This window comes from Meiothermus sp. CFH 77666, assembly GCF_017497985.1.
Classification (GTDB): domain Bacteria; phylum Deinococcota; class Deinococci; order Deinococcales; family Thermaceae; genus Meiothermus.
In genome coordinates this window covers 1-54,629 of record NZ_JAGDFV010000008.1, presented here as the reverse complement: position 1 = coordinate 54,629, position 54,629 = coordinate 1, and the positions used below count along the sequence as shown (strand labels likewise).

The following is a 54,629-nucleotide window of genomic DNA, read 5'->3' as shown; positions in this document are numbered from 1 at the left end:
CGGCCTTTGCCCTGCAGGAAGAACGCGATGCCCAGGGCAATCTGCTTCACTACACCTTCTGGGGTGGGGGCTTTGGGCACGGCGTGGGGATGAGCCAGTACGGGGCTCATGGGCTGGGTAAGCTGGGGCGCAGCTATACCCAAATTCTGCAGCACTTCTACCCCGGCGCCGAGCTCAGCCTCATGAGACCCTGATCAGGATAAATCTAACGGAATAACACTCTCGTGCACCAAAGACGTTATATAATCCCCCTATGGCACAGCCCAGACCCAAGCACGCCTGGATGCGCGAAACCTACCAGAAATCGCTGGCCAAGATGCCCGAGCGCAAGGTCGCCCACAAGACCCTCTCGGACATTGCCCCCGAGCCACTCTACACCCCCGAAGACCTGAAGGACTTCAACTACGAGGAAAAACTGGGCCACCCCGGCGAGTACCCCTACACCCGCGGGGTGTACGGCTCCATGTACCGCAGCCGGCTCTGGACCATGCGGATGTTTGCAGGCTTCGGCACCGCCGAGCAGACCAACGAGCGCTTCAAAAAGCTCCTGGCTGCCGGGCAGAGTGGGCTCTCCACCGCCTTCGACCTACCTACCCTGATGGGCTACGACTCCGACCATCCGCTCTCCAAGGGCGAGGTGGGCAAGTGCGGGGTGGCGGTGAGCAGCCTGGCCGACATGGAGATCCTCTTCGAAGGCATCAACCTGGAAGAGGTCACCACCTCCATGACCATCAACTCGCCCGCCAACGCCATCTGGGCCATGTACCTGGCCGCCGCCAGGAAAAAGGGCTACGACTGGAACAAGCTGGGCGGCACCATCCAGAACGACATCCTGAAGGAGTTTATCGCCCAGAAGGAGTTCATCTTTCCTCCCGAGCCTTCGGTCAAGCTGGTTATAGATACCTTCGAATGGGGGCCCAGGCACGTACCCAAGTGGAACTTCATCTCGGTCTCGGGCTACCACATCCGCGAGGCGGGCTCCACTGCCGTACAGGAGCTGGCCTTTACCCTGGCCGACGGCTTCGAGTACGTGGAGTGGGCCCTTAAGCGCGGCCTGGACATTGACGAGTTTGCCCCCCGCATCTCCTTCTTCTTCAACGCCCACAACGACTTCTTTGAGGAAATCGCCAAGTTTCGCGCGGCCCGGCGCATCTGGGCCAAGGAGATGCGGCACCGCTACGGGGCCAAGAAGGAGCTGAGCTGGATGCTGCGCACCCACGCCCAGACGGCTGGGGTTTCGCTCACCGCGCAGCAGCCGCTCATCAACATTGCGCGGGTGGCCATCCAGGCCCTGGCTGCGGTGCTGGGCGGCACCAACAGCCTGCACACCGACGCCTACGACGAGGCCCTGGCCCTGCCTACCGAAGAGAGCGCCAAGATTGCCCTGCGTACGCAGCAGATTATCGCCTACGAGTCGGGCGTAACCCATACCGCCGACCCCCTGGCGGGCAGCTACTACGTGGAGTGGCTGACCGATCAGATGGAAACCCAGGCCATGCAGATTATCTCGGACATCCGCCGGATGGGCGGGGTGGTGCGGGCCATTGACGAGGGGTACTTCCTGCGCGAGATTGCCGACGCCTCCTACCGCTTCCAGCAGGAGGTGGAGCGCGGTGAACGCATTATTGTGGGGGTCAACGCCTTCCAGGACGAAGGGCTTCAGGTGCCCATCCAGCTCATTGACCCCGAGGTGGAGCGCGTCCAGGCCGAGCGTCTGGCTCGAGTACGGCGCGAGCGCGACCCCATCGCGGTGCAGATGGCCCTGGAAGGTTTGCGGCAAGCCGCCAAAGAGGGCCGCAACACCATGCCCTACTTTGTGGAGTGCGCGCTGGCCTACTGCACCCTGGGCGAGATGATGGATGAGCTCAGGGCGGTGTACGGGGTCTACGAGGAGCCGGTGCTGGTATAACAGGGCATGTCGCTCTTCAGCTACCACAAAGCCCGCGCCCTCCTGCCGTATGCCCTCTATCTCCCCCCCGGCAAACCCCCCAGAGGCGGTTGGCCGCTGATATTGTTTTTGCATGGCTCCGGCGAACGCGGTCAGGATGGCAAAAAGCAGGCCACAGTAGGCCTGGGCCCGGCTATACAGGAAAACCCCGAAGGCTGGCCAGCGGTGGTGCTGATGCCGCAATGCCCCAAAGAGGAGCAGTGGCGGGGTGAGCCGCTGAACCGGGCCTACCAGCTACTGGGCCAGATTGAAGCCCAGCACAAAACCAACCCCTGCCGGGTTTACCTGACCGGCCTCTCGATGGGCGGTTACGGCTGCTGGAACCTGGCCTGCCAGCACCCCGACCGCTTTGCTGCCGTGGCGCCCATCTGCGGAGCCGCCGACCCCTTTTGGGTCTGGCAGAGGCTCTCCAAAGTGCCTGTCTGGAACTTTCACGGGGCCGCCGACGAGGTGGTACCGGTAAGCTTTTCCCGCGCCCTGACCGATGCACTGGCCAAAGCAGGCAACACCCAGGCCCGCTTCAGCGAGTACCCCAGCGAAAAACACGACGTCTGGAACCGGGTTTACAGGGAACCCGACTTCATTCGCTGGCTATTTGCCCAGCGGCGGAGATGACCCCTGGCTTTTTCAAGCCGTCTGCAAGATGGGGATTTCCGAAAGGAAGGTGATGGGTAGTTTGCTGCTGCCCTGGTGGAAGGCCGCCAGGCGAGCCACCACGTTGGCCCCCGCTTTCTTGGCGACTTTTTCCAGGGCCATCATGGTGCCCCCGGACGAGACCACGTCAAACACCAGGGCCACATTCTGGCCCAGAAGTTTCTCGGCCATGCGACTATCGAGCCAGAGGGTCTCGCTCACGCCCAGCGTCAGCGACTCCACTTCCTGGATGATGGGGTCTTGCATGTAGGGGCGGCGTTTGCGGCGCACCACCACGTAGGGTTTGCCGGAAATGGCGCTCATGGCGTGGGCCAGCACAATAGGGGAGGTCTCGAGGGTCAGCAGGGTATCGGTCTCGGGCGGCAGGTGCTTGACCAGGGCCTCCGCCGCCGCCTGCACCAGCTCCACATCGCCCATAATTTCTACCAGAGGGATATGCACCCCAGGGAGGGTCTCGACCACCGGCACATGACGGGTAATTTTTCCAATCGTGATGGGATAGGTTTCCATAACTTTGCGCTCCTTGCTACACCAAGGCCATAGCTTATTTGAACACCATGAGTATACGTGTGAATGGTTGTATGCAAAGGTTATCTGGGTTCATCACGTTTCCAGGAACGTTCATCCCTCCGAACAAGTGTTTTGCTCAAGGGTAAGTACTTTTCGCCGTATCTGCCTTTGGATCAAAGATTTAATCAGGCTTGAATAACGGTAAGTGCCCCAGCGCAATCACATCCTCGCGGGGGGAACCCTCGGTAAACACGGCCATCACCGCGCCCACTACCCCCCCCACGTCGGTGATGAGGTCGGAAAGGCCCTTCAGGGTACTGCCTGTAGATACCACGTCGTCCACAATGGCAACCTTCTTACCCTTGAGCAGCGGCACATCGGTACCGTCCAGCACCAGTAGCTGAGGCTTGCCGGTAGTGATGGAGATGACCGTGCGGGAGACGGGATTGATCATGTAGGGCTTCTCGGTCTTGCGGGCCACCACATAGGGCTTGCCGGTCAGGCGCGAGAGCGCATGGGCCAGCGGCACCGCCTTGACTTCCGGCGTAACCAGGGTGTCTATATCGGCAGGCATCCGCTGGGCCAGAGCCGCCGCCGCCGCCTCGACCACCTCGGTATCGCCCAGCATGTTGAAGAGGGCCACCGAGACCTCCGGGCCCACCTGAACCACCGGTAGTTCCCGATGAACGCCGGCAATGTTGACAGGATGTGTTTTCACGCCCCCTAGTTTATCGGGTTCCTCGCGCTGCGGACAGGGCAGGCTCTTATCATTTGCGTCGTTTCAACCCCTCACCCGGCGACAGCAGTTACCGCCAGAATTGCTTTATTTGGCCAGAGGGGCACCAAACTAGCCGGCGCTGTGCCACTCTCTCCCGCAAGGGGAGAGGGAAAGAGGAAAACAATAACAGCCTGGCGGACACGGGAACTTTCAGACCGACCTCAGCCTGGGCTCGTATACTTTGGATATGGTGCCTGCTCGCATCGAAGGCATGGGGGTAGACCCCGGCAACGGCAACTTGATCGTGATGCTCAAGGCCGAAAATAATCTGTTTTTACCGGTAGTCATCGGCGCCCTGGAAACGCAAAACATCATGATTCACCTCTCCGGCGAAAAACCACCCAGACCCCTGGGGCCTGACCTTTTCTACAACACCCTCGAGCTGCTCGGTGTCAAGGTGCTGCGGCTGGAGATTGTTGAGCTAAAGGACGGCACTTTTTACGGGCGGCTGGTGCTGGAGCAGCGCGGCCTGGAATACGAAATTGACTGCCGACCCTCCGACGGCATGGCCCTGGCCATTCGAGCCAATGCCCCCATTCTGATTGCCGAGGACGTGCTCAGGGTAGCCGGGGTTAGCGAGTCGCAAATCAACCGGCAGGGCGAGACCCCCAAGGCCTAGCGTCCAGGGGCAGTATGCAGAAGCTTTCCTGGTGGCTGATTGTTTGCATTTTCCTGAGCGCCCACGCCCAGCGGCTGGCTGTGATTGGCGACTGGGGCGCCGAAAGCCCGCACCGCCCGCTGGTGGCCGCGGCCATGAACGAGCAGCATCGGCAAAAACCCTTGGCTGCCCTGCTGACCGTGGGGGATAACTTTTACCCCCGTGGCGAGCCGGTTTTGCGTTTCGTGCAGGACTTGCCCCCGGTGCGTTTTTATCCGGCCTTTGGCAACCACGATGTACCGGCCCTGGACAGGCAGCTCGAGCTGTTCAAAGTCGAGCGGCCCTACTACACCGTCCGGCTGGAGCATGTCGAAGTCTTTGTGCTTTACTCGGAAGACTTCAGCCACACCCAACGCCGCTGGCTGGAGGCGGCTCTAAAAGCCTCCAGGGCCCCCTGGAAAATCGTCGTGCTTCACCGCCCGCTCTATTCCTCAGGGCTGCACGGGGGTTCTCGCAGCCTGCGGCAGGCCCTCGAGCCTCTGCTCACCCGTTACCAGGTAAACCTGGTACTGGCCGGCCACGAGCACAACTACGAGCGCCTCGAGGCCCGGGGCATCGTCCATATCGTCACGGGCGGCGGCGGCGCGTGGCTGCGCGGCTTCATGAGTGTGCGCCCGCAGAGCAAGGTGCGGCTCAGCAGCCCCAACTACCTCATCCTGGAAGCCACCGCGGAACATTTACTGATCGTGGCCTACAACGAAAAAAACACCGCCATTGACCAGGTGGAGATCAAGAGATAAAAATCTCCGTCACAGGTCTCAGGTCGCAGGTCTAAACCCAGGGATGGCCGTCTGCTAAAGCCTGCGGAGGATGCTGACACATCGAGCATCAAACACGCCGCAACGAAGCATTGGAGAAAGGGTGCATCACAAAAGGCCTTCAGCTTTTGGCTTTGGGCCTTTGGCCGAATCCACCTCAGGCATCCGAGCGCAGATGCACATGCACGTGAAAAACCTCCTGCCCGCCTTTTTCCCCTACGTGAATGCGGATGAAGTAGCCCTCTAAACCCATCTCGCGGGCAATTTTGTTGGCCGTCAGCATCAGCTTGCCCAGTTTCAGCGCCCCCTCCTCGGTCTGGGGGTAGTCGGCCAGGGTAGGGATGTACTCCTTGGGGCAGACCAGGATGTGCACTTTGGAGCGCGGACGGATGTCCTTGAAGGCGATGAACTCTTCGTCTTCGTACACGATATCGGCGGGCAGCTCCCGGCGAATAATTTTGCCAAAAACGGTGGGGTTTTCCATGCCGTTTACTATATCGTCCGAAACAGGGCTATCGTAGCCCAGCAAATAAACCCCCTGGCCCCGATCAACGAGAATACAAACATGACCAAGATGCAGATTTCTCTCGAGGTGCAGGATGGGTAGCCTGAGCGCCAGAGCCCTCTGGACGGGGGTCTTCCTGATTCTGGTATCCACCCTGGCGGTGATGGGCTCCAAGCTTACCCCCACTGCCCTGATTCCAGGGGTGCTGGGCCTGGCTATCGCCCTGCTGGGCATCTGGGCCGACAAACGCCCTGCCCAGGCCCGGCTGGCGCTGAACCTGGCCCTGGGGCTGGCGGTGCTCGGCATGGTGGGCTCGTTGCGCAGCGTGCCCGACTTCATTACCCTGCTCACCGGGGGCACGGTGGAGCGCCCGGTAGCCACCCTGGCCCAGTTCGCTACGCTCTTCATCTGCCTGGGCTTTGCAGTGCGCTATTTTGTGGAGACCCGGCGCAAGGCCTAGAGCATCGGCAGCAGCAGGCGGGCCGGTTCTTCCTGGATAGCCTCGAGCCTTCCTCGCAAGGTGTAACCCTCGATTTCCTCCACCCGAACCCAGACGGTCTGACCCACTCGAGCCGCTCCGCCAAACTCGACCTCGTAGTAGTCCGGGGTGTGACCATAGGCCTTGCCCCCCCGGAAGCTCTCTACCAGTACCTCGACCCGCTGACCCAACAGGGGAAACATGCGTTCCTCGGCCAGCCTGCGGGCCAGAGCGCTCAGCTCGTGGTTGCGGCGCTTGCGTACCTCGATGGGCACCTGCGGCAACGAGGCCGCGCGGGTCTTGGGGCGGGGGGTATAGGTGAACACATGCACCCGGCTGGGACGAACCTCCTCCAGGAAGGCTAAGGTCTCCTGGTGCTCTTCCTCGGTCTCGGTGGGCAGGCCCGCAATCACGTCGGTGGTGAGGGCAAAGCCGGGAATCAGGTGGTAGGCCCGCTCCACCAGGTTGCGGTAGTAGGCTTTGTTGTAGCGGCGGCCCATCAGGGCCAACAGCCGGTCGGCACCGGTTTGCAGACTCAGGTGCAGGTGGGGGCGTACCTGTGGGGCAAAGCGCTGCATCACTCGAAGCAGCGCTTCCCCGGTATCCTCGGGCTCGATGGACGAGAGGCGCACCTTGGCGCCCAGCAGGGCCAGCTCCTCTACCAGCCCGGCAATCCCCTTAGGGTGGCCCTGGTAGGAGCCGAGTCGTACCCCGGTAAGCACGATCTCCTGCACCCCGGCTTCCAGCAAGGCCTCGGCTTCTTGCAGGGCGCTCTGGTGCTCGCGGTGGCGCTCACGCCCGCGCAAACGCGGGATGATGCAGTAGGCACACCCTGCATTGCAGCCGTCCTGCACCTTCACAAAGGCGCGCACGTAGTTGTTCAAAAGGCCCCGCTCCCCCGCCCCCCAGAACTCGTTGGGGGGGGTGGTGAGGGGGTCGGCGGGCAGGCCAAAGTGCTGCAAAATCAGGCCGGGCAGCTCAGCTTTACGGCGGTTGGGGATGACCGCATCGGCCCCCAGCAGGGCGAGCTGTTCGGGGGCCAGCTCGGCGTAGCAGCCCGTCACCACGATGAAGGCCTGGGGGTTGGCCCGGCGGGCTTTGCGCACCTCCTTGCGGGCATCGGCCTCGGCGCTGGTGGTAACGGCGCAGGTGTTGATGACCACCAGGTCGGCCCCGGCCTCGAGCGGCACCACCACCGGTTCCAAAGGCTTCAAGAGCCCCACCAGGGCATCCGATTCGACCTGGTTAACCTTGCAACCCAGGGTTTTGACCGCCAGCCGCACGCCTTCCACCAGGGGCATTGTGGAGCAAGCTCAGGCATCGGTCAAGACAAGATGTTTCAGGTCTTCTTCATCATCGTCATTGTCGTCGTTTTCAACCTCAATCTCAATCGGGCCATCCCGGTTTACTTTTACGATGGTGGCCTCGAGATCGTCGGGGGCAAACTCGCCGGTCTCGGTGCTGTGAGCCACCCGCAGCATCTGCTCTTCAATGAGCTCGAGCAGATCGGGCGTGACCGCCCGCAAGGTTACAGGAAGATTGTGGAAGATTCGTGGCTCCACAGGGTAGACCTCCTCCAGCACGTGCAAGGCTTCCAGCACATCGGCAGCCGAAACCAGGTTGCGCCCCACAGCGTTGCGTAGCAGCCCACCGGGCTCTTCTCCCGGCTCCAGAATGCTGGTGACAAACAGGTCAAACCCTTCCTCATGCCGGTGCACCCACAGCTTGAGCAGTTCCCTCAGCGTGGGGGTCTGCCCGACCAGAATCTGATCGGGTTGCAAATCGTAGAGAGCCTCAGCGAGCCTCCGCATAGCACCTACTGTAGGCGAAACCCCTTCCACGCCGCGGGCTTGTGGCCGTTAACTGCGCTTTGGGCGTAACACACCTGCCGGATGGTTTTACCGGCCTCCTTCTCCGTCAAGGCCCTAAATAGCACTTCCTTTGGCTCATCAATTCTTGGGCGGAGCCCTGCTAGGTTGCCTCCGGGAATTTGTAAGGTTAGTGCCCTTCCCGGGGTTTGGCGTTAGCATGGGCTCGTGCTGACCCTCCAAGACATCCGGGCCGCTGCCCGGCGCATTGCCCCCTACATCCACCGCACCCCGGTCTTCACCAGTCAGGGGCTCGACCAGCGACTGGGCAAAAAGCTCTTCTTCAAGGCCGAGCACCTGCAAAAAACCGGCAGTTTCAAGGCCAGGGGTGCGCTCAACGCCGCACTCCAGTTGCAAAACCCCAAGGGCCTCATCGCCGTTTCGTCGGGCAATCACGCCCAGGGGGTGGCCTATGCGGCTCAGGTGATTGGGGTTCCGGCGCTGGTGGTGATGCCCGAGGATGCCTCCCCCACCAAAAAAGCCGCCACCCGCGCCTATGGGGCCGAGGTCTACGACCGGGGCGTGACGGTGGAAAACCGCGAACAGGTGGTGCGCGAGCTGGCCGAGGAGACCGGCTACGAGCTCATCCACCCCTTCGACGATTTTCGGGTTATGGCGGGGCAGGGTACCCAGGCTCTGGAACTCTTAGAGCAGGTGCCTGCTTTGGACGCAGTGCTGGTCGCGGTGGGTGGAGGTGGGCTCATCTCCGGCATTGCCACCGTTGTCAAAACCCTGCGGCCCGAGGTGGCCGTAATTGGGGTGGAGCCCGAAGGCGCCAACGATGCCCAGCAGAGCCTTCAGGTGGGGGTGCGGGTCAAGTTGATGCAGGCCCCCAAAACGGTGGCCGACGGGGTTCGTACCCTGGTTATTGGAGAGAGAACCTTTCCGGTCATGCAAAACCATGTAGATCGCATCCTGACCGTGCCCGATGAGGTGACCCTGCAAGCCCAGCGCCTGATGATGGAACGCCTCAAGCAGGTAGTAGAGCCCACCGCCGGGCTGGCCCTGGGGCCGGTGCTGATGAACTACGACCTGCCCGAGCGCCTGGCGGTGATCGTGTGCGGCGGTAACTGGATGCCGTAAAAGGCAGTTTCACCTCGAGGGTCGAGGGTCAAGGGCCAAGATGGTAACGAATCGGGCCAGCCACCCGAAACGTTGAAGCCATAGGCACAAGGGTCAACCTGCACGAAAAGCAGCTCATTCCAGGAAGGCATCACTTGCCTAATGAGGAACCGCTACGCACAGAATGACAGCTTTTACATCTCTCCTTGCTTTCAGCTTTTAGCTATCGGCTATTCGCAATGCGCTATCGGCTTTCTTAGGGACTTTTATCGCCGCCATCTCGGCGTAGCCTAGAGGCATGGACACCGCCCAAACACACGTACCGAGCGACCTCGAGATTGCCCGCCAGGCCAGACCCAAACCCATCGAGGAAATAGCCGCCAGCCTGGGCATTCCTGCTCAGGCGCTTTTTCACTACGGGCCCCACATGGCCAAAGTGCTTGCCACACCGCCCGCGCCCAAAGGAAAGCTGATTCTGGTCACGGCCATGACCCCCACCCCGGCGGGCGAGGGCAAAACCACCATTGCTATCGGCCTGACAGAAGCCCTGGGTAAGCTGGGGAAAAAGGTGGCGGTGGCCCTGCGGGAACCCTCGCTGGGGCCGGTGTTTGGCATCAAGGGCGGGGCCACCGGCGGCGGGTACGCGCAGGTGCTGCCCATGGAGGAGATCAACCTGCATTTCACTGGCGACTTTCACGCTGTTACCAGCGCGGTGAACCTGCTCTCGGCCATGGTGGACAACCACCTGCACCAGGGCAATGCGCTGGGGCTGGACGCGCGCCGCATCGAGGTCAAGCGGGCCCTGGACATGAACGACCGGGCCCTGCGGCAGGTGGTTGTGGGGCTGGGCGGCCCCGGCCAGGGCGTGCCCCGCGAGGCTGGCTTCGAGATTACCGTGGCCAGCGAGGTAATGGCCATCATGAGCCTGGCCGATAGCCTGTCCGATCTGCAACAAAGGCTGGGCCGTATCCGCATCGGCTACAACCAGGCCGGGCAGCCGGTCTATGCCCGCGACCTGGGGGCCGAGGGGGCCATGACGGCGCTGCTCAAGCAGGCCTTCTACCCCAACCTGGTGCAGACCCTGGAACACCAGCCGGCCTTCGTGCACATGGGGCCTTTTGGCAACATCGCCCACGGCACCAACTCGGTGGTGGCCACCCGGATGGCCCTGGGCTACGCCGACTACGTGGTCACCGAGGCCGGGTTTGGCTCCGACCTGGGAGCCGAGAAGTACATCAACCTGGTCTGCCGCCGGGCCGGCTTCGCGCCCCAGGCAGTGGTGCTGGTGGCGACCATGCGGGCCCTGCGCTTTCATGGGGGGCAGGACGAGTACACCCGGCCCGACCTCGAGGCCGTGCGCCAGGGGCTTCCCAACCTGGCCAAGCACATCGAAAATGTGCGGCTGCTGGGCTACCAGCCGGTGCTGGCCTTCAACCGCTTCCCTACCGATGCCCCGCAGGAGCTCCAGCTTGTGCGGGCCTTTGCCGAGGCGCAGGGGGTGCGGGTCTCCTTCAGCGAGGTGCACGCCAGGGGGGGTGCGGGGGGCCTCGAGCTGGCCCAGATGGTGCTGGAAGCCCTGGAAAACCCCGGCCAGCCCCGCTTCACCTACGGCCTGGAACAACCCCTGGAAGAAAAAATCGCCCGCATCGCCCAGCAGGTCTACGGAGCCGCCAAAGTCGAGTACACCCAGGAGGCCCGCAAAGCCCTGAAGCGGCTGGAGAAGGAAGGGTGTAGCCAGATGCCGGTTATCATCGCCAAAGCGGCAGGCTCCCTTTCCGACAACCCCAGGCTGCGGGGCTGCCCCGAGGGCTTCAGCGTCACCGTGACCGACCTCAAGCCCAAGTGCGGGGCCGGTTTCGTGGTGGCCTACATGGGCGAGATCATGACCATGCCGGGGCTGCCCAAAGAACCCGCCGCCATCCGGATTGGGCTGGACGAAGAGGGGCGGATTAGGGGCCTGTTCTAGCGCAACAAACGCTCCAGAATGCCCCGCACCACCTGCCCGGTCTGGGCCAGGAGCACCGGGTCGGCAAGGGTGTCGGTAGGGCGGTGGTAGTTGGGGTCGAGGCCCCGGAAGAAGAAGAGCACCGGCACCCCGGCCTGGGCAAAGGGCACGTGGTCGCTGCCCCCGCCCGGTGCGCTACCGCAGGCCACCTGGAGGGCGTTGCAGTCGGCCAGGGCCCGCAGTTCGTTGCTGCCCCCGATGCCCAGGCTGCCGTTGACGTCCACCCCCACCATATCCAGGTTGAGCATGGCCTTGAGGCCTCGCACCAGCTCGGGGTTCTGCTCCACGAAGCGCCTCGAGCCCCACAGCCCGTCCTCCTCGCCGTCGAAGAACATGAACCAGATGCGCTCGGAAAGGGGGCTGGCGGCAAGCTGGCGGGCCAGCTCGAGCACCGTCACGGTCCCCGAGGCATTGTCGTTGGCCCCAGGACTTCCGGGCACCGAGTCGTAGTGTGCGCCCACAATGGCCAGGGGGTTCTGGCTGCCCCGTTTGGCGATCACGTTGCGCCCCTGGACTTCCTCGGTCACGATGCGCACGTCCAGCATAGCCCGGGCCCCGGCCTGGTTGAATAGCGCCTCGCCGTCGCTACGGGAGAGGGTCACGCCCGGGATGGGGCTGCTGCCACCAAAGGTGAAGCGGGTGCTGCTGGGTTCCTCGGTGACCAGGATAATGGCCAGGGCGCCGCGTTCGGCGGCCAACTGGGCCTTCTCGAGGCCCGGAATCCCCCCTCGGCGCACCACCGCAATGCGGCCTTGCAGGTTCAGGCCCGCAAAGTCGGCGGCCAGACCCGCCCCCGGCACCACCGCCAGCAGCCCCTCCACCCGCCGACCAGGGCTGCCCGATACGCTATTTACAGGGAAAGAAGTGCTGCCCACCACCAGGCTCGAGCCCTGGTCGCGGGTACGGCTGTAGGTGAAGGGGAAAAACTCCACTGTGTAACCCGCCTTGCGAAGCTCGGCGGCCAAATACTCGCCCGCCGCCGCCACCGCCGGGGTTCCCGCCACCCGCGGCCCCTGGGACTGCAGGGCTTGCAGGTCGGCCTGCATCCGCTCGGTGGAAAAGGCCTGCACCAGCGCCAGCAGCCCCAAAGCCACCAGCCCTAAGACTGCCCTGGAAAGCAAGTTTCTGCTCATGTTCCAATCTTGCCATCCGGCACATGAGTTGGATGGGTTCTAACTACCCCACGGGAAGCTCCCTAACGCCACCGACCTGGAACGATGATTTTTTACGTCCGAATCAGCCTCTGCGCTTCCCGCGGGGCCCCGGTTGGCAGTTTCAATGGCAGGCCGAGATTTAGATAATGCCTGTGCTCCAAGGGTTCACCAGGCCCCGGCTAACGTCATAGACCATCGTCTGTAGCCTATGGTCAATAGTCGATGGACTATGGACTATAGACCATGGACTATCGGCTCTTATTAGCCATCACCGCGCATTCCACAGCTTGCGGGTGGTGATGATCTGGCCGGCGTGGTGCTGGGCATGGGCGGCGATGTGGTCGAGCACGTACACCGCCGGCGCCTCGTAGGGGCCAACCCGCACCGTGCGCTGTAGATCCTGGTCGCCCAGCAAGCGCAGAGCGGCCCGCACCTTTTCCAGGTTCTGCGAAAACTCGGCCAGCACCGCCTTGGGATCCTGGCCGGTGGGAACGAGTTCCTCGGGAGCACGTACGCGCAGGGGCTCGGGTATCTCCTGGCCCGTTCCGCGCAGCAGCAGGCGGTATGAGGCTCCTCCGATGTGGCGTATCAGCCCACCGATAGCGTTGGCCTCCGGAGCAGGCACCCACCAGAAACCCTCTACTGGCAGGTCTGCGGCCCACTTCTGAACGGTCTCTTCTACTTCTTCCAGGTTACGCAGCCAGACCGAGACCAGCCAGTGTACGCCGTCTATCTTGCCCCGCAAAAAGGGAGGTGCGCTCGAGCTTTGCATGGGCTTTATTCTAGCCCCTGTATAATCGGCCCGTGCAGCCCCTACCAGCCCAGGCACGTGCGCCCTTTCTGGACGCTCTGCGGAGGCTGGCCCTGGTGGGCATTCTGGCGGTGAACCTCGAGCTTCTGGCCGGAGTGGGCATGTACGCGGCCCTGCACGGGGTTTCTTCCGGCTACACGCTGGGACGGGAGATTCTGGCCTTTTTCTTTAGCGGCAAGTTTTATACCATTTTCTCCATCCTGTTTGGGCTGGGGCTGGCCTTGCAGTACCGGCGCTTTTCCGAAGCCGGTCTGGATGCTTTAGGGCTGCTACGCCGCCGCCTGGGCTGGCTTTTGGGACTGGGGGCTTTGCACGGGGTTTTCCTGTTCGAAGGCGATATTCTGGCCACATACGCGCTGGTAGGGCTATTCGCCCTGCGCTATCTGAAACAACCCCCGCCGCCCGGCCTGGCCGTAGGGTTTCTGGGCGGGGGGTATGGCATTTATCTCGTTATCGTCTGGCTCACCCGGAATACCGAGGTTTGGAGTGGGCTGTACAGCAACGAAATTTTTCGCACCGGTAGCTACTGGGCAGTAACCTCGGAGCGCCTTTTCAACTGGTTGGGGGGCACCCTAGCCGGTACCTTGATCCAGGGGGTCGAGCTTCTGGGCCTGTTTGTGCTCGGGATGTACCTGGCCCCCCGCTGGCAGGCGCTGGGCCCGGCCACGCTCTGGCGGGTGGTGGCGGTGGGGCTTCTGATCGGGGTTCCGGCCAACCTCTATAACGCAGCCCACCCCGACCTTCAACCTTTGCGCGGGCTGGGGGGGCTGGCCTTTGCCCTGGTGTACATGGCCCTGTTTCGCCTGCTGTGGCCCCGGCTGGGCTGGCTGCACAACTTACAGTACGCAGGCCGGATGCCCCTCAGCAACTACCTGCTCCAGTCTCTGGTGATGAGCACGGTCTTCTATGGCTATGGCCTGGGGCTGTATGGGCAGGTGAACCCGCTTTGGTTTCCAGCGCTTGCCGTGGGCTTTGTGGCGTTTCAGACAGCCCTCAGCCGATGGTGGCTGGCGCGTTTTGGGCAGGGGCCGCTCGAGCGCCTCTGGCGGAGCTTCACGTACCGTTCGGGCCCTCTGGCGTAGGCCCCACCCGCCAGCAGTGAAAATCGTCGCAGAACAGGGTGCGATCTACATCGGTTTGGTGCCGCGCACACCAGCCGTTAATATCCATATATTCCTCATCGTCGTAAATCGGTTTGAAGTAGCGGCAATGGTCGCAGATGGGGCGGCAATCGTCTCCACAAAAAACCATGCTCAGTACCGTTTGCTAACCTTCACTGCGGTGCCCGAGGCGGTCACCATGAGCATGTTGCCCTGCCCAACGGTCTCGTAGTCCACGTCAATCCCAATCACCGCATCGGCCCCGCGGGCCAGGGCGGCCTGCTCGAGCTCGTCCAGGGCAATCTCGCGGGCTTTGCGCAGTTCGGCCTCGTAGGCCCCGCTCCGGCCCCCCACAATGTCGCGCACCGAGGCCAGCAGGTCGCGGAAGATGTTGGCCCCCACAATGGCCTCGCCAAAGACCACATCCAGGTATTCGGTAATCTGGTAGCCCTCGAGCTGGCTCGAGGTCGTAAGGATCATCTTGCGTCGCACAGCAACCTCCTTCGACCATCATAGGGTCAAACCACCCGGCGCAAGCAACGCTCAACACCCCACCCATGTAGCACTTCAGCCCGAACTGCCAGGCTTTTTCCCTGCAAGCCATCAGGCTTTTATCGTTTTCCACTTTCCCTCTCCCCTTGCGGGAGAGGGTGGCGACAGCGCTGGCTAGTTGAGTGCTCCTTTTGCCAAATACAACATATTCTGGCGGTAACCGCTGTCGCCGGGTGAGGGGTTGCAGCGACGATACGCAGGCAGATGATAAGAGCCTGTGCAAGCCATCTGCCATTGACCATCGGCCACCCACATTTTGGATATAATCCACCCAACATGAAAGTGGCCCTCTTCATCACCTGCCTGGCCGACCAGTTCTTCGCCGAGGCCGGGGTGGCGGCGGTAAGGCTCCTGCGCCACCTGGGCTGCACGGTGGAGTTCCCCGAGGGCCAGACCTGCTGCGGCCAGCCCGCCTACAACGCCGGCTACTGGGCCGAGGCCCGCCAGGTGGCCGAGCATACCCTGGGGGTACTCGAGAGGGCAGACTACGTGGTGCTGCCCTCCGGCTCCTGCACCACCATGCTGCGAACCTTCTACCCCGAGCTTTTCCGCGAGCAGCCCCGCCGGTTTGCCCAGGCCGAGGCCCTGAGCCAGAAAACCTACGAGCTTGCGGAGTTCATCGTCAAGGTGCTGGGGGTCAGCCATCTGGGCCAGGGTCTGAAGGGCCGGCGCATCGCCTACCACCACGGCTGCCACGCCCTGCGCGAGCTCGGCATCAAACAAGAACCCCTCACGCTCCTGCGCAATGCCGGCGCCGAAATTGTGGACTGGGCTGCCGCCGAGGAATGCTGTGGCTTTGGCGGGTTGTTCTCGGTCAAGTTGCCCGAAGTGGCCCTGAGCATGGCCGACCGCAAGCTCTCTACCCTGCCCCCCACCAGCCAGATAGACTTCCTGACCAGCGCCGATGGCGGCTGCATGCTCCACCTGAGCGGGCGCATCGAGAACCGGGGTCTGGGCCTGCCGGTCAGGCCGCTGGCCTCGGTGCTCTGGGAGGCCGCGCAATGAAGGTCGCCGCCAACCAGTACCCCCAGGAAGCCGCTCGAGTGCTGCGCGAGGAGCCCCAGGTGCGCGAATCGGTCACGGGGGCTACCCTGAACTTCGATAGCAAAAGACGGCAGGCCTATGCCGAGGTGGACGCCGAAACCTGGCGGCACTGGGCCGAAAGCGTCAAGAACCACGTGCTCTCCAACCTGGACAGGTACCTGCTGGAAGCCGAGGCCAGCCTCCAGAAAAACGGCGTACAGGTGCACTGGGCCGAGGACGCCGACGATGCCCGGCGCATTGTGGCCGATATTGCCCGCGCGGGCCAGGTCAGGAAGGTGGTCAAGGCCAAGACCATGGTCTCGGAGGAGCTTGCCATCAACCCCATGCTCGAGGGGATGGGGGTGGAGGTGCTCGAGACCGACCTCGGCGAGTACATCATCCAGCTATTACAACAGCCGCCCTCGCACATCGTGGGCCCGGCCATTCACCTGAACCTGGCGCAAATCCGCCAGCTTTTCCACGAGCGCTTTCAGACCCCGCCCGATGCCTCCCCCGAACACCTCGCGGCAGTGGCCCGCCAGCTCCTGCGTGAAGGCTTTCTGAAGGCCGATATGGGCATCTCGGGGGGCAATTTTGTGGTCGCCGAGACCGGCACCCTGGCCCTGATCGAAAACGAAGGGAACATAAGGCTCTCCACCTCGGCCCCGCGCATCCACGTGGCACTGGTGGGCATCGAAAAACTCCTGCCCCGCTTCACCGACCTGGCGGTTTTCCTCTCGCTCACCGCTCGCGCCGCCACCGGGCAGCGGCTGGGCACTTTTGTCTCGCTGATCCAGGGCCCCAGGCAGCCGGGCGAGCCGGACGGCCCCGAGGAAGTCCATGTGGTCTTTGTGGACAACGGACGCAGCAGCGTGCTGGCCGACCCCGAAGCCTGGGAGACCCTGCGCTGCCTGCGCTGCGCGGCCTGCCTGAACGCCTGTCCGGTCTACCGCCAGACCGGCGGCCACGCCTACGGCTATGTGTATAGCGGCCCCATCGGGGCTATTCTCTCCCCTGGGCTTTTGGGCCTCGAGGAAACCAAGCCCCTCCCCTACGCCTCCTCGCTGTGCGGGGCCTGTTTCCAGGCCTGCCCGGTGCGGATTCCCATCCCCAAACTCCTGCTCACCTGGCGCAACCGGGCGGTGCAGGAGGGGCTCTCCCCCAGGCTCGAGGCCGCCGCCATCAAGGGCTATGCCCTGGCCATGACCCAGCCCTGGGCCTACCGCCTGGCCTCCAAGGCCCTGCGCCTGTTGCCCGAAAAAGCCCTGGACAACACCGTGGTGCCGGTCATCAAAGCCTGGACGGAAGGCCGGGCGGGTTTGAAGCCCAGCCCCAAGAGCTTTCGGCAGATGTGGGAAGATGGAGAAGTGTAGGTGAAAGTCGATAGTCTATGGTCTATAGCCTATGGTCTAGTGCTTGTATTGATACCAAAAGAGCCCTGGGCTTCAGATTTCCCATAAATACCCCCGACCCGAGACCTGCGACCTGCGACCTGAGACCCCTATGACCCGCGCCAAAATCTGTGGCATCACCCGCCTCGAGGACGCCCTCCTGGCCGAGGCGCTGGGGGCCTGGGCTTTGGGCTTTATCCTGGCCCCCGGCACCAAGCGCTACCTCGAGGCCGAACAAATCCGCCCCATTTCGGAAGCGCTGGGGCCTTTTGTGGTGCGGGTGGGGGTGTTTGTGGACACACCCCCCGAGATCGTTCTGGCGCAGATGCAGACCGCCCGGCTCCAGGTGGCCCAGCTTCACGGGAGCGAACCCCCTGAGTGGGCCGCCCAGATCCGCCGGTTCTATCCGGTTATCAAGGCGTTTAGGCTCTCGGGGCCCGCCCGGCCCGACTGGCTTTCGTACCCGGCGGACGCGCTCCTGGTGGACGGAGTAAGCCCCGGCAGCGGGCAAGGCTATCCGCTGGACTGGCTGGCGCCCCTCAGGCCCCACCCCCGGCTGATTGTGGCCGGGGGCCTGACCCCCCACAACCTGCAACCCGTGCTGGAGCTGAAACCCTACGCGGTGGACGTGAGCAGTGGCGTGGAGGCCGCGCCCCGCCTCAAAGACCCCCTCAAGCTGCGGCAGTTCCTGGCTCAGGTGGCCTCGAGCGGCACCAGCCGGAACCAGTAGACATAGCGGCGCTCGGCCTCCTCCAACCGGTACTCCACGCTTTCGACCCGGTACAGGCCCCGATCCTGCCAGCAGTTGGGCTTCTTGCGCTCGTAAACGCGCATGGGGGCCTGGGTGGCGAGGGCCTCGAGCAACACCCGGTTACCCTTCACCGGCTGTTGGTGGCCCCAAAGCCCCTCGCCCGGATACAGAATGGCGCCGTCGGGCAGGAAGCGGTTCCGGTAGCCCGACTCGCCCCGGTCTACCAGCAGGCTATGGGGCCCAATGCCCCGCAGAGTTTTATGTTGGGCAAGCACCTCTTTCCAGGTCATCATGCTTGACACCTTGTAGGCCAGCCGCTATTATCCTATGTGCCCGTTCGGATCACTCCGACGCTGCGCAACAATCTGCTCCGGTGGTGTAGTTGGTTAACATACCCGCCTGTCACGTGGGAGATCGCGGGTTCAAGTCCCGTCCGGAGCGCCACTAAGCCGCCTGCGGGCGGCCTCTTGCCAAGGTAGCTCAGTCGGTAGAGCATGCGACTGAAAATCGCAGTGTCGGCGGTTCGATTCCGCCCCTTGGCACCAAGTCCAGGACGCAAAGACCGGAGTGGGGTTACTCCGGCTTTTCTTTTGAACTCTTAGAGCTTACAGAGCCTGGCTCACGGTTGAGGGTACCCCCAGGTAGTGCCACAAAAGCCCCAGCATCTCGCGGGTGGCCGCATCTACCGAGGCCTCGGGGTAGGCCACCCAGTGCACGCCCAGCGAGAAGCCGCTGTCCTCGACCATCAAGACGCGTAAGAGCCCTGCTCTAACCTCGGGCTCCACAAACGAGCGGCTGGACAGGCCCACCCCCAGCCCGGCCGCGGCGGCGGCTTTCACGCCGTACAGGCTGCCGCACTCCAGCACCCGCTCGGGCACAATCCCGTGGCGCTCGAGGAACTGTTCTAAGCGCAGGCGCAGACGGGAGTTGCGCTGGGGCACCAGCAAGGTCATGCCCTCGAGCTGCCCCAGGGCCACCCCCCCCATACCTGCCCAGGGATGCGTGGGGGCCACAATCAGCACCATCTCGTCGCTGGTCAAGCGACGGGCGCTGAGGGGCTCGGGCAGGGCGTCGGTGCCACCCAGCACCAGGGCCGCATCCAGGTCGCGCTGGTAGACCTGCTCGATGAGCTCCAGGGTGGTTCCGTTGGTCAGGTGCAGCTCGCAACGGGCCTCTTCCAGGGTGGCCCAGCGCAACAGGCTGGCCTCGTAGCGGGGAATCAGACTCCAGGCCAGACCCACCTCGAGCTGCGGAATGCGCTTGTGCCGCCGCTCCTCGATAAACCGCGTAGCGTGGGCCAGGCTGCGGTTCACCGCGCAGGCATAAGGGAGCAGGGCCTTGCCCGCCTCGGTCAGGGTAATGCCCTGCGGGGTGCGCTCGTAGAGGGGCTGGCGCACCGTGTCCTCGAGGGCCTTCAGGGTTTTGCTCACCGCAGGCTGGCTCAGGTTCAATATCTCGGCAGCGCGGCTCAGGCTGCGCAGTTCGGCCACCACGCAAAATACCACCAGGTACCTAGGGTTCAGACGCATAGCTTGTAAAGACAATCATACCCCGATGTGATGAAAAATATAACCAAAAGCTATTTGCTTCAACCAAAAGTTATACCTACCCTGGACTGAACGATGCCAGGTTTCAAGGGAGGTTGGTTTTCATGATTGTAAGGGAGGAAAAGGCCATTACGGCACGGAGCCAGGTTAAGGAGCGGCTCCATCATAAAATCCTGATTGTCGGCGGCGGGACGGCAGGCCTGACCGTGGCCGCCCAGCTCAGGCGCAAAGGGGTGGAGGATGTGGCGGTGCTCGAGCCCTCCGAAAAGCACTACTACCAGGCCGCCTGGACGCTGGTAGGGGCAGGCACCTACAACCCCCAGGCCTCAGTACGTCCCCAGGAAAACCAGATACCCAGGGGTGTGCGCTGGATCCAGGAGTACGCCCAGGAAATAGACCCCGAACGCCAGGTGGTGCGCACCCAGAACGGCCGCCAGATCGGCTACGACTACCTGGTGGTGGCTGCGGGTATTCAGCTCGACTGGCACAAGATTGAGGGGCTGGAAGAGACCCTGGGCCAAAACGGCGTGAGCAGCAACTACCGATTCGACCTGGCGCCCAAAACCTGGTCGTTTCTCCAGCAGCTCAAAGGCGGGGTGGCCCTGTTCAGCGCCCCCAGCACGCCCATCAAGTGCGGCGGCGCTCCGCAAAAAATCATGTATCTGGCCGCCGACCATGCCCGCCGCAAGGGAATCAGCAAAGATACCCAGATCGTCTTCGGCTCGGCTGGAACCACCATCTTCGGGGTGCCCGAGATCAAGGCCGTACTGGATCAGGTAGTGGAGCGCTACGGCATCCAGACCCGGTTCCACCACGAGCTGGTAGCGGTGGATGGACTCAAAAAAGAGGCCACCTACGAGTACACCGTGAATCATCCAGAGGTCAAGGCCAACCCCAGTACACCCAGGCCCCGGGTGACCATTCCTTTCGACTTTCTCCACGTAGTGCCCCCCCAAAGCGCCCCGGACTTCCTCAAACAAAGCCCCCTGGCCGACCCCAGCACGCCCTTAGGCTGGGTGCAGGTGGACAAACACACCCTGCAGCACGTGCGCTTCCCCAACGTGTTCAGCCTGGGCGATGCCAGCAGCCTGCCAACCTCCAAAACCGGCGCGGCCATCCGCAAGCAGGCCCCGGTGCTGGTGGCCAACCTGCTGGAGGTGATGAAAGGCCAGGAGCCCAAGAAGCAGTACAACGGCTACACCTCCTGCCCGCTGGTGACGGCCTACGGCAAGATGTTCCTGGCTGAGTTCCTTTACGACAATGTCTGGCACCCCACCCTCCCCTTTAACACCCAGAAGGAACGCTACGACATGTGGCTTCTCAAGAAGCACGGCCTGCCTTTCATGTACTGGAATCTAATGTTGAAGGGGCTGGCCTAAATATCCTGGGGGGGTATTTGACAAAATATCCCCTGGGGATATATCCTGCCAGGTGGAGGTTTGCTAATGCTCTTCAAGCAAATTTACGAGGAAGGTTTGGCTCAGGGTAGCTACTTCATCGGTTGTCAGTCCGCGGGTACCGCCATCGTGGTAGACCCCCGGCGTGATATTCAGGTGTACCTGGATGAGGCCCAGAAAAACGGCATGAAGATTGTGGCCATCACCGAGACCCACATCCACGCCGACTATCTCTCCGGGGCGCGGGAGCTGGCCAGGGCCACCGGGGCCAAGCTCTACCTCTCCGACGAAGGCGACCAAAACTGGAAGTACAAGGGCTTGGAGGGCTTCGACTACCAGCTGGTCAAAGACGGCGACCAGATCAAGCTGGGCAACATCACCCTGACCGTGGTACACACCCCCGGCCACACCCCCGAGCACATCAGCTTCCTGGTGCAAGACGGCGCGGCCGCCAGCGAGCCCGGCTTCATCCTGACCGGCGACTTTGTGTTTGTGGGCGATGTTGGTCGCCCCGACCTGCTGGAAGAGGCAGCGGGCATTATGGGCACCGCCGAGCCCGGTGCGCGGCGCATGTTCAAGAGCCTCAAAGAGAAGTTCCTCACCCTGCCCGACTACGTGCAGGTCTGGCCCGGCCACGGCGCGGGCAGCGCCTGCGGCAAGGGGCTGGGGGCCGTCGCCAGCACCACCGTGGGCTATGAGCGCCGCTTTGCCTGGTGGGCCGACTACCTGCGTAACAATGACGAGGAAGGCTTCGTCAAGGCCCTACTGTCCGGCCAGCCCGAGGCCCCTTACTACTTCGCCCAGATGAAGCGGCTCAACCGCGACGGTATGCCCATCCTGGGCGACCTCAAGGAGCCACACCTCTTCACCCCCGAGCAGTTCCAGCAAAAGCTGTCGGAAGGCGTTTTGCTGGTAGATACCCGCGACAAGCTGGCCTTCGCCGGCGGGCACCTGGGGGGCGCCATCAACATCCCGGCGGGCAAGAGCTTCTCGACCTGGGCCGGCTGGCTCTTGCCCTACGACCGCGACTTCATCCTGCTGGCCAGCCCTGAGCGGGTGCACGAGCTGGTCAAGCAACTCATCCGCATCGGGCTGGATCGGGTGGTGGGCTATATTCCCAGCCTCGAGGGCTACGTGCAGGGCGAGCTCGAGACCGTGCCGCAGATTACCGCCGCCGAGGCCAAGGCCCGCTGGGAAAAAGGCGAGGTGGCCATCCTGGACGTGCGCGGAGCCGACGAGTACCTGGCCGGCCACATCCCTGGTGCCCTGAATATCCACGCCGGACGGGTGATGAACCATCTGAACCGCATTCCCAAGGACAAGCCGGTGGTGGTGCACTGCCTGGGCGGAGACCGCTCCTCCACCGCCATCAGCGCCCTGCTTTCGGCAGGCTTCAACAACCTGATTAACCTCACCGGGGGCATCCGGGCCTGGCAGCAGGAAGGCTTCCCGGTGGAGAAAGGCCCGGCCCGCGAGCTGGTGGAGGCCTGAGTTTCGCAAAACCTGCCCACGGCCCCTGGCCCTGCCAGGGGCTCCCCCACGAAACCTGAACACCCATGAACCTGAACGTCAAAACCGCCTACCATACCCTGGAACGCTACCAGGTGGTGGACATCCGCGAGCCCGAGGAGTGGGCCGACGGCGTACTGCCGGGGGCCCTGCGCCTGCCCTTGTCCAAGCTGGCCAGCCTGGCGCCTTTGTACCTCGAGCGCGACCAGCCCGTTCTGCTCTACTGCAAGAGCGGTAACCGCTCGCAGGAGGGTCTCAGAGCCCTGCAAAGCCTGGGCCACCCCAAGGTCTGGCAGCTCGAGGGCGGCATCAAGGCCTGGTGCGAGGCCGGTATCCCCTGCGCAAGCCCGGTTTAGACCAGCCCCATCTAAAAGGGAGGAAAACATGCTGACCGTACCGTACAAAGACATCAGCCCCCAGGAAGCCCGCAAACTGCAAGAAGAAAACGTGCTCTTCGTGGATGTGCGCGAGCCCGAAGAGTTTGCCCAGGTGCGCATCGAGGGAGCCCTGCTGATCCCCCTCTCCGAGTTCGCCGGGCGCTTCTCGGAGATTCCCAAGGACAAGCCCGTGGTGCTTTACTGCCGCAGCGGCAACCGCAGCGCCCAGGCGGCGGGCTGGCTCTCGGCCAAGGGGTATTCCAACCTGCTGAACCTGGATGGCGGCATCATGGCCTGGTACCAGATGGGCCTGCCCCTGGACACCCAGCCCCTGGAGGCCACCTACCACGACACCGCCTTTACCGAGCTGACCCCCCACCAGGCCCAGCAGTGGATTCAGGAGGGTGCGTATGTGGTGGACGTGCGCGAACCCTACGAGTATGCCATGGGGCACGTACCGGGAGCAGTGAACATCCCCCTGGGGCGTTTTGTGGCGGAGTCCAAGAACCTGCCCAAAGACCGCAAGCTGGTGCTGGTCTGCGCCTCGGGCAACCGTTCCTCGCAGGCTTCGGAGTTCCTGGTAGGCCAGGGCTTTGATGGCGCCAAGGTGGGGAACCTCGAGGGCGGCACCTACGGCTGGATGGCCTCGGGCTTTGAGGTGGCGCGTTGATCGGTTGGCTCAAAAGCCTGCTGGGGGGTGGGGCTAAGGTGGGGCGGCTCGGCCCCCTCGAGGCTTACGAAAAGGCCAAGGCCGGGGCCATCATCCTGGACGTTCGCACCCCCCTGGAGCGCCAGGAAGGCAAAATTCCCGGCTCCCAGGCCCTGCCCCTGGACAGGCTAGCCCAGGAGTGGGACAAGCTCCCCAAGGACAAGGAAATCATCTGCCAGTGCCAAAGCGGCAACCGCAGCGCCCAGGCGGCCCGTTTTCTGGCCGAGCGCGGCTACACCACCTACAACCTGGCTGGGGGTCTCTTGGCCTGGAAGCAGCACAAACTCCCGGTGAAGTGATGTTCGATGTCTTTCCCAACGAGCTCTCCTTCTGGCAGAAAAAAGGGGCCCTGCTCCTCGACGTGCGCTCGCCGGAGGAGTACGCCGCAGGCCACATTCCAGGAGCCCGCAATCTCCCGCTGGAACAGCTGCTCGATCAACTTGGCAGTCTGAAAAGCCCCATCATAACCATCTGCGCTACCGGCAGCCGGGCCGGGCTGGCAGCGGAGGTGCTCGAGTACGAGGGCTTCGAGGTGGGCAAACTGGTCAGCGGCATCCAGGGGTATGCCGCCCAGGGTTACGAGCTCTCGTGCAAGGGCCGTGGGAAGCAGGTCGAAACCCCCTTCAAACCCGAGGAGGCCCCATGTACCTAGCCTGGATAGGCGCTGTCATGATCGGTCTGGCCCTGGGCATGTTGGGGTCGGGAGGCTCCATCCTGACGGTGCCCATTCTGGTCTATCTGGTGGGCGAGCCCGACAAGCTAGCCATTGCTGAGTCGTTGGCTATTGTGGGCCTGATAGCCCTGGTGGGGGCCGTGCCCTATGCCCTCAAGGGGCAGATTGACTGGCGTAACGTGCTGTTCTTTGGCATCCCCGGCATGACGGGAACCTACCTGGGAGCGTATTTCTCGCAGTGGGTGCCGGGGGTTTGGCAGCTGGGGCTGTTTGCGGTGGTGATGCTTCTGGCGGCTTACATGATGTTCCGCCCCCCTAAGCTCGAGGCCAAGGCCCAAAAGCGCTCCTATCTCAAAATCATCCTCGATGGCCTGATCGTCGGTGCCCTGACCGGGCTGGTGGGGGTGGGCGGGGGTTTCCTCATCGTACCCGCCCTGGTACTTCTGGGAGGGCTTCCCATGCATCTGGCGGTGGGCACCAGTTTGTTGGTGGTGGCCATGAAATCCGCCAGTGGATTTTACAAGTACCTCCATCTGCTGCCCGAGCAGGGCTACACCGTGCACTGGGACATTGTGCTGCTCTTTGCCGCACTCGGCATTGTAGGCAGCCTGTTCGGCGGACGCATTGCTGCCTCTATACCCCAACTAACCCTACGGCGCGGCTTTGCCGGGTTTCTGGTGGTGATGGGGGTTTTTATTCTGTGGCAGAACCTGCCCAAAGTGCTTCATGGATAATAAGGCACTACGCCTTGCTATAGGACTAGCGCTCCTCACAAAAATCGAATCATCCAGGACTAAGAATCCCTTGTCCTGAACAAAACAGTGGCCGCCTGGTGGATGGGCAGTCGCATCTGTGAAGAGCGCGATAACGCTCGTAATGCTGTATTCAGGGGATTTTTGCAAGAGTTTTCAACAATTTGCTTCTAGATTATCTTCAGTATGAACCTTTTAGACTGGCTCCGCAGCTGGGGCCGCAAACAGCCCACAGAAGCACCCAAACTAGAAGAAGCCGAGCAACGCTTCATGGGCCTTGATGTGCAGGCCGTCATCAATACTCACCTGGCCTGGCGCAAGCGCCTCGAGGATCGCATCCTAGGCCTGTCTAACGAGGAAATAGATATTGTTGCGGTCATGCAGGACAACCAGTGCGCCCTGGGGCAGTGGCTCTACGGCAAGGCCGCCCGCAGCACCCTGGCCCTGCACCCCGAGTTTGCTGCCCTGCGCGAAACCCATCGGAACTTTCATCTATACGCAGCCCGGGGCGTGCAAACCCTTCGGATGCGGGGCGTGGAGGCGGCCCGGGTTATGCTCGAGAGCGAGTTTGATCGCCTCTCCAAAGATATCGTCTTCAATCTCGCCACCCTGATGCACAAGGAGCGTACCCTTAATTGAGCTGTGAATATCCGTGGATGCACGAGCGGGTACACCGGGAATACTCAGAACGGTGACGCGAAAGGCACAAAAACCCAGCCAAAAGTGTCATTCCGAGCGCAGCGAGGAATCCGAAGTGCTGCCATCCCCAACAATCACTAGCCCTGTGCAGTACCGGATTCCTCGTCGGCTAACGCCTCCTCGGAATGGCAGGTGTTTTCGTTGTTGGATTCGATGACCCTTGTGCCGCTTTGATTCGTTGCCAAACGGCGAGGTATCAATCCTACCAAAGGGCGTACTCCAGAGTTAAGACAGACTGAAGGGCTACCCGCCTGTCAACTGTTCAATAATCCACCTCAATCTGGCCGAACTACTCATACCCGGCCAGCGCAAGGTCGTCCTTGAGTGCATCTACCTCTACCTTGCCCGCGTACAGGTTGACCACCTTTCCCTCACCATCCAGCACAAACGTCCAGGGCTGCCCCAGCACTCTATAACGGTTAGCCACAGCTACGGGGTTATCTCCGCCTGGCAGGGCCAGCAACGGTAAAAAGTTGGGGTAGGTCTTCATGTAGTCGCGCACCACCTGGTCGGTATCTCTGGGCTCGCGGCTGATGACTACAAAGGGCACCTTGTACTGCTGGGCCAGCTGGTGCAGCTTGGGGAACTCGGCCTTACAGATAGGGCACCAGCTTGCCCAGAAGGTAATCACCACTGGCTTCCCCTTGAAACTGGCCAGGGTGTAGACCTTGCCGGAAGCATCGCGCAGTCGAAAGTCGGGGGCTACCTGGCCTGGTGAGGCTGCCAGAACGATTGCAAAGAACACCAGCATTGCCAACCAGCGATTCATGTTTCCTCCCCATTATTTGAACGAAGGCTAGTTGTGAAGCATACCTGTAGAGGGTATAAACACTATGAATTAAAAAGTAATGACCGCCAAAAAGCAAGGGCTTTTAATTTTATTACTTGCAGATTACACTACACCCCGGTATGGTGTAGATATTGTGGGAGAAGTGAGTACACTCTGGCAGACCTATTTGGAAAACCTGCGCCCACACCTTTCGGGGCGCGACCACCGGGGCAAAAAAGGCAGTTTACGCTGGCTGGAAGCGGCGGTGGCCGAGCGGGGCGGACGGGCCGGCACGGTTCGCAACATTCTGTACAAAGACCTGGGCAGCCCGGAGGAAAAGCTGCGCCTGTTTGAGGTAATCGGCGATTTGTACACCGAGTCGGGCCTCGAGGCCCCCAGCCTGCCCTCGGAGCTGGCCCTCGAGTCGGCCCGGCGGGCCCTGGGGCGCGACAAGCGCAGGCTGTTCCGGCGTTTCGTGCGGGCGCTGGAGCAGGGCGACAAACCCCAGATGGTGGTGGTGGGGGGCGCCGCGACCGGCAAGGGCGTGCTGCTGGCAGCGGTGGAGCGGGCGGTGCCCAACTGCCTGATGGTGAACCTGGGGGGGGAGCTGGCCCAGCACCTGCACCCCCTGGCCGAGAAGCTGGACATCGAGCTCGAGGGCATCTTCTCCCAGCTTTCCCCCACCCAGCCCTACGCCTTGCAGGCCGCCCTGCAAGATGAGCTCCGCAACGAGATTGCCAAGGCCCTCAACGCCTTCGGCAAACCCCTGCTCCTGCGGGCCGAAAAAGAGGGCCAGATTGGGGGGCTGAGCCTGCGCGACGCCCAGGGCAACCCGGTGGGGCTGGCGGCCTGGGTCGAGCCCCTCCTGCGGCGGCTTACCATCCCCTTTCTGGCCGGGCTCTCCGAACCCCCGCCCAACCTGGCCTGGAGCCCCCTTTCAGCCCCCAGCCGGGCCGAGGCTCGCCGCTACGTGAAAGACCGCCTGCCCGACCTGCCCCCCGAACGGGTGGAGGCCCTGGTGAACCAGGCCGGGCGCAACTTCGCCGAGCTTTCCCGGCTGGTGCTGCTGGAGGCCGCCCAGACCCACGGGAGCACCCCGAATCTGGCCCAGGACACCACCCTGCGCCCCATCCTGCACGCGCTGGCGGTGCTCTCCCCCGAGGCCGACCCCGGCATTCCGGTAGCCCTGCTGGAAAAGGCCCTGAACAAGGGCCTCGAGCACCTCTCGCAGGCCGAGCGGGCGCTCTTGGCCCCCATGGGCGAGGGCAAGGTACGCCCGGCCCTGCGCACCCTGCTGCCCATCGTCCCCGAAAAAGAAGCCCGCAAACTACACGCCCTGGCGCTGGATTTTTTCAAGGGCGATCTGTTCCGCCTGCTCCATCACGCCCGGGGGGCCCACCGGCTCGACAAGCTGCTGGAGTTGCTTTCCCAAGACCCCAGCCGGCTTTCGCTCCTGCCCACCCTCTGGGCCGAGTCGCAGCACTGGCCCGGCCCCGAACGGGAGAAACTGGCCATGGCGGTGGTGCGCTACCGCGCGGTCTTGGGCCAGTACGCCCACCCCGAGGCCCTCGAGGCCCTCGAGCTGCTCTTTCGTTCCGCCGACCCCGCCACCCAGTCCTGGGCCCGGGTCAAGGCCGCCGAGGCCCGGGTGGACGCGGGGGATTTCCCGGCTGCCCTGGAGCTGTTGCCCCCACCCGAGACGCTCTCGGGCGACGTGGGGGCCGAGGGGCTTCTGGTCTGGGCGGCGGTCGAGCGCTGGCAGGGCGACTATGCCCAGGCCGAAGCCTATGTGCAGCAGGCCCTTTCAATGCCCATCCAGCCCTTCCTGGCCGACCGGGTACGCCTGTGGCAGGGCCTGGTAGCCAAGGACGCAGGCCGTTTCGAGGAAGCCCTGGAAGCCTTACGCCAGGTTTCCCACGACCCCTTGCTGGTGGGGCGGGCCCGCTACCAGTCGGGCGATTTGCTCCTGCGCACCGGACGGGTCTACGAGGCCGAGGCCCAGATGCGGCAGGGCTTGCAAGCCCTGGAATCCTCGGGGGCGCCCCCGGAAGAGGTGGCCAGGGTACGGGCCCGGTTCGGCACCGCCCTGCGCCGCATCGGCAACTTCGAGGAAGCCGAGAAATACCTTTACCAGTCCATCCGCGAAGCCTCCGACGGGTTTATCCGCGCCCGCGCCATGAGCGAGGCCAGCGTGCTGGAGCTGGTGCGGGGCCGCCCCCTGGAGGCCCTGAACCTGCTGGCCGAGGCCGAAAGCTACCTGCGCGAGGTGCGCGAACGCCCCGAGGAGGCCCACTACCGCCACCGGCGCACCCTCTACCGCATTGCCGTGGCCTACTGGGTGCGGGCCAGCGGGCTGCCGTACCTGCCGCCCTATGTGGGCGGACAAAAAGCCCCCGAGAGCGAGAAAATTTTGCGCGAGCTGCGCGAAGAGCTCCTCAGCAAAAAGCTTCCCGGCGACCGCTATATTGCCCTGGCGATTGACGTGGCCCTCAAGCTTTCCTTGCTGATGCCGCCCGACCAAGCCGAGGCCATGATGCAGGGCTGTTTGCAGCAAAGCGACCCCTACTTCCAGGCCCAGGCCCGCCTGGGCTACGCCGAGACCCTGGCCCGGCAGGAGAAGTGGGCCGAGGCCCTGGCGCAGGTGGTGCAGATCGGCGATTTGCAAGACCCCGGCGTGCAGAGCTGGAAGCTGGGACTCGAAACCCAGGCCCTGCTGGGGCTCGGCCAGGAGGAAGCCGCCTGGAAAAAGCTACAAAGCTGCATGGGTCTGCCCGCTCCTTACCGCGCCCAACTGGGCCGGGTGCTGGGGAAAATCTGGCCCGCCGAGGCCCTCCAGGCCCGTTTGGGCAATCGCTCCCCACTGGCCCTCGAGGATGTGCTGGCCCTCCGGCTCCAGGCTTTTATCACAACCCTCGAATTAACTTGAGTAGAGCCTTAGGATTTGCCGAGAACTTTCTAACCGTGCGCAACACCGGCCACTTTTTGAGATGCAAGAGGCTCAGGATGACATCCCGTAAGTACATCAACCCCACCGCCCCCTTGCAGCTTCCCAACACCGTGTCTCGCTTGTGGTGTAGGTGGTTCTCCACCTCCCAATGTCCCCCCCACAGACGGGTCAGCGCATAGGCGGTCTCCTCCCGTAGCTCCCCGGTATTCTTGCCACAACCCTCTGTTGCATCCCTCCGTACCTGGTGCTGGATGTGTTGATCCGTGGTCTGGTAGCTGGCAATAGCCCACCAGATCAGTCCCTAGAGCTTCGCCTGGTTCTCTTCCCCCTTTCGCTCCACCACCGCTGCAGCCAGCTCCGGGTTGCACAAAGCGGCATCCCCCGTCAGTATCCAGTCCACCCCCAGCCCCTCCATGCGTACCACCCGTCCATGCGCCGCCGCTGCCTCACCGGCAACAACCGCCTGGCTGCCCAGGGAGAGCCCCAGCCCCTAAACCAAAGCTGACAAAAAGACCAGCGCCTCTTCCCCTTGCCGGATGCGCCGGGTACCCCGCAGGTGTTTCCCATCCGCAGCGACAGGACGATCCCCTGTCGGGACAGAGCCCTGGCGGGCCTGTTCAGCCAGGGGCAAACAGGGTCTGCCATACCTCCTGGGCCCAGTCAAGCAAGGCGGACTGGAGGGCGTCGAGCTGCTTTGAGAGGGACTGGAAGCAACGGTAGAGGGTGGCCTGGGCCGGTAGCTTCCGCTGGCCCAGGCGGGTACGGATACCTGGTTGAGCAGGAAAGCGCGATGGTCTTTCAGCCACTGGCTGATGGCCGGGATGTTGTGTCGCCCAGCCCCCACCGCCATCAAGCAGATCAGCAGCAGGTCTTGCCAGCGATGTTGCGTTTTCAGGAACTCGCGGGAATCGGGTATCTGGGCTAGATGCGGCAACGGACTAGGGATGGAGACAGATTTGATATGTGCTTATGATAAAAGCCTAGTCGTACAAATACCCTTGCAGAGCCGCCCATTTTGGCACGTACAATGCTGTATGTTCTGGCAAAAGCCGTAGCAGACGCCCTTTCGTTCCTCCCCTACCGTGTAGCAACTGTATTGAAAGTCAAGCAGCCTGTGCAGGAATGGGCGGGGGATTCCAGGGTTGACCATCCCGCAGCATGGCATTGAGCATCACCAGCAAGTGCCGGGCACAGGCGGTGATGGCGACCTTGTGGGGCTTGTGCTGAGCCATGAAACGTTGGTACAGGTGCTGCATGTACGGCTCGAAGCGGCAGGCTACCTGGGCGGCCTGATAGAGGGCGCAACGCACCGAGGCCCGTCCCCCGTAGACGTGCCGCTGCCCGCGAAGCTGCCCGCTGTCAAAGTTGAAGGGGGCCAGACCGGCCAGGGCCGCGATCGGCTTGGGGTTGAGTCGGCCCAGTTCCGGCAGTTCGGCCAGCAGCACAGCGGCGATGGTCTCGCCGATGCCTTTGACCGAGGTCAGCAGGCGCTTGCGCTCGCTCCAGGCTTGGTGTTGCTCGATCAGGGCCTGGATGCGCTGGTTGAGGGTGCGCACCTCCTCCTGCAGTCGCTGGATCAGACCCTCCAGGCTGGCCCGGAGGGCGGGGGTACGGGCCTGGAGCAGGCGTTGTTTCTCCATCGCCAAGAGCCCCACCACCTGCCGACGACGGGTCACCCAGGCCTCCAACTCGCGGGTCTGGGCCTCGGGTAGGGGTCGCAGCGGGGGCGCTACCACCCGGGCGTAGCGGGCCAGCACCTGCGCGTCCAGCCGGTCGGTCTTGGCGCGTTGCCCGGTGGCTCTGGCATAATCCCTCACCTGCCGGGGGTTGGCCACCACCAGCGGCAGACCCGCCTCCACGGCGGCCAGCACCAGGTTCAGCTCATAGCCCCCGGTGGCTTCACACACCACCCGCTGGGGCTGAAGCCGCACCAGCTGCTCTACCAGGGCAGCAATCTCAGCCTCACGGTTATGGCAGGCCAGGCTTGCTGAGCTACCCTCCACGGCCACCTCCAGGCGATCCTTGCTCACATCGATGCCAATGTAGACTCCGGGTACTTGATGCATACCCCCCTCCGCTCAGGCACTTTCCAAGGAACCCAGCCTTATGATGCGAGATGGTTCTCTAGCAACTGTTCGGGTTTATGCTGGAAAGGGTGGAGGCGTAGTGACCCATGCTACAAAGCGTTCTCTGGGAACTCAGGGGAGGACGGTCTACTACGCCTTGCCCGTTACTAAGATATAAGGGGAGGTTGGGTGGGGTTGTGGAGCAGCACCTTCGTGTAGTTGAGCGGTTGAGGGCTTCGCCCAATACCCTCCCCGCCCTCCCTACGCGGTAGGGAGGGGACTAGAGATCAATACCTCCGAGAAACCTGGAGGTGTATGGACATCTCTACAACGGTGTGCTCAGTGCCCCTCCAGCTCACGCAGAAAGCCCCGTAGAGCGGTGTTGAAGGCTTTGGGGTTCTCCAGGTTGGCCAGATGGCCCGCCTGGGGAATTAGGAGCATCCGGCTATCGGGAATTTGTGCAGCCATCTGCCGTGCATCGGCGGGAGGGGTCAGGGTGTCCTCTTCCCCTACCAGTATCAGCGCCGGAACCGCAATATCCGGCAGCAACGGTACCGAGTCGGGGCGCTCGGCCAGCCCTTTGAGGCTGGCAATGGTCTTGGCCGGCTCGGCAGCCAGCAGGGTCTGGCGCACCTGCTCCACCAAAGCCGGGTTCCGGGTGCGCGTGCTCTCGCCAAGGTGGCCCGGCAACAAGGCCTCGGGCAAAAAACCCGTTCCTTCCTGCTGAATTCGCAAGGCCATCTGGGCCCGGGCCGCTTTTTGTTCAGGGGTGTCGGGGGTGGCCCGGGTATCGGCCAGCACCATCCCAAGGAAGCGCTCGGGCTCCAAATTCCACAAGCGGAACATCACGTAGCCCCCCATCGAAAGCCCTACAAACACCGCCTTCTCCCAGCCCCGGTTGTCCATTTCCACCAGCACATGGGCCGCCGCACTTTCCAGGCTCTCGTAACCCAAAATCTCAGGCACCAGGACGGGATGCCCCTTCACGACCTCGAGCTGTCCCTCCCACATGGCCGGGCTGTAAGGAAAGGCGTGGAGAAAGATCACCGGAATAGACATACCCAAAGAATAGCCGAAAGCCCAAAGCCAAAGGCTGAGACGCCAGGGCGTTGGGCAATTTCATTTCTCCACCTTTTATCGGGCCGCTTGGCAGACAGGCTCTGAGGAATTAGACACACTCAATCTGGCACAGCTTGGAAGCGCACCGTCTGCAACCTGGGATCAGGTTTCCTTGGCCAAACCCTTCAGGGCCGCCTGGTAGAGCTTTTCAATATCGGTCTCGCCGGTTTCCAGTTGCCATTCGTAGGCGGCCTCGAGCATCCGGCTGAACGCCTTTCCCGGCTTGTGGCCCCGCGCAATTAGGTGGCGTCCCAGCAAAACCGGCCTGATTGGCACCGGCTGCGGCTCAAAAAACTGCCAGGACTCTAGGGGCCGACGCTCGCCTCCATCAGCCTCGTACAGGGCTTTCAAGGCGGGCAAATATGGCCCGGCCTTGGCCTGGAACTTGCGAATGGCGGCTGGCGTAGGCTTGGTAAAGACCGGCACCATGTGTAAAGCCGTGGTCACCACCAGCTCGTCGCGCAGGTGGTTGGGCAGGCGCAGTTCGCGGGCGATGCGGGGAATCAGCGCGGCCCCTACCCGCTCGTGACCATGAAAGCTGTACCAGCCCTCGGGCTTCCAGCGGGCGGTGTCTTTCTTGCCGATGTCGTGCAGGAGGGCGTGCCAGCGGATGTTGGGCGGGGCCCGGTCAACCACCTGAAGCACGTGGGTCAGCACATCCCCCTCGGGGTGCCAGCGGGGGTTTTGCAAGAGCAGGTGGGTATCTTCAAACTCGGGAATCAGGCGCTGCAGGATTTCCAGGTCGTACAGATAGCGCACAAAGCGGCTGGGTGTTCCGTTCTGGAAGGCCTTATCAAACTCGGCGGTTACGCGCTCGATGGCTACATGCGAAAGCACTTCCGGGGCCGCCTGCCATGCTGCTTGCAGGGTATTTTTCTCAATCTCGAAGCCATACCGCGCCGCAAACCGGCCCGCCCGGATCACCCGCAGGTAGTCCTCGCGGAAACGCTGGCCGGGGTCGCCCACCGCCCGCAGCACCCCCGCCTCGATGTCCTGCTGCCCCCCGTAGGGGTCAATCACCCGCCCCTCGGCATCCATGGCAATGGCGCCGATGGTGAAGTCGCGCCGGGCCAGGTCTTCTTCGATGCTCTGCCCCCACTGAACCCTGGCCTTGCGCCCAAAGGTTTCGACGTCGCGCCGAAAAGTGGTGACCTCGTAGGGGTGGCGGTCAATCAGCACCGTGACGGTGCCGTGCTCTATGCCAGTAGGAATGGCCTCGAGGCCATGGGTTTGGGCCAGGCGCAGGGTTTCTTCGGGCGGTGCAGAGGTAGCAAAGTCCAGGTCTTCGGGCTCGAGGCCCAGCAATATGTCGCGCACCGCTCCCCCCACCAGGTACAGGTCGGGCAGGAAGGAGAGTTGCTGCATAACGGCCCGGTAGTTCATAGCCAGCGCCAGACGTTGAGGGTAGCACCTGCAAGGCCTAATGCCAAGGCAGTTCTACACTTGCAACCCCCATAAATCCTCCACAGCAAGCCCCCGAACACCCCCCAGCACAAAGCACTCCTCCTCGAGCAACCCCGGCCAGTCTTGCAGAACCTGAGCGAAGTTTTCCTCCGGCCCGGCCTGCGAGGCATGGGCCAGCACCGCGGCCCGGATGGTCTCGGCATAGGGTCGCACATCCACCCGCAGCGCTACCGAGCAGGCCGAGACCCCATAGCGCTCGGGGTCAAACCTGGTTCTGGCTACCTGCTCCTTGAGGCGGACGGGGAACAGCAGATACCTGGGAGGGTCGGCCATCACGTTGCCCGCCCGCCAGAACGCCCCCAGGGTAGCCCGGTGCAGGTGAATGTGGTCTGCATGCCCGTAGTAGCCCTGCGGGTCAAAGCCAATCATCACCTGGGGGCGGATCTGGGCGATGTGCGCCAGTAAAACGTCCTCCACCTGCTGCAGGTCCTGGTGCATGAAGCCCTGGGGGTTGGCCTGGGCCACCTCGAGCGGATAGCCGGAGTCCTGGTAGTCCAGCAGAATGGGCGGGCGTAGGCCCAGAATAGTGCAGGCGGCCTCGAGCTCCTTCTCGCGCAGCCGACCCCTGGCCTCCCCTTTGGGGTAGCGCGTTTCATCAATAGCGGGATGCCGGATGCGGCCCTGCTCGCCTCGAGTTGCACAAATCAGGTACACCTCGTGGCCCTGCGAGGCCAGCTTGGTTAAGGTTCCAGCGCAAAAAAACGATTCGTCGTCGGGGTGAGCGAAAACAGCCAGTACACGCATGGCACCCCAGTCTACCCCTGTCCGGTGAGCATTAAGGAGGCATTTGTCGTGTTCCCAGGGAGCACCTGGCCAGAAATCGCGCCAAGTATCTCCGCGATAGAAACGTAATGGGTAAGGAAAGGGTGATTCACGAAGCCGCGCCGATGCAAACCCCAGAATTCGCACTTCCGTTGAGCAGCATGGTATTTCTATCGCGGAAGCACTTAGACCTTTACCCTGTGCAGCTCGAGCAGCCCCCGCACCGGGTGCTTGCGGTCTATTTCCTGGATCAAGCGCAGCATGTACACCACCGCCGCCGCATCCCAGGCTTGCGGCCTGCAGGAAGCCGGGTATGGCACCGGGGGCTCCCCCTCCTGCCTGGGATAGCCCCCCACCAGCTCCGGCAGGCGCCAGTCGTGCTGGGTCATGGCCAGGCGGAACAGGTTCTCGGCAGCTCGCAGGGCTTCCTGGTAAAAGCCATATCGCACCAGTCCGCCGATAAACAGGGCGTTGTCGTGCGGCCAGACCGAGCCGTTATGGTACGAGAGGGGGTTATAGCGCACCTCATCCGCGCCCAGGGTTCGCACCCCCCAGCCACTGTAAAGCGTCTCGGAGAACAGGGTCTGAACCAGTTGGGGCGCGACCTCGTCTGGCACGATACCGCTCCACAGCAGATGACCGGGGTTGGAGGTGAGGATGGCCATGGGCTTTTTCGCACCGTCCAGGCCGGCTGCGTAGGTTTGGAGTTCCGGCAGCCAGAACTGCTGGTGAAAACGGGTTTTGAGGGCCTGGGCCCTGGCTTCCCAGGCCTCGGCATGGCTGTTTTGCGAAAGCGCCTGGTAAAGCTCCGCCGCCGCCTGGTAGGCCATATAGGCATAGCCCTGCACCTCACAGACCGCAATGGCGCCCTGGGCCAGCGAGCCATCCTGGTGGCTTTGTGAGTCGTGCGAATCCTTCCAGGACTGCACCACATGGCCCCGGTCGGTGTTGGGGGCGTACTCCAGAAAGCCATCCTGGTCGGGGTCGGCGTAGTCGGTCATCCAGGTGAGGGCGGCCTCCCAGTGGGGCCTCAGTGTCTGTACCAGGGCCAGGTCGCCGGAGTCTTTCCAGTAACGGTGCAGCAGTACCACAAAAAGCGGGGTTGCATCTACCGTGCCATAGTAGCGTGCAAAAGGCACCTTTCCGGTGCGGGAGAGTTCGCCCAGGCGCATCTCGTGGATAATCTTGCCGGGGGTTTCGTCTAGAAAGGCATTCACTTCAGTACCCTGGTATCTGGCCAGATAGTAGAGCACCCCCTGGGTGACCTCGCTGGCCCAGGGCTGCATCATGTAGGCCGTCAGCAGGGAGTCGCGACCAAAAGGGCAGACATACCAGGGGATGCCCGCCGCCGGGAAAAGCCCCTCGGGCAGCGAGAACAGCAGGGCCCGCAGATCGGTAATGGCCTGTTCCAGAACCCGCTGACTGCGCCCGCTCTCCATGCGAAGCGGGAAACGCTTCTGCCAGTTTTCATAGCTGGGGAGGGCTGGAGTGTGGGGTTCAAAGGGGCTCTCGAGGCGGCCTTCCAGGGTTAGCACGGCCTTCTCTTTTGGCGCAAGGGTCCACTTCCAGGTGTAGGTTTTTGCGTTGTCCCCGGTGGCGTGTTCCTGTGCCGGGAGGGGGTTGGGGGTGAGATGGGTCGCCACCCGCAGGCCATCCGGGGCGGTATATTCAAAGCCCTGGATTTTGCGCGAGACCTTGTACCAGCCCTTGGCCTCAAACAGGTCGGCGAAGTCAGCCGCGGCCTCGAGGGCCACCTCCACCGTCTGGGGCTTCAGCGAGGTGTTCTCCAGCTCGAGCCGTTCGCTAAAGCCGCCCCGCGTAATCTGTAACTCCCGCCGCACCCCCACCAGCTGGTCGGGCCCCACAATCAGGCTCCAATGCTGCACCAGACGATCCGGGCGCGGCGTATGTGAAACCAGCAGGCTAAAGCCAGGTAAGTTCCACAAATACCGGGAGAGGTAGCGGGTATCGTGGCGGTAGAAGCCGCGTTCGTCCTTATCGGCCATTCCCTGATCCGACAAAACAGCGTAGGTATCGTCTTCTTTGAGCGGCAACATGTAGAACCTCGCTGATAGCTCATGGCGCATGGCTGATAGCTTTTGCCTTAATGGCTATCAGCCGCCAGCTATTGGCAATTAACCTTTCAAAGCGCTGGTCGAAACCCCCTCCACAAAGTAGCGCTGAAACACCACAAACAGAATGATAATGGGAATCATCGAGAGAAAGGCACTGGCCAGCATCAAGCCCCAGTCGCCCGCCACCCCATAGGCGTTACGGAAGAAGGAAAGGCCCAGGGGCAGGGTGTAGTTGCCCTGCTGGCCCGACAGCACCACCGCCGCCTTGAAGAACTCGTTCCACATGCCCTGGAAGGTCAGGATGGTGAGGGCCCCCAGCGCGGGCGTGGCCATGGGGATGATGATACGGAAAAAGGTGGTGATGGGGCTGGCCCCGTCAATCAGGGCCGCTTCCTCGATTTCGCGGGGGATGGACTCGAAAAACTGCTTCATGATGAAGACTGCCCCCGCCCCCACCGCACTCCAGACCACCATGCCCCAGAGGCTGCTCAAAAGGCCCAGATCGCGCAGCACCAGGTAGTTGGAGATGAAGATGGCCTGAGCCGGCACGGTCATGGTAAAGACCACAAAGGCGAATAAGTAGTTCTTGCCGGGGAAGTACATCCGGGCCAGGGCATATCCGGCCAGCGAGGCAAAAAGCAGGGTCGTCAGCACCACCGCCACACACACCAGAAAGGTGTTGAGCGTCCAGCGCAAAAAGAAGCTGGCCCCGGTGTTGGGGTCTCTGGCCTCGTTGAAGACCCGTACGTAGTTGCGGAAGGCATACCCCAGCAAGCCGGGCGCTGCACTGTCCCAACTGGCCACCCGTCCGCGGCGCTCGAGGCGGTTGGGGTCGAGGGTCGCCGAGTAATACACTTGCCCCCTGGGCGCTTCGATGTCCAGCGGTAAGCGGGGTGCCCGGGGGCCCTGCCCCTCGTAGGCGATGGTAAAGCTGTAGGTGACGATCTGCCCCGGCTGCCCTCCCACCACCGCCGAACGGCGGCCTACCTCCTGCACCTCCGAGACCCTGGCGTACTGCGCCGCCTGCACTTCATCGAAAATGGCCCCCAGGCCCGCTCCAGCCCGCCGGGTCGGCACCGTCACTACGGGGGTCTGTGGCTCCTGGCCATCCTCCACAAAATAGCTGACCTGGAAGGGAATGTTGGCCCCTGGCGCAAACCCCCCCGTCCAGGGGTTGCTCGCACCCAGCTGCCCCAACCGCCAGGCTGCTGCCCAGTTTTTAGGCTGGGTCTGGGCAAAGGAGTAACGGAAGGGCCACTCGAGCGGATTATCCTTCAAGCTGCCCAGATAGGCCACATAAAAGGGCCCAATAAAGAAAACCGCCAGTGCCAGCATGGCCCCATAAACCCAGGCGGCCCGGGCCCAGCGCTGCCGGGCCAGATAGCGCTCGTCCAGCTTGCGCCCCGGTTTCATCACTTGCGCCGCCATAGCTCCTCCTAGTGGGCTTTCTCCGAAATGCCCAGGGCCCGTTGCAAAAGCACAATCGCAAAGGTCAAGGCTGCCAGAATGATGGCTGCTGCCGAAGCCAGCCCCACCCTACCCTCTCCACTAAATACATTGTTGTAGACGTAGTAGGCCAGCACAATGATAGAGTCCAGCGGAGCCGCATCGCCCATCAGGGCTACCTGGTCGAACATCTGCAAGGTGCCAATCAGCGAAAGGGTAATCACCAGAAAAGTCACTGGACGCAGCATGGGCACCGTCACGCTAAAAAACTGCTGCAGGGGCGAGGCCCCATCAATCGCCGCCGCCTCGTAGATGCTTTTGGGAATGTCCTGCAAGCCCGCCAGGAAAATGAGCATCAGGGTAGGAATGGTGGTGAAGGTGTTGAGCATGATAATGCTCCACAGGGGAATGGGCACCCCCAAGAAGCGGTCAGAGTTGGTAAGCCAGGTGAACTCTGGCGGTTGGGCCTCGCGTGGCACCACCACCCCCAAGGCCGCCAGGAGCCAGGTTAGCGCCAGCCCTACCGCTAGCGAAATGGTCGCCAGGGCCGGGTCGGTGAGGGCTACTGGCAGGCCCCGTATGCGCTCCCAGGCCACCTGTACAGCCTGTGCCAGTACAAAGATCGCAACAAAGGTCAGCAGCACCGGGGCCACCGAACCAATCCAGCCAATGAAGGTATTCAGGAAACCCGTTTTCTGAAAGAACCATATCGCAATCACGGTCACGGCTGCCGAAGAGAGTACGCTGGGGATGTAGTACACGGTACGGAAAAAGGTGATGCCCCGCAGGCGCTGGTTGAGGATTGCCGCCATGCTCAAAGCCAGAAAGGTCTGGAGGGTGGTTACGATCAGCATGAAGCTGATAGAGTGGGTCAGGGCCGCAATAAAACGAGGATCCTGAAACAACTGGATAAAGTTCGCAAAGCCCACAATCTGATAGGACTGCCCGATCAGGGTCTTGTCGGTAAAGCTAAAACCCAGGGTACGCACAAAAGCAAATACAAAGAAAACGCCCAGGTGAATCAGGAAAGGAGCCAGGAACAAGAGGGCATAGAGCGCTTCTATTCGTTGCGACCTAAGCATGTATCCCCCTTTTCTAGCGTGGAGCTGAGCACCACAAACCTGTTGCAGCGCTCAGCTCCACACCCTGGGTTGGTTTAGCGCACCAGGCGGTTTAGTTCGGCCTGGGCATCGGCCAGGGCCTGATCAACCGACTTCTTGCCCGTAATCACCGCCAACAAGGCTTCGTTGATGGGGCGCATCCACTCTCCCCCGTCCAGCGAACCAAACTTGAAGGGCAGCACGGCGCCACCCACGCTGGTCGAGCCCTGGAAGACCACCCGGTTCAGCTCATTTTCCTTGCCGGGGCGCTGGAAGATGGGGCTGTTGGCCAGAGCACTGCGGCTGGGCAGGGCCAGGCCACGGGAGAGAATCCAGTTCTGGGCCTCGGGGCTGGTGAGGGCCCGCAGCACCTTGGCGGCGGCCTCCTTGTTGCGCGAGGCGGCGTTCATGCTCCACGAAACGGTGAAGATGAAATTGCCCCGCTGCTTGGTTACCGGGTCGAGGGGAATGAGGGTGGTGCCATAGCGCATGTTGGGGGCCTTGTCGCGCAGGAAGCCCCCAATCCAGGCTCCCTCAATGGCTACGGCAGCCCGCTCGGCTCCGAAGCAGCCGCCCGTCCAACCCTCGCCCAGATCCTGGGCGTACTTACCGGCTCCGTCTTTGACCAGGCTGGTGTACCACTCAAAGGCCCGGCGGAAGTTGGCGTCCAGTACGGTGCGTCCCTGGGCATTGAAGGGCCGCCAGCCGGTAGCGTAGGCAAAAGCGCCAAAGCGGGCATGGTCGGCTACCACGCAGAGCCCTGCCACATCCTTGAGGGCGGCCTGCACCCGCTTGAGCTTGTCCTTGAAGGTGTCCCAGGTGTCGGTCTGGTTGGGGTAGGGCACCTTGGCCTCATCGAAGAGGTCTTTGTTGAACTGCACCGCCAGGGTGTTGAAGTCCTTGGGCAGACCGTACACGTTACCACGCAGGGTGAAGGCGTTAAGCAGGTTGCGGTTGAAGACCGAGAGTTCCTGCTGGGTGAAGTACCGGTTCAAAGGCTCCACCCGTCCCGAGGCAAACAGGGGCTCCGACCAGAAGATGTCCACATAGAACAAGTCTGCAGCGGTGCCTGCCGAAAGCGCGTTCAGAAGCGCAGCGCGGTAATCGCCCTCCACACCCTGGTATTCAGCGCGGATGTTGTCCTTTTGCAGCGCCGGGTTGACCACTTCCCGCACCAGGCTGCTGATAATGGCCGTATCGTTGCCCCCAAAGCCCTGCAACCGTACCACCGTTTGCGCTGAGGCCATGCTCAACGCAGCTAAAGCCAGACCTGCTACCCACCATCGCTTCATGATTACCTCCTCTATTTAGCCCAAAAAAGCCATGTGATAGACCGAATGATGATGTTTCCCTTTCGAGGGGCCTGAGGCCAAGCGGATCCACTCAGGCGGTTTTCACCTCCCGCAGGCTGGTAGTGCCCCGAACCACCAGTTGTACCGGCACCCGCAATCCGTGTGGCGTACCACCGGCCAGCGATTCTTTGAGCAGCCGGACAGCAGCCCCGGCAATCTGCCCGATGTCCTGGCGCACCGTGGTGAGGGACGTGCCAATCTCGGGCAGGTCGTCGAAGCCCACCAGCGAAACGTCTTGGGGAATCCGCAAACCTACGTCTTCCAGAGCCGCTAGAGCACCGACGGCCATCTCGTCGGAGGCGGCGAACAGGCCGGTAAAGCGCAGCCCCTGCTCCCAGGCTTTGCGCAGCACCCGGTAGGCCGTGAGGGTGGAGAAATCGCCATCCAGCACAAGATGCGGCTGAAAGGGGACGTTATAGGCTTCCAGCGCCCTGCGGTAGCCCAGCAAACGCTCGCGCCCCACCTGGTGCTGGGGCTGACCCGTGAGGTGGGCAATCTCGCGGTGGCCGAGCTCGAGCAGGTGCCGGGTGGCCGCATAAGCCCCCCCTTCGTCGTCGGGGGCCACCCAGTAAGCGCCGGGATAGACCCCTATCAGCACATGGGGGGTTTGGGTGTTTTGCAGGGCTTCCAGGCGCGGGTCGTGATCGTGTGCGCCCAGCAGAATGTAGCCCCTTGCGGGGGTCAAGGGCAGACCGGCTGCATCGGTGGGGGTCTCCTCCAGGCGCATGCCCTCGCGCCACAGAGCCTCGGTCAGGTGCTCGAACAGCAAGACAAAATAAGGAATATAGCGGCGTACCCCTGGAGCCAGCAAAATTCCCACCGTGTCGCCCCGCCCGGTAAGCTCGCGGGCAGCCTGCATGGGCACATACCCCAGCCGCTCCATCACCTCGAGTACCCGCTGACGGGTTTGCGGGTGTACCCCAGCCCGCTGGTTCAGCACCCGGCTCACCGTCCCGGTAGAAACCCCTGCCAGGCGGGCAACATCTCCAATGGTGGGCATGCGGCGGTTGTCCATAAGACGCTCTGTAAGCGTTTACAACTTTTGTGTAGCGTAAGTCTAATGGCCTTGTGAAAAACTGTCAAGCCCTAAGGTATTTAGGGGAATAGAAAGCGATTTTTGCACAGATAGCTGCACACCAGCTTATTTTCAAAGCATCACGCGGAGAAATGTAATCGCTTACAAGCTATCGCTGACTTACCATACAACCCCTCCATTGGGTTACTCATATGCACAGGCCCGACATCTCCACACTGATAAGATGGGTTCCAGCATGAAAGGATTGATTCTCGCTGCCGGACGTGGCACCAGGCTACGTCCCCTTACCCACACCCGGCCCAAACCGGTCATTCGGCTCGGTGGCAAACCCATCATTTACTACGCAGTGGAAAACCTCTTCGAAGCCGGCATTACCGAGGTGGGGGTGGTGGTCTCCCCCGATACCCAGGAAGACATTCGGCAAGCCCTCAAGGATTTTCCCGGTGTTCAGATCAACTACATTGTGCAAGAACAGGCCCTGGGTATTGCCCATGCGGTGGGCACCGCCAAAGAATGGTTGGGCCAGAGCCCCTTCGTGCTCTACCTGGGCGACAACCTATTCCAGCGTGGAATCAAGCCTTTTGTCGAGGCTTTCAAGCCCGGTGTGGGGGCGGTGATTGCCCTGGTACGGGTGCCCGATCCCCGGCAGTTTGGGGTAGCCGTGCTGGATCAGGGGCGGATTGTGAAGCTGCTTGAGAAACCCAAAGATCCCCCCTCCGACCTGGCCGTAGCCGGGGTGTATGTATTCAGCCCGGCCATTATGGAGATCATCGCCAACCTCAAACCTAGCGCCCGCGGCGAGTATGAAATCACCGACGCCATCCAGGCCCTGATGGATCAGGGGCATACCGTGCTGGGGCAAGAAATTACCGGCTGGTGGAAAGACACCGGCCGCCCCGCCGACCTGCTGGATGCCAACCGATTGCTCCTGGTAGAACAGAAAAGCCCCACCCCGGTTGTGGAGGGGCACGTACACGACAGTCAGATCACCGGGCGGGTGGTGATCGAGAAAGGGGCAGTGGTTAAGAACAGCACCGTGCTGGGCCCGGTGCACATCGCCCAAAACGCCATGATTGAGGGGGCCTACATCGGCCCTTTTACCTCGGTGGGGCCCAATGCCACCGTGCGGCAAGCCGAGGTGGAGTTTTCCATTCTGGAAGACAGCGCGGTGGTGGAGGACGTGCCCTTGCGCCTGCACGAGTGCATTCTGGGGGTGGGGGCTAGAGTCACCCGTCGCAACGGCCTGCCCAAAGCCCACAAACTGGTGCTGGGCGATTTGAGCAGCCTCGAGCTGGCCTGAGCCTCTTTGCATAATCCTTTTACACAGCCGGGGTATACTCCGGCTGGAGGTATATTATGTGGCCGTTTGGAAAGTCATTGTCCGCTCGAGTTCAGGACGCCATCAACCAGTGGCCCCCGCTCCAGGGGCTGGGGCTCAACATTCAGGAGCAAGGAGGAAATGTTCGTATCACTGGCGCGGTGCCTCGTCAGCCTCACCTTTCTCTGCTGCAGGCCACGGTCGAGGGGGTTAAAGGGGTCAAGTCGGTAGACCTGAGCGGGGTCATCGTGGCCCAGCAGGAGGTTTCTGATGCTGCCATCGCCGCAGAAGAGGAGGTCATCCGCAAGGCCACCGAGGCCAGCAAGCTGGCTAAAAAGGTGCTGGCTACCCTGGAAGCCAACGGCGAGCTCAAGGACGACCCCATCGCGGTCTTGCAAAAGGGCACCGGGGTGGTGCTCAAGGGTGCAGTAGACAGCCAGCACGAGTACAACCTGGCGGTTCAACTGGCCAAGCAAGCCGGGGCCACCGAGGTAGACGCCAGCGAACTGCAAATTGTGGAAGGCGCCAAGGCCAGGTTCGCCGCTGAGCAGGGCGGGGTCAACATCCCCGACGAATGGTACACCGTGCAACCCGGCGATACCCTCTCGGGCATTGCCCTGAAGTTTTATGGCGATGCCTCGAGGGATAGCTACATGAAAATTGCCAAAGCCAACAACATCGCCAACCCCGACCTGATCCGGGTGGGCCAGAAGCTCCAAATCCCCCGGTAAGCCCAAAACACCCAAAGCCCCCGTCTGGGGGCTTTTTTTTCTCCCGCAATGCAGCCTCCTCGAAGCGACGAATGCTTATACCAACTTTACCTGGATAGTTGTCTTTTGAGAGTCTTTCCTAAAACCCCTCATCCTAGGCGAGTCGCTTACGCGATTCTGGTGCAAGCACTTGCAAAGCCGTAACCTGGGCGACACCCCAGACGCAGTCAATGACGTCACGGTCACTGTTCTCATATGCCGGTGGAAGGGGTGTCGCCACCTTCTCCCACAGGGGGAGCAGGCAAGGGGTTCATGTGGATTTGGTATTTCACGAGAACCGCCCTATCGCCCCTCCCGATACCGCCGCAGGTTCTGGATATCCTCTTGTACGAGATCGTCCCGCCAGGCCAGCGATTCCAGGTGGTGGCGCAGCTCGTGTACCAGGGTTTCCCAGATTTCGCCCTCCCAGTCAAAATCGGGGTCTCCGGCAGCCAGCGCTACAAAAGAACCGTAAAAAAGGGCAATGTGCCGACCAATACCGGCATAACCCCCCAGCACCGAAGGGTAGCCGGGGTCGTAGTACTCGCCCAGGCGCAGTAGGTCTGGCTCGTCGGGGTCGGGTTTGAGGTGCTCCAGTACATGAAGGCCGTGCAGGCCGCGCTTGTACTCGACGGGGATTTCCTCCCACAAGCGCTCGGCGGTCTCGACAAAAGCCTCGTAGGTCATGGGGCCCAGTGTGGCACAGATGGGTGAAGATAACCGTGAGGGCAGGATACGCTTTGCACCACGAATGGCCTTGAACAAGCCGGTCTGGCCATCATGGCTTTGAGCCTGGTGGAAATTGCGCTGTGGAACTTTTTGCGGGGGCGTGGCTCCCTCGTTTCTGATGGTGGCCGCAGTAGCAACCGGGGTGATGGAGGCTTTTTTGTATGGCTGGGGCTGATGGGCGGTGTGGCGCGATTGACCCGGCTTTCGCCTGGGTGGTAGGCTAAAGGCCAGTTATGGCCAGGGGGTGGTTTTTTAGGTAGGCCCGCGGGAGATGCAACACTCTCTCGTGGGCGGCCTGTGTGCCGCCCATCGCTTTTGGGTAGACTGGGCGAGGTTTTTTGGGAGGCTGGATGAACATCGAGGCAGCACTGGAGGAGATCGGCAAGGCCCCCACATTGGAGAGCCTGCAGGCCTTGAAGGTACAGTACCTGGGTAAAAATGGCCTGGTCACGCAGGAAATGAAAACCCTGGGTCGGCTCTCGCCCGAGGAACGCCGGGAAAAGGGCCGGGTACTCAACGAGTGGAAAGCGGCTCTGGAAACGGCCCTCGAGGCCCGCGAAGCACAGCTTCGGGAAGAGGCCCTGCAAGCCAGGCTTCTGCAGGAGTCCATAGACGTTTCGCTCCCCGGCTATGCCTTTCCTTCGGGGGGGCTGCACATCACCAGCCTGATTTTGCAGGAGCTGGTGGGCATCTTTCGCAAGCAGGGCTTTAGCGTGGTGGAGGGCCCGGAGGTCGAGAGCGAGTTCTTCAACTTCGACGCCATCAACATGCCCGAGTGGCACCCCGCCCGGGACATGCAGGATACCTTCTGGGTGGAGTTCAAAAATCAACCCGGCTTCACCATCCGGGGCCCTTTCGGCGAGGACGTAACCGGTCTGGGGGGGGCGGTGCTGCGCACCCACACCTCGGGGATGCAGATTCGCTACATGATCCAGCACACCCCGCCCTTCCGGATTGTGGTGCCGGGGCGGGTCTTCCGCTACGAGCAGACCGATGCTTCGCACGAAGCCATGTTCCACCAGCTCGAGGGCCTGGTGGTGGGCGAGGGCATCACCATGGCCGACCTCAAAGGGGCCATCAGCGAGCTGGCCCGGGGGCTGTTTGGCGAGGAGGGCAAGGCCCGCTTCCAGCCGACCTACTTCCCCTTTGTGGAGCCGGGGGTGCAGTTTGCCATGTGGTGGCCGGAGCGGCAAAAGTGGCTCGAGCTCGGTGGGGCGGGCATGGTACACCCCTACTTATTCAAGGCCGTGGACGACTACCGCGAACGGCAGGGCCTGCCCAGGGCTTACGAGGGCATGACCGGCTGGGCCTTCGGGATGGGGGTCGAGCGGCTGGCCTTGCTGCGCTACGGCATTCCGGACATTCGCTACTTCTACCAGAACCGCCTGAGCTTTTTGCGGCAGTTTAGAGGGTAGCCGATGGCCCATAGCGGATAGCTCTTGCTACATGTGACATGAGACCTGCGACACGCTCCACTTCGAAAGAATCCAGGCCAACAAAGCCCAATGTAAGCTGCCTTTGCCAAAAACGAGGTTTCCATGAAAATTGTGTATAGCTGGCTCAAGGAATTTCTGCCCGAGGCGCCTGGAAGCGAACGTCTGGAAGAGCTGCTGGCCGGGCTGGGCCTCGAGACCGAGTCCATCCACAAGCTGACCGCTCCGCACCGCCAGATCGTGTTTGCCAGGGTACTGGCCGCCGAAAACCTGGAAGGCAAGGAGGTGCGCCGGCTCCTGCTGGATATGGGGCGGGAGGTTCAGGTAGTCTCGGGCGCGCCCAACGCCAAAGCCGGGATGGGGGTGGCGCTGGCCCTGCCGGGAGCCCTGCTGCCCGATGGAACCGAGCTGGGCGTGCGGAAAATAGCGGGCCTCGAGTCCTACGGCATGGCCCTCTCGGCCAGGGAGCTGGGGATAGGCGAGTACGCCGGCGGCCTGCTGGAATTCGCCCCCGATGCTTTACCTCCCGGCACCCCTCTGGCCGAGGTCTGGGGCCCTGACGAGGTCATCGAGATCGAGATCACCCCCAACCGCCCGGACTGGCTCTCGGTGTACGGGGTGGCGCGTGACCTGGCTGCTCTGGGCCTGACCCTGGTACGGCCCCAGCCCAGGCCCCGCACCACGCCGCTGGCCCTGCCCTTTGGGGTCTGGATTGAAGATACCGAGGGCTGTGACCGCTTCACCCTGTCCTATGCACGGGGGGTGAAGGTGGGCCCCAGCCCACTGCTGGTGCAGCGCCGCCTGTACGCCGCCGGGATGCGCCCCATCTCCAACGTGGTGGACGCCACCAACTACGCCATGCTCGAGCTGGGCAACCCCATGCACGCCTACGATGCCGCCTTCATCCGCGAAGGGCTGGTGGTGCGCCGGGCCCGCCCCGGCGAAAAGCTGGTCACGCTGGACGGGGTGGAGCGCACCCTGGACGAGCGCGACCTGCTCATTACCGTTAAGGAAGGCCCCCAGACCCGCCCCGCCGGGCTGGCCGGGGTGATGGGCGGGGCCGATGACGAAATCCGCGATACCACCACCGAGGTGGCCCTCGAGGTGGCCCACTTCGACCCCGTGCGGGTGCGCCGCACCGCCAAGCGCCAGGGCCTCAAGACCGAAGCCTCCTACCGCTTCGAGCGCGGCGTGGACCCCAACGGGCCGATTCTGGCTGCCGAGCGCTTCATGGAGCTTCTGCAAGCCTGGGGGGGCGAGGGGGTCGAGGTCGCCCAGGAACGCCTGGATCTCAACCACACCCGGCCCCCCAAGCCCATTGCCTTCCGCCCCGACTATGCCTCGAGGCTCGTAGGCATGAACTACCCCGAAACCACCCAGGCCGAGGTGCTACAGCGCCTGGGCTGCACCGTTCAGCCCACCGCCCAGGCGGGGGTCTGGGCGGTCACGCCCCCCAGTCACCGGGTCGACCTGACCATCGAGGAAGACCTGGTCGAGGAGGTGGCCCGCATCGTGGGCTACGACCAGATTCCCACCACCCTGCCCAGCTTCTTCCCCCACCCCGACAACCTGGGGGTGGACGCCCCCTACGAGGCCACCGAGCGACTCAAGCAGGTGATGGCCGGACTGGGCTTCCAGGAGGTGTTGAACTACGCCTGGTCGTCGCCGCAGGAGTGCGAGCTCATGCGGGCGCCGGCCCCCACGGTGTTCATGCAGAACCCCCAGACCTCAGACCGCACCGCCCTGCGTACCGCCCTCTACCCCGGCCTGCTCAAGAACCTGCAAACGGCCCTGGCCCAGGGCGAGGACGGGCCTTTCTTGCTCTTCGAGGTCGGCAATGTCTTCAACCAGACCGAGACCCCCCGCTTAGCGGCCCTGCTATGCGGCGACCCGGTGCCGGGCCTCTGGCAGAAGGGCCTGGGCGAGGGCTTCTTTGCCCTCAAGGGCTTCCTCGAGACCGCTGCACGCAACCTGGGCAGCCAGGTGCGGGTCGAGCAGGAGGCGGCAGCCTACCTGCACCCCGGCATAAGCGGGGCGGTTTACTGGAATCAGCAGAAAGTGGGTCAGATCGGTGCTCTGCACCCGGCCATTGCCGCAGCCCTCGAGCTGCCACAGGTGTTTTTGCTCGAGCTATCCCTACCCCTGAGCAAAGGCCCCGGCACCTTCACCGATATTGCCAAGTACCCGGCCTCCATGCGCGACCTGGCCGTGGTTGCCCCCGAAAGTACGCCTTATGCTGAGATTGAGCGGATCATCCGCACCCATGCGGGCAGGCACCTGGAAAAGCTGGAAATCTTCGATGTTTACCGGGGCAAGCCGCTTCGGGATGGTGAAAAGAGCCTGGCTTTTCACCTCACCTTCCGCCACCCTGAGCGCACCCTGACCGACCTCGAGACCGATGCCTTCATGCAAAACATCATCGGCGCTCTGGAACAGCAGGGTTTCGCCATCCGCCGCTGACCGCCTCTGCCCCCCACAGGGTGGCCTCTGACGGGCCTAGTTGGCGTAGGGCCCGCCACATCCGCCACTTCAGGCGCAAGCGTTGCCAGCCTCTGGCCTGCGCCAACAAAGGGGCATACTCGGCCTTGATAGCTTCCACGCGGGCTTTCTTCCAGGCCTGGTAGTCAGGGTGGTTCTCGAGGCGATCCCCACCATCGGGTACAAAGCCATACTGCATAAATCTAGGTTAGCAAACTCGAGGGATTTTCGGAAAATACCGGGCCATCACCCAGCGTTAGAAAGCTGTCTGAACGCGTTTCTAACCGCCAGGATTAGCATAAACACCATTGGTTTCATCAGGATCATGCGGGCAACAGGGCTGAAGTGAGCACAACACACCGAGAGTTTGCCAGCGGATGAAGTGATGCCAGCTTTAGGCGTGTAGCCAATTTTCAGCAACGCACAAGGTGGGGGTTAGCGGTAGGAGATCGGTCGTGGGTCTCCAACACCTGTCCCTTACCCCCTGCGCCCTCCCTCACCGCTCCAGTAGTGTGCAAAGTCTTCAAGCAAAAACGATATGAGCCCAAAATAGGGTCAAAGTAGCATCAAAGGATCAGCCTGGGCCGTTATACTTTGGTTTGATGCTAAGCTGGCTCGATTTAATGGCCCTTTTTGTGTTTGCAGCAGCTATTGCGGTCGGCATCCGCCAGGGTGCCCCCTTCGCACTGGCCGTCATACCGGCGTTGGTGTTGTATCTCATCCTGGTTCCATTAGTGGCGCCCTGGGTGCCCGATTTTGCGCTGCCCTTGTTGGCTTTGGTGTTGGGCCTGGGCATGGCCTACGCCACCCACTTCATTCCACTCACCCGTCTGACGCCCACCACCGAGGGGGTCATCGGTGGCATTGGGGGGTTCTTTTGGGGCCTGTTCCTGGCCTTCACCATCTGGGTGAGCTTCCCCAGCGAGTTTGTGGCTTCCACCGGAGCCTTGCGCTACCCTTCCGAACAGATGCCCACCGGCATCAAAGACGGTATCGTGAGCAGTCCCTTTGCCCGCCCCCTGTTCGACTTGGCTTCGGGGAACCCCGTCCTCAAGGCAGCTTTATTGCCGCACGTGAACCATCCCTAGTACCAGATTCGGTTGGTTCGTTACCGAACGGTAACGAACCAACCCGACCGAAGGGAGTGCTCTAGGATTCAAAAAGACAGCCTCTTGGGTATATGGTTTTGTCAACTGTCTTTTTGAATCCGGTATAAAACCCTACTTTCGTCCAAAATCGGCGGGGTTTTCCCCCCAGCTATCGGTCTGCCATTTGAGCAGGGGATTGGGGTAGGTGTGTGATCTTAACCAGGCCTCAGCCCTTGCAATCCGTTCAAACAGTTCGGCATTCTCGGGGGTGCGAATCAGGTGTGTGCGGGCTTTCTTGGCCTTGACCCAGGCAATGGCATTCACCGAGTCGGAGTAAATGGGCCAGGAGTAGCCCTTTTCCTGGCACAACACCAGGGCTTCAACCAGGGCCAAAAACTCCCCCACATTGTTGGTACCCTGGGCAAAGGGCCCCCGGTGAAAAACTTCCTTCCCCGTGGCAGTATCCACACAGCGGTACTCGAGCAGCCCCGGATTGCCGCTGCAAGCCGCATCCACACAGTAGCTGGGGGTGATCGGCGGAGGCGCCTCTAAAAGTCTGTCCTGATTGGCTTTCTGACCTTTGTAGTGGTCGTATTCTCCAGCAAAAGCCCGTCGGGCCTCGTCCAGACTTTCAAAAGCCTTGAACTGGGCCCCTGCATACCCCTTGACCTGGGCCTCAGCTTCGGGCCACGAAGAGAAAATTCCGGTTTTGCGGCCTTTCCAAACCACGTAATACTTGCTTTTACTCTTCCCTTGGGCCATGTCAGGGAGTGTACCGCAAAAGGCTTCCCAGAACTTCACCGCCTAACCGAGCTACCCCGCTACCGAGTTCTTTTTGAGCCGGTCAAAGTACTGCTTACGAAACTTGGCGACCTTTGGGCCGACCACAAATGCACAGTAGGGCTGGTAGGGGTTGCGCTTGAAGTAGTTCTGGTGGTAGTCCTCGGCAGGGTAGAACCTTTCAAAGGCGACCAGCTCGGTCACGATGGGGTTTTCCCAGACCCCCGCCTGGGCCTGCATCACCTCCTCGGCCACCGCTTTTTGCTGGGGCGAGTGGTAGAAAATAACCGAACGATACTGCGGCCCCACATCGTTGCCCTGGCGGTTGGGGGTGGTGGGGTCGTGAATGGTGAAGAAGACTTCCAGGATTTCCCGGTACGAAATCACGCTGGGGTCAAAGGTAATCTGCACGACCTCGGCGTGGCCGGTCTGCTTGCCACAGACCTGCTCGTAGGTGGGGTTGGGTACGTGCCCCCCCGAGTACCCCGAAACCACCTCGGTTACGCCCTTCAGCTCGTCGTAGACTGCCTCCAAACACCAAAAACAACCGCCTCCCAGGGTTGCAACTTCCAGGTTCTGACCCATACCTCCTTATTTTGGCTAAACTTGAAAAGCAAGTTGTAAGGCTATTGACCTTATCGAATTGCGTCTCTCTACCATTGGGAGAGGTGCGACGTACCGGGCACAGGCAAAACCGCGGTGCCGGGTATTTGGGGGAACCGCTCCAAAAAATCGTCTCTTATATCGCTACAATGCCAGCACACTGGCCAGTTCGTGCTTCTTGCGCTCGATATCCTTGCGCTTATCAATGGCCTCCTTAAAAGGCGTGAGGCGAATTTCGCCGTTTACCTCACCAATGGCTACCCCACTGGCCCCGCTCAGCAGCGCTTCTACCGCCGCCGCTCCGAGGCGGCTGGCGAGCACCCGGTCTTTGGCGGTGGGGCTGCCGCCCCGCTGGATGTGGCCCAGCACCGTCACCCGTCCCTCAAAACCGGAGAACTGGCGCACGTCCTTAGCAAGCTGCTCGGCGCCACCTTCGTAGCCGCCCTCCGCCACTACCACAATGGAGGAACGCTTGCCCTTCTCTGCCGATTTGTTGATGATTTCCGCACATTCCTGGGCACTGGTGGGGATTTCAGGAATGACGATCACCTCAGCTCCACCTGCAATGCCTACCTCGAGGGCAATGAAGCCCGCATGCCGCCCCATCACCTCGATGAAGAAGACCCTCGAGTGGCTGGCCGCCGTATCGCGGATGCGGTCAATGGCGTCCAGGGCGGTGTTCACCGCCGTATCGAAACCGATGGTGTAGTCGGTACCGTAGAGGTCGTTGTCTATGGTGCCCGGCACCCCTACCACCGGAAAGTGGTGCTCGGCAATGAGCTTGGTAGCCCCCGTGTAGGTTCCATTGCCGCCAATGGCAATTACCCCGTCAATGCCAGCTTTCTTAAGGTTTTCAGCAGCCCTGGCCCGGCCTTCGGGGGTCATGAACGCTTTGCTGCGAGCGGTGAGCAGAATCGTACCCCCCCGTTGCAGGGTGTTGGCCACATCGCGCGGCCCCATGGGAACAAAATCGCCCTCGATCATGCCCTGGTAGCCGCTGCGAATGCCAATCACTTCCAGGCCGTGGGCTACACCGGTACGCACCACCGCACGAATGGCCGCATTCATGCCGGGGGCATCCCCTCCACTGGTAAAAACCGCAATTCGTTTCATCGAACCAGACTCCACAAGCAAAACTTGCCCACACAAACCCAGGGGCCGCCAGCCAAAAACTGCCTGTTAGTTTACTCAGAAAGGTTCGGTTTGTGTCATCAAGGGGCCCAAAGCCCAAGGCCGAATGCACGCTGGCTTCCGACCTCCTCCCACATGGAGCATCAAGGCATTTGACTAACCATTCACTGGCTTTTTCGTGGCCTCTTGCTTGTGGGCCAGTTCATAGGCCTGGTTGCGGGGAACCCCGGCCTCGGTCAAAGCTTTGACCAGCGCCTTGCCTTTTAGTCCCTGCCCCTTGAGCTGTATCAGCAAATCCTCGGCTTTGGGATTTGAACCCTCGGCCTTTGGCGTCTTTGGCCCCAACACCAGCACAAACTCGCCTCTTGGCTCTTTGAAATACTCGAGCGCATCCGCCAGGCTGCCCCGCCAGATTTCCTCGTGCAACTTGGAAATTTCGCGGGCAATCGCCACCGGATGTTCGGGGCCGTATATTTGGAGCAGGTCTTGCAGGGTATCCCGCAAGCGATGGGGAGCTTCGTAGAGCACCACCGTGCGACTCCAAGCCTGTTCCAGCCGCGCCTTGCGCTCCGAGCGCTTCTGGGGCAAGAACCCCTCGAAGGCAAAACGGGCTGCAGGCAGACCCGAGGCCACCAGGGCCGGAATCAGGGCCGTAGGGCCGGGCAATACCTCCACCTGCCAGCCTTCCTTCAGCGCCAGGGCCACCAGCTCGGCGCCGGGGTCGGAGATACCGGGCGTGCCGGCATCGGTCACGTAGGCCACTTTCTCATAGCCCTCCAGCAGCCGCTTGGCATTACCCACAGTGTGCTGGTCAAGCCGCATCATCGGTTTGGAGATACCCAGGTGCTTGAGCAAAATGCCGGTGCGCCTGGTGTCCTCGCAGGCCACCACTTCGGCTTCCTTGAGCACCCGAATGGCCCGCAAGGTAATGTCCTCGAGGTTGCCAATGGGCGTTGGAACCAACACCAGCCGCATCCCTACAGTCTATATCCCAAACGCGCTACCATTGGGGTATGTTCTCCCGTGGCATCCGACTTCCTTTTTCAATCCTGGGCATCCCGCTCTCGCTCGACCTGAGCTTTCTGATCGTGCTGCCTTTGTTTGCCTTCCTGATTGGCAGCCAGCTTCCAGTCTATTTGCAACTTTTGCAAATCAGTGCGCCACCGGATTTGTTGCAAGGCCCCACCCCCTACCTGCTGGGCCTGCTGGCCGCGGTGGGGCTTTTCCTGAGTGTGCTCATCCATGAGCTGGGTCATGCCCTCACCGCACGGGCCTACGGGGTGCGAACCCGCGAGATTACCCTGTGGCTCCTGGGCGGGGTGGCTCAGCTCGAGCAAATCCCCCGCACCCGTGGCGCCGAGGCCGTCATTGCCATCGCCGGTCCCATTGTGAGCGTGCTGCTCTCGGGCCTGTTTGGTCTGCTGCGCGGACTACTACCCTCTACAGCCACCGAAGGGCAGTTTTTGCTGGGCTACCTCAGCTTCATCAACCTGAGTCTGGCTCTGTTCAACCTGCTTCCGGCCCTGCCGCTCGATGGCGGGCGCATCCTGCGGAGCCTGCTGGCACTTTACCGACCCTATCTCGCGGCCACCCGCACCGCCGTTACGATCAGCAAAATTGTAGCGTTTGGACTTGGTTTGCTCGGCCTGCTGGTGGGCAACCTCTTCATGCTCCTGATTGCGTTCTTTGTCTTCATGGCTGCCAGTGCCGAGGCCGAACAGGCCGTGCTGAGCCGGACCCTCGAGGGTCTGCGGGTGCACGACCTGATGACCCGCGCCGTAAGCACGGTGCCCCCTAACCTGAGCGTGGCCGAGCTCCTGGAAAAAATGATGCAGGAGCGACACGTGGGCTACCCGGTGGTGGAAGAGGGGCGGCTTTTGGGTCTTATAAGCCTGGAAGACCTGCAAGGCGCCTCGCCGCAGACACGGGTGCTCGAGCGCATGCGCCCTCCCTTGCAGGTAGATGAACAAACCGAGGCCCTCACGGCTCTGCAACGTATGGCCGAACAGGGTTTCTCGAGGCTACTCATCACCGACGCTGAAGGCAACCTGGTGGGCATCCTGAGCAAAACCGACCTCTTGCGGGCCCTGCAACTCCGGGCTGCACAGATGAGCTTATCCGACCATCCCAGCCCCCCTCTGGGTAGGGCTTGACAGCTTGGAGGGTAGTCGGTACACTTCTCGTTGCGCTGCCGCGAGGTAGCCAAGCACCTTGACAAAGAAAGATCAGCAGAAACACGTACCAAACGTCGTTTTCTCGGACGTTCTAAACGAGAAAAGACCTTCGACACAGGTCTACTCTGATTCGCCCTATGCGGCGAACACTTTTGGAGAGTTTGATCCTGGCTCAGGGTGAACGCTGGCGGTATGCCTAAGACATGCAAGTCGTACGGACTGTTTCGGCAGTTAGTGGCGGACGGGTGAGTAACACGTAGGTGACCTGCCCCAAAGTCGGGGACAACTAGGAGAAATCTTAGCTAATCCCCGATGTGGACCCACCCCCTGGGGTGTGTCTA

Annotated in this window: 55 protein-coding genes, 2 tRNA genes, 1 rRNA gene and 1 pseudogene (1 of these 59 running past the window's edge); 30 read left to right on the top strand and 29 right to left on the bottom strand. The window is 62.2% G+C overall.

Going from position 1 to position 54,629, the window contains the following annotated elements; translation table 11 throughout:
* The 3 genes in view from J3L12_RS06090 to J3L12_RS06080 are tightly spaced (at most 59 nt apart) and all read left to right on the top strand, a layout consistent with a single transcriptional unit that may run on beyond the window.
* Positions 1 to 194, top strand: partial view of a SpoIID/LytB domain-containing protein gene (locus tag J3L12_RS06090; protein ID WP_243454990.1) — the 3' end only. The gene continues 1,291 nt to the left of window position 1, outside the view; the window shows 194 of its 1,485 coding nt (coding positions 1,292–1,485); the start codon falls outside the window, past its left edge; its stop codon occupies positions 192 to 194.
* Between the two features lie 59 nt (positions 195 to 253).
* A complete protein-coding gene (locus J3L12_RS06085) occupies positions 254 to 1,909 on the top strand; it encodes a methylmalonyl-CoA mutase family protein (RefSeq protein WP_208014154.1) in 1,656 nt (551 codons plus the stop codon).
* Between the two features lie 6 nt (positions 1,910 to 1,915).
* Entirely contained in the window at positions 1,916 to 2,563 is a 648-nt protein-coding gene (locus tag J3L12_RS06080) for an alpha/beta fold hydrolase (RefSeq protein WP_208014153.1), read from the top strand.
* A gap of 12 nt (positions 2,564 to 2,575) precedes the next feature.
* Here the strand turns inward: J3L12_RS06080 and J3L12_RS06075 are convergent, their stop codons facing one another.
* Entirely contained in the window at positions 2,576 to 3,112 is a 537-nt protein-coding gene (locus J3L12_RS06075) for a phosphoribosyltransferase family protein (protein ID WP_208014152.1), read from the bottom strand.
* A gap of 181 nt (positions 3,113 to 3,293) precedes the next feature.
* On the bottom strand, positions 3,294 to 3,830 hold the full coding sequence (locus tag J3L12_RS06070) for a phosphoribosyltransferase family protein (RefSeq protein ID WP_208014151.1): 537 nt from the start codon (positions 3,828 to 3,830) through the stop codon (positions 3,294 to 3,296).
* Positions 3,831 to 4,077: 247 nt separating this feature from the next.
* On the opposite strand from J3L12_RS06070, the gene J3L12_RS06065 reads away from it, so the two are divergent.
* Together J3L12_RS06065 and J3L12_RS06060 are read left to right on the top strand one after the other, a co-directional pair.
* Entirely contained in the window at positions 4,078 to 4,509 is a 432-nt protein-coding gene (locus tag J3L12_RS06065) for a bifunctional nuclease family protein (protein ID WP_208014150.1), read from the top strand.
* Positions 4,510 to 4,523: 14 nt separating this feature from the next.
* Positions 4,524 to 5,288 carry a metallophosphoesterase gene (locus J3L12_RS06060; RefSeq protein ID WP_208014149.1) on the top strand — a complete coding sequence of 255 codons (765 nt, stop codon included), beginning with the start codon at positions 4,524 to 4,526 and terminating at the stop codon, positions 5,286 to 5,288.
* Between the two features lie 175 nt (positions 5,289 to 5,463).
* Here the strand turns inward: J3L12_RS06060 and J3L12_RS06055 are convergent, their stop codons facing one another.
* A complete protein-coding gene (locus tag J3L12_RS06055) occupies positions 5,464 to 5,790 on the bottom strand; it encodes an HIT domain-containing protein (RefSeq protein ID WP_208014213.1) in 327 nt (108 codons plus the stop codon).
* Positions 5,791 to 5,905: 115 nt separating this feature from the next.
* Between J3L12_RS06055 and J3L12_RS06050 the strand changes: the two genes are divergently transcribed.
* On the top strand, positions 5,906 to 6,271 hold the full coding sequence (locus J3L12_RS06050) for a hypothetical protein (RefSeq protein ID WP_208014148.1): 366 nt from the start codon (positions 5,906 to 5,908) through the stop codon (positions 6,269 to 6,271).
* Here the strand turns inward: J3L12_RS06050 and J3L12_RS06045 are convergent.
* The gene (locus J3L12_RS06045; RefSeq protein WP_208014212.1) at positions 6,268 to 7,572 is read right to left on the bottom strand and encodes a MiaB/RimO family radical SAM methylthiotransferase; all 1,305 of its coding nucleotides are present in this window, start codon (positions 7,570 to 7,572) and stop codon (positions 6,268 to 6,270) included. The genes J3L12_RS06050 and J3L12_RS06045 overlap by 4 nt on opposite strands.
* A gap of 30 nt (positions 7,573 to 7,602) precedes the next feature.
* Positions 7,603 to 8,100 carry a hypothetical protein gene (locus J3L12_RS06040; protein ID WP_208014147.1) on the bottom strand — a complete coding sequence of 166 codons (498 nt, stop codon included), beginning with the start codon at positions 8,098 to 8,100 and terminating at the stop codon, positions 7,603 to 7,605.
* 225 nt (positions 8,101 to 8,325) lie between these two features.
* Between J3L12_RS06040 and J3L12_RS06035 the strand changes: the two genes are divergently transcribed.
* Both J3L12_RS06035 and J3L12_RS06030 read left to right on the top strand, forming a co-directional pair.
* Entirely contained in the window at positions 8,326 to 9,240 is a 915-nt protein-coding gene (locus tag J3L12_RS06035) for a threonine/serine dehydratase (protein WP_208014146.1), read from the top strand.
* 277 nt (positions 9,241 to 9,517) lie between these two features.
* Positions 9,518 to 11,185: a formate--tetrahydrofolate ligase gene (locus J3L12_RS06030; protein ID WP_208014145.1), complete on the top strand. Its 1,668-nt coding sequence runs from the start codon at positions 9,518 to 9,520 to the stop codon at positions 11,183 to 11,185.
* Here J3L12_RS06030 and J3L12_RS06025 read toward each other — a convergent pair.
* Both J3L12_RS06025 and J3L12_RS06020 read right to left on the bottom strand, forming a co-directional pair.
* Positions 11,182 to 12,357 (bottom strand): M28 family metallopeptidase, encoded by a 1,176-nt coding sequence (locus J3L12_RS06025; protein ID WP_208014144.1) that lies wholly within the window; start codon positions 12,355 to 12,357, stop codon positions 11,182 to 11,184. The genes J3L12_RS06030 and J3L12_RS06025 overlap by 4 nt on opposite strands.
* 289 nt (positions 12,358 to 12,646) lie before the next feature.
* The gene (locus J3L12_RS06020; RefSeq protein WP_208014143.1) at positions 12,647 to 13,150 is read right to left on the bottom strand and encodes a DinB family protein; all 504 of its coding nucleotides are present in this window, start codon (positions 13,148 to 13,150) and stop codon (positions 12,647 to 12,649) included.
* Between the two features lie 32 nt (positions 13,151 to 13,182).
* On the opposite strand from J3L12_RS06020, the gene J3L12_RS06015 reads away from it, so the two are divergent.
* Entirely contained in the window at positions 13,183 to 14,271 is a 1,089-nt protein-coding gene (locus J3L12_RS06015; RefSeq protein WP_347708851.1) for a DUF418 domain-containing protein, read from the top strand.
* Between the two features lie 171 nt (positions 14,272 to 14,442).
* Here the strand turns inward: J3L12_RS06015 and J3L12_RS06010 are convergent, their stop codons facing one another.
* Positions 14,443 to 14,769: a heavy metal-binding domain-containing protein gene (locus J3L12_RS06010; RefSeq protein WP_208014210.1), complete on the bottom strand. Its 327-nt coding sequence runs from the start codon at positions 14,767 to 14,769 to the stop codon at positions 14,443 to 14,445.
* 348 nt (positions 14,770 to 15,117) lie between these two features.
* Between J3L12_RS06010 and J3L12_RS06005 the strand changes: the two genes are divergently transcribed.
* From J3L12_RS06005 to J3L12_RS05995, 3 genes are all read left to right on the top strand, one after another.
* Positions 15,118 to 15,846: a (Fe-S)-binding protein gene (locus tag J3L12_RS06005; RefSeq protein WP_208014142.1), complete on the top strand. Its 729-nt coding sequence runs from the start codon at positions 15,118 to 15,120 to the stop codon at positions 15,844 to 15,846.
* The gene (locus tag J3L12_RS06000) at positions 15,843 to 17,237 is read left to right on the top strand and encodes a LutB/LldF family L-lactate oxidation iron-sulfur protein (protein WP_208014141.1); all 1,395 of its coding nucleotides are present in this window, start codon (positions 15,843 to 15,845) and stop codon (positions 17,235 to 17,237) included. The genes J3L12_RS06005 and J3L12_RS06000 overlap by 4 nt, the downstream gene beginning before the upstream one ends.
* Before the next feature lie 130 nt (positions 17,238 to 17,367).
* Complete coding sequence (locus J3L12_RS05995; RefSeq protein ID WP_208014140.1) at positions 17,368 to 17,985, top strand: phosphoribosylanthranilate isomerase; 618 nt, start codon at positions 17,368 to 17,370, stop codon at positions 17,983 to 17,985.
* On the opposite strand, the gene J3L12_RS05990 is transcribed toward J3L12_RS05995, so the two are convergent.
* Positions 17,949 to 18,299, bottom strand: coding sequence for a hypothetical protein (locus J3L12_RS05990; protein ID WP_208014139.1), 351 nt, complete (start codon positions 18,297 to 18,299; stop codon positions 17,949 to 17,951). The genes J3L12_RS05995 and J3L12_RS05990 overlap by 37 nt on opposite strands.
* A gap of 74 nt (positions 18,300 to 18,373) precedes the next feature.
* Here J3L12_RS05990 and J3L12_RS05985 point away from each other — a divergent pair.
* Positions 18,374 to 18,450 (top strand) — tRNA-Asp (locus tag J3L12_RS05985).
* Positions 18,451 to 18,475: 25 nt separating this feature from the next.
* A tRNA-Phe gene (locus J3L12_RS05980) sits at positions 18,476 to 18,551 on the top strand.
* 60 nt (positions 18,552 to 18,611) lie between these two features.
* On the opposite strand, the gene J3L12_RS05975 is transcribed toward J3L12_RS05980, so the two are convergent.
* Positions 18,612 to 19,535: a LysR family transcriptional regulator gene (locus tag J3L12_RS05975; protein ID WP_208014138.1), complete on the bottom strand. Its 924-nt coding sequence runs from the start codon at positions 19,533 to 19,535 to the stop codon at positions 18,612 to 18,614.
* A gap of 122 nt (positions 19,536 to 19,657) precedes the next feature.
* Here J3L12_RS05975 and J3L12_RS05970 point away from each other — a divergent pair, with 122 nt between their 5' ends.
* The 8 genes from J3L12_RS05970 to J3L12_RS05935 all read left to right on the top strand — a co-directional run bounded on the left by J3L12_RS05970 (position 19,658) and on the right by J3L12_RS05935 (position 25,609).
* Positions 19,658 to 20,932 carry an FAD/NAD(P)-binding oxidoreductase gene (locus tag J3L12_RS05970; protein WP_208014137.1) on the top strand — a complete coding sequence of 425 codons (1,275 nt, stop codon included), beginning with the start codon at positions 19,658 to 19,660 and terminating at the stop codon, positions 20,930 to 20,932.
* A 66-nt stretch (positions 20,933 to 20,998) separates the two neighbouring features.
* Complete coding sequence (locus J3L12_RS05965; RefSeq protein WP_208014136.1) at positions 20,999 to 22,441, top strand: MBL fold metallo-hydrolase; 1,443 nt, start codon at positions 20,999 to 21,001, stop codon at positions 22,439 to 22,441.
* Positions 22,442 to 22,506: 65 nt separating this feature from the next.
* Positions 22,507 to 22,815, top strand: a complete 309-nt coding sequence (locus tag J3L12_RS05960) for a rhodanese-like domain-containing protein (RefSeq protein WP_208014135.1) — start codon at positions 22,507 to 22,509, stop codon at positions 22,813 to 22,815.
* A 28-nt stretch (positions 22,816 to 22,843) separates the two neighbouring features.
* Positions 22,844 to 23,506: a rhodanese-like domain-containing protein gene (locus J3L12_RS05955; RefSeq protein ID WP_208014134.1), complete on the top strand. Its 663-nt coding sequence runs from the start codon at positions 22,844 to 22,846 to the stop codon at positions 23,504 to 23,506.
* Positions 23,503 to 23,844, top strand: a complete 342-nt coding sequence (locus J3L12_RS05950; RefSeq protein ID WP_208014133.1) for a rhodanese-like domain-containing protein — start codon at positions 23,503 to 23,505, stop codon at positions 23,842 to 23,844. Before J3L12_RS05955 ends, J3L12_RS05950 begins: the two co-directional genes overlap by 4 nt.
* Positions 23,844 to 24,197, top strand: a complete 354-nt coding sequence (locus tag J3L12_RS05945; protein WP_208014132.1) for a rhodanese-like domain-containing protein — start codon at positions 23,844 to 23,846, stop codon at positions 24,195 to 24,197. Before J3L12_RS05950 ends, J3L12_RS05945 begins: the two co-directional genes overlap by 1 nt.
* Positions 24,188 to 24,952 (top strand): sulfite exporter TauE/SafE family protein, encoded by a 765-nt coding sequence (locus J3L12_RS05940; RefSeq protein WP_208014131.1) that lies wholly within the window; start codon positions 24,188 to 24,190, stop codon positions 24,950 to 24,952. The genes J3L12_RS05945 and J3L12_RS05940 overlap by 10 nt, the downstream gene beginning before the upstream one ends.
* Positions 24,953 to 25,156: 204 nt before the next feature.
* Positions 25,157 to 25,609 (top strand): CZB domain-containing protein, encoded by a 453-nt coding sequence (locus J3L12_RS05935; protein ID WP_208014130.1) that lies wholly within the window; start codon positions 25,157 to 25,159, stop codon positions 25,607 to 25,609.
* Between the two features lie 349 nt (positions 25,610 to 25,958).
* On the opposite strand, the gene J3L12_RS05930 is transcribed toward J3L12_RS05935, so the two are convergent.
* Positions 25,959 to 26,438, bottom strand: a complete 480-nt coding sequence (locus tag J3L12_RS05930) for a TlpA disulfide reductase family protein (RefSeq protein WP_208014129.1) — start codon at positions 26,436 to 26,438, stop codon at positions 25,959 to 25,961.
* 154 nt (positions 26,439 to 26,592) lie between these two features.
* Here J3L12_RS05930 and J3L12_RS05925 point away from each other — a divergent pair, with 154 nt between their 5' ends.
* Complete coding sequence (locus J3L12_RS05925) at positions 26,593 to 29,364, top strand: tetratricopeptide repeat protein (protein ID WP_208014128.1); 2,772 nt, start codon at positions 26,593 to 26,595, stop codon at positions 29,362 to 29,364.
* A 322-nt stretch (positions 29,365 to 29,686) separates the two neighbouring features.
* Here J3L12_RS05925 and J3L12_RS16905 read toward each other — a convergent pair whose 3' ends face one another.
* The 12 genes and pseudogenes from J3L12_RS16905 to J3L12_RS05875 all read right to left on the bottom strand — a co-directional run bounded on the left by J3L12_RS16905 (position 29,687) and on the right by J3L12_RS05875 (position 41,784).
* Entirely contained in the window at positions 29,687 to 29,809 is a 123-nt protein-coding gene (locus J3L12_RS16905) for a hypothetical protein (RefSeq protein ID WP_279381101.1), read from the bottom strand.
* A 193-nt stretch (positions 29,810 to 30,002) separates the two neighbouring features.
* Positions 30,003 to 30,191, bottom strand: coding sequence for a hypothetical protein (locus J3L12_RS17075; RefSeq protein ID WP_347708855.1), 189 nt, complete (start codon positions 30,189 to 30,191; stop codon positions 30,003 to 30,005).
* A 17-nt stretch (positions 30,192 to 30,208) separates the two neighbouring features.
* Positions 30,209 to 30,319 (bottom strand): annotated as a pseudogene (locus J3L12_RS17070) (DDE transposase family protein); the annotation flags it as partial.
* A 169-nt stretch (positions 30,320 to 30,488) separates the two neighbouring features.
* Entirely contained in the window at positions 30,489 to 31,451 is a 963-nt protein-coding gene (locus J3L12_RS05915) for an IS110 family transposase (protein ID WP_208014127.1), read from the bottom strand.
* 339 nt (positions 31,452 to 31,790) lie between these two features.
* Complete coding sequence (locus J3L12_RS05910) at positions 31,791 to 32,510, bottom strand: alpha/beta fold hydrolase (RefSeq protein WP_208014126.1); 720 nt, start codon at positions 32,508 to 32,510, stop codon at positions 31,791 to 31,793.
* A gap of 162 nt (positions 32,511 to 32,672) precedes the next feature.
* Positions 32,673 to 33,953, bottom strand: a complete 1,281-nt coding sequence (locus J3L12_RS05905) for a CCA tRNA nucleotidyltransferase (protein WP_208014125.1) — start codon at positions 33,951 to 33,953, stop codon at positions 32,673 to 32,675.
* A 54-nt stretch (positions 33,954 to 34,007) separates the two neighbouring features.
* Positions 34,008 to 34,778: a PIG-L deacetylase family protein gene (locus tag J3L12_RS05900; protein ID WP_208014124.1), complete on the bottom strand. Its 771-nt coding sequence runs from the start codon at positions 34,776 to 34,778 to the stop codon at positions 34,008 to 34,010.
* 203 nt (positions 34,779 to 34,981) lie between these two features.
* Positions 34,982 to 36,853, bottom strand: coding sequence for a glycogen debranching N-terminal domain-containing protein (locus J3L12_RS05895; RefSeq protein ID WP_208014123.1), 1,872 nt, complete (start codon positions 36,851 to 36,853; stop codon positions 34,982 to 34,984).
* A gap of 78 nt (positions 36,854 to 36,931) precedes the next feature.
* A complete protein-coding gene (locus J3L12_RS05890; RefSeq protein ID WP_208014122.1) occupies positions 36,932 to 38,299 on the bottom strand; it encodes a carbohydrate ABC transporter permease in 1,368 nt (455 codons plus the stop codon).
* Between the two features lie 8 nt (positions 38,300 to 38,307).
* Positions 38,308 to 39,399, bottom strand: a complete 1,092-nt coding sequence (locus J3L12_RS05885) for a sugar ABC transporter permease (RefSeq protein WP_208014121.1) — start codon at positions 39,397 to 39,399, stop codon at positions 38,308 to 38,310.
* Between the two features lie 74 nt (positions 39,400 to 39,473).
* The gene (locus J3L12_RS05880; protein WP_208014120.1) at positions 39,474 to 40,709 is read right to left on the bottom strand and encodes an extracellular solute-binding protein; all 1,236 of its coding nucleotides are present in this window, start codon (positions 40,707 to 40,709) and stop codon (positions 39,474 to 39,476) included.
* A gap of 91 nt (positions 40,710 to 40,800) precedes the next feature.
* Positions 40,801 to 41,784: a LacI family DNA-binding transcriptional regulator gene (locus J3L12_RS05875; protein ID WP_208014119.1), complete on the bottom strand. Its 984-nt coding sequence runs from the start codon at positions 41,782 to 41,784 to the stop codon at positions 40,801 to 40,803.
* A 256-nt stretch (positions 41,785 to 42,040) separates the two neighbouring features.
* Here J3L12_RS05875 and J3L12_RS05870 point away from each other — a divergent pair, with 256 nt between their 5' ends.
* Positions 42,041 to 43,105, top strand: a complete 1,065-nt coding sequence (locus J3L12_RS05870) for a glucose-1-phosphate thymidylyltransferase (RefSeq protein ID WP_208014118.1) — start codon at positions 42,041 to 42,043, stop codon at positions 43,103 to 43,105.
* Between the two features lie 56 nt (positions 43,106 to 43,161).
* On the top strand, positions 43,162 to 43,854 hold the full coding sequence (locus tag J3L12_RS05865) for a LysM peptidoglycan-binding domain-containing protein (protein ID WP_208014117.1): 693 nt from the start codon (positions 43,162 to 43,164) through the stop codon (positions 43,852 to 43,854).
* A gap of 321 nt (positions 43,855 to 44,175) precedes the next feature.
* Here the strand turns inward: J3L12_RS05865 and J3L12_RS05860 are convergent, their stop codons facing one another.
* Positions 44,176 to 44,559, bottom strand: coding sequence for a metallopeptidase family protein (locus J3L12_RS05860; protein ID WP_208014116.1), 384 nt, complete (start codon positions 44,557 to 44,559; stop codon positions 44,176 to 44,178).
* A 392-nt stretch (positions 44,560 to 44,951) separates the two neighbouring features.
* Here J3L12_RS05860 and pheS point away from each other — a divergent pair, with 392 nt between their 5' ends.
* Both pheS and pheT read left to right on the top strand, forming a co-directional pair.
* On the top strand, positions 44,952 to 46,016 hold the full coding sequence (gene pheS, locus J3L12_RS05855; protein ID WP_208014115.1) for a phenylalanine--tRNA ligase subunit alpha: 1,065 nt from the start codon (positions 44,952 to 44,954) through the stop codon (positions 46,014 to 46,016).
* Between the two features lie 123 nt (positions 46,017 to 46,139).
* Complete coding sequence (gene pheT / locus J3L12_RS05850) at positions 46,140 to 48,494, top strand: phenylalanine--tRNA ligase subunit beta (RefSeq protein WP_208014114.1); 2,355 nt, start codon at positions 46,140 to 46,142, stop codon at positions 48,492 to 48,494.
* Here pheT and J3L12_RS05845 read toward each other — a convergent pair.
* The gene (locus J3L12_RS05845; RefSeq protein WP_208014113.1) at positions 48,451 to 48,711 is read right to left on the bottom strand and encodes a hypothetical protein; all 261 of its coding nucleotides are present in this window, start codon (positions 48,709 to 48,711) and stop codon (positions 48,451 to 48,453) included. The genes pheT and J3L12_RS05845 overlap by 44 nt on opposite strands.
* A gap of 424 nt (positions 48,712 to 49,135) precedes the next feature.
* On the opposite strand from J3L12_RS05845, the gene J3L12_RS05840 reads away from it, so the two are divergent.
* Positions 49,136 to 49,600 carry a hypothetical protein gene (locus J3L12_RS05840; protein ID WP_243454987.1) on the top strand — a complete coding sequence of 155 codons (465 nt, stop codon included), beginning with the start codon at positions 49,136 to 49,138 and terminating at the stop codon, positions 49,598 to 49,600.
* A 132-nt stretch (positions 49,601 to 49,732) separates the two neighbouring features.
* Here J3L12_RS05840 and J3L12_RS05835 read toward each other — a convergent pair whose 3' ends face one another.
* The 4 genes from J3L12_RS05835 to rsmI form a co-directional block, all read right to left on the bottom strand.
* Positions 49,733 to 50,362 (bottom strand): viroplasmin family protein, encoded by a 630-nt coding sequence (locus J3L12_RS05835; RefSeq protein ID WP_208014111.1) that lies wholly within the window; start codon positions 50,360 to 50,362, stop codon positions 49,733 to 49,735.
* A 51-nt stretch (positions 50,363 to 50,413) separates the two neighbouring features.
* Positions 50,414 to 50,965 (bottom strand): peptide-methionine (S)-S-oxide reductase MsrA, encoded by a 552-nt coding sequence (gene msrA / locus J3L12_RS05830; protein ID WP_208014110.1) that lies wholly within the window; start codon positions 50,963 to 50,965, stop codon positions 50,414 to 50,416.
* 162 nt (positions 50,966 to 51,127) lie between these two features.
* Positions 51,128 to 52,096, bottom strand: a complete 969-nt coding sequence (pfkA, locus tag J3L12_RS05825) for a 6-phosphofructokinase (protein ID WP_208014109.1) — start codon at positions 52,094 to 52,096, stop codon at positions 51,128 to 51,130.
* 174 nt (positions 52,097 to 52,270) lie between these two features.
* Positions 52,271 to 53,089 (bottom strand): 16S rRNA (cytidine(1402)-2'-O)-methyltransferase, encoded by an 819-nt coding sequence (gene rsmI / locus J3L12_RS05820; protein ID WP_208014108.1) that lies wholly within the window; start codon positions 53,087 to 53,089, stop codon positions 52,271 to 52,273.
* A gap of 38 nt (positions 53,090 to 53,127) precedes the next feature.
* Between rsmI and J3L12_RS05815 the strand changes: the two genes are divergently transcribed.
* Positions 53,128 to 54,267: a site-2 protease family protein gene (locus J3L12_RS05815; RefSeq protein ID WP_208014107.1), complete on the top strand. Its 1,140-nt coding sequence runs from the start codon at positions 53,128 to 53,130 to the stop codon at positions 54,265 to 54,267.
* Positions 54,268 to 54,437: 170 nt separating this feature from the next.
* Positions 54,438 to 54,629 (top strand): 16S ribosomal RNA (locus J3L12_RS05810); the annotation flags it as partial.

Excerpts from the sequence above, each read along its gene's own strand:
- J3L12_RS06085 (WP_208014154.1), top strand. The coding sequence starts at position 254 with ATGGCACAGCCCAGACCCAAGCACGCCTGGATGCGCGAAACCTACCAG.
- J3L12_RS06080 (WP_208014153.1), top strand. The coding sequence starts at position 1,916 with ATGTCGCTCTTCAGCTACCACAAAGCCCGCGCCCTCCTGCCGTATGCC.
- J3L12_RS06075 (WP_208014152.1), bottom strand. The coding sequence starts at position 3,112 with ATGGAAACCTATCCCATCACGATTGGAAAAATTACCCGTCATGTGCCG.
- J3L12_RS06065 (WP_208014150.1), top strand. The coding sequence starts at position 4,078 with ATGGTGCCTGCTCGCATCGAAGGCATGGGGGTAGACCCCGGCAACGGC.
- J3L12_RS06060 (WP_208014149.1), top strand. The coding sequence starts at position 4,524 with ATGCAGAAGCTTTCCTGGTGGCTGATTGTTTGCATTTTCCTGAGCGCC.
- J3L12_RS06055 (WP_208014213.1), bottom strand. The coding sequence starts at position 5,790 with ATGGAAAACCCCACCGTTTTTGGCAAAATTATTCGCCGGGAGCTGCCC.
- J3L12_RS06050 (WP_208014148.1), top strand. The coding sequence starts at position 5,906 with ATGGGTAGCCTGAGCGCCAGAGCCCTCTGGACGGGGGTCTTCCTGATT.
- J3L12_RS06040 (WP_208014147.1), bottom strand. The coding sequence starts at position 8,100 with ATGCGGAGGCTCGCTGAGGCTCTCTACGATTTGCAACCCGATCAGATT.
- J3L12_RS06030 (WP_208014145.1), top strand. The coding sequence starts at position 9,518 with ATGGACACCGCCCAAACACACGTACCGAGCGACCTCGAGATTGCCCGC.
- J3L12_RS06025 (WP_208014144.1), bottom strand. The coding sequence starts at position 12,357 with ATGAGCAGAAACTTGCTTTCCAGGGCAGTCTTAGGGCTGGTGGCTTTG.
- J3L12_RS06020 (WP_208014143.1), bottom strand. The coding sequence starts at position 13,150 with ATGCAAAGCTCGAGCGCACCTCCCTTTTTGCGGGGCAAGATAGACGGC.
- J3L12_RS06010 (WP_208014210.1), bottom strand. The coding sequence starts at position 14,769 with ATGATCCTTACGACCTCGAGCCAGCTCGAGGGCTACCAGATTACCGAA.
- J3L12_RS06005 (WP_208014142.1), top strand. The coding sequence starts at position 15,118 with ATGAAAGTGGCCCTCTTCATCACCTGCCTGGCCGACCAGTTCTTCGCC.
- J3L12_RS06000 (WP_208014141.1), top strand. The coding sequence starts at position 15,843 with ATGAAGGTCGCCGCCAACCAGTACCCCCAGGAAGCCGCTCGAGTGCTG.
- J3L12_RS05995 (WP_208014140.1), top strand. The coding sequence starts at position 17,368 with ATGACCCGCGCCAAAATCTGTGGCATCACCCGCCTCGAGGACGCCCTC.
- J3L12_RS05990 (WP_208014139.1), bottom strand. The coding sequence starts at position 18,299 with ATGATGACCTGGAAAGAGGTGCTTGCCCAACATAAAACTCTGCGGGGC.
- J3L12_RS05975 (WP_208014138.1), bottom strand. The coding sequence starts at position 19,535 with ATGCGTCTGAACCCTAGGTACCTGGTGGTATTTTGCGTGGTGGCCGAA.
- J3L12_RS05970 (WP_208014137.1), top strand. The coding sequence starts at position 19,658 with ATGATTGTAAGGGAGGAAAAGGCCATTACGGCACGGAGCCAGGTTAAG.
- J3L12_RS05965 (WP_208014136.1), top strand. The coding sequence starts at position 20,999 with ATGCTCTTCAAGCAAATTTACGAGGAAGGTTTGGCTCAGGGTAGCTAC.
- J3L12_RS05960 (WP_208014135.1), top strand. The coding sequence starts at position 22,507 with ATGAACCTGAACGTCAAAACCGCCTACCATACCCTGGAACGCTACCAG.
- J3L12_RS05955 (WP_208014134.1), top strand. The coding sequence starts at position 22,844 with ATGCTGACCGTACCGTACAAAGACATCAGCCCCCAGGAAGCCCGCAAA.
- J3L12_RS05945 (WP_208014132.1), top strand. The coding sequence starts at position 23,844 with ATGTTCGATGTCTTTCCCAACGAGCTCTCCTTCTGGCAGAAAAAAGGG.
- J3L12_RS05940 (WP_208014131.1), top strand. The coding sequence starts at position 24,188 with ATGTACCTAGCCTGGATAGGCGCTGTCATGATCGGTCTGGCCCTGGGC.
- J3L12_RS05935 (WP_208014130.1), top strand. The coding sequence starts at position 25,157 with ATGAACCTTTTAGACTGGCTCCGCAGCTGGGGCCGCAAACAGCCCACA.
- J3L12_RS05930 (WP_208014129.1), bottom strand. The coding sequence starts at position 26,438 with ATGAATCGCTGGTTGGCAATGCTGGTGTTCTTTGCAATCGTTCTGGCA.
- J3L12_RS05915 (WP_208014127.1), bottom strand. The coding sequence starts at position 31,451 with ATGCATCAAGTACCCGGAGTCTACATTGGCATCGATGTGAGCAAGGAT.
- J3L12_RS05910 (WP_208014126.1), bottom strand. The coding sequence starts at position 32,510 with ATGTCTATTCCGGTGATCTTTCTCCACGCCTTTCCTTACAGCCCGGCC.
- J3L12_RS05905 (WP_208014125.1), bottom strand. The coding sequence starts at position 33,953 with ATGAACTACCGGGCCGTTATGCAGCAACTCTCCTTCCTGCCCGACCTG.
- J3L12_RS05900 (WP_208014124.1), bottom strand. The coding sequence starts at position 34,778 with ATGCGTGTACTGGCTGTTTTCGCTCACCCCGACGACGAATCGTTTTTT.
- J3L12_RS05895 (WP_208014123.1), bottom strand. The coding sequence starts at position 36,853 with ATGTTGCCGCTCAAAGAAGACGATACCTACGCTGTTTTGTCGGATCAG.
- J3L12_RS05890 (WP_208014122.1), bottom strand. The coding sequence starts at position 38,299 with ATGGCGGCGCAAGTGATGAAACCGGGGCGCAAGCTGGACGAGCGCTAT.
- J3L12_RS05885 (WP_208014121.1), bottom strand. The coding sequence starts at position 39,399 with ATGCTTAGGTCGCAACGAATAGAAGCGCTCTATGCCCTCTTGTTCCTG.
- J3L12_RS05880 (WP_208014120.1), bottom strand. The coding sequence starts at position 40,709 with ATGAAGCGATGGTGGGTAGCAGGTCTGGCTTTAGCTGCGTTGAGCATG.
- J3L12_RS05875 (WP_208014119.1), bottom strand. The coding sequence starts at position 41,784 with ATGGACAACCGCCGCATGCCCACCATTGGAGATGTTGCCCGCCTGGCA.
- J3L12_RS05870 (WP_208014118.1), top strand. The coding sequence starts at position 42,041 with ATGAAAGGATTGATTCTCGCTGCCGGACGTGGCACCAGGCTACGTCCC.
- J3L12_RS05865 (WP_208014117.1), top strand. The coding sequence starts at position 43,162 with ATGTGGCCGTTTGGAAAGTCATTGTCCGCTCGAGTTCAGGACGCCATC.
- J3L12_RS05860 (WP_208014116.1), bottom strand. The coding sequence starts at position 44,559 with ATGACCTACGAGGCTTTTGTCGAGACCGCCGAGCGCTTGTGGGAGGAA.
- pheS (WP_208014115.1), top strand. The coding sequence starts at position 44,952 with ATGAACATCGAGGCAGCACTGGAGGAGATCGGCAAGGCCCCCACATTG.
- pheT (WP_208014114.1), top strand. The coding sequence starts at position 46,140 with ATGAAAATTGTGTATAGCTGGCTCAAGGAATTTCTGCCCGAGGCGCCT.
- J3L12_RS05845 (WP_208014113.1), bottom strand. The coding sequence starts at position 48,711 with ATGCAGTATGGCTTTGTACCCGATGGTGGGGATCGCCTCGAGAACCAC.
- J3L12_RS05840 (WP_243454987.1), top strand. The coding sequence starts at position 49,136 with ATGGCCCTTTTTGTGTTTGCAGCAGCTATTGCGGTCGGCATCCGCCAG.
- J3L12_RS05835 (WP_208014111.1), bottom strand. The coding sequence starts at position 50,362 with ATGGCCCAAGGGAAGAGTAAAAGCAAGTATTACGTGGTTTGGAAAGGC.
- msrA (WP_208014110.1), bottom strand. The coding sequence starts at position 50,965 with ATGGGTCAGAACCTGGAAGTTGCAACCCTGGGAGGCGGTTGTTTTTGG.
- pfkA (WP_208014109.1), bottom strand. The coding sequence starts at position 52,096 with ATGAAACGAATTGCGGTTTTTACCAGTGGAGGGGATGCCCCCGGCATG.
- rsmI (WP_208014108.1), bottom strand. The coding sequence starts at position 53,089 with ATGCGGCTGGTGTTGGTTCCAACGCCCATTGGCAACCTCGAGGACATT.
- J3L12_RS05815 (WP_208014107.1), top strand. The coding sequence starts at position 53,128 with ATGTTCTCCCGTGGCATCCGACTTCCTTTTTCAATCCTGGGCATCCCG.